We start from the raw sequence: 57,671 nt of genomic DNA, 5'->3' as shown, positions 1-57,671 counted from the left end.
ACGGCGAAACGCTGGACGCTTACGCGACCGATAAAGCAGGCAACACCAGCCTTCCCGGGATTATCGTGGCTCCGGACACCACGCCGCCGGACGCGCCTGTTCTGTACAGCCTCTCCGTTGACGGAACGCACCTTTATGGCCAGGCCGAAATCGGCAGCACGGTTACCGTCACCGACGGTCACGGCACGCCCATTGGTTCTGTGAAGGTCACGTCTAACGACGGCAGCTTTACGATCGATCTGAATCCGGCACAGCTCGCTGGTGATTTATTGACCGCTGTTGCCAAAGACGCGGCCAATAATACCAGCCTGCCGTCAACGATCCTGTCCACCGACTTAACCCCGCCGACCGCACCGGACCAACTCCAGATTGCCGACAACGGCGCCACGCTCAGCGGCCATGCGGAGGCCGGTAGCCTGGTGATTATCACCGGGCCAGATACCTACGAAATCGGCCGCGGCTACGCGGATGAATCAGGTCATTTCAGCATCGCACTGCAGCCGCAGCAAATTAACGGCGAGCTGCTGAGCGTCACCGCCACCGACGCCTCGCACAACCAGAGCCTGCCGGCAACGATCGCCGCGCCGGACATCACTCCGCCAGCTCAACCCGTCATTACCGCGCTGGTTAACGATGCCGAGGCGCTGATTGATAAATTAACCAATGACGCCACGCCAAAACTGACCGGTACAGCCGAAGCCCATGCGACGGTAAAAATCTACGATAATACCAACACCTACCTCGGCTATACCCAAGCAGATGGTCAGGGTCACTGGAGCTTCACGGCGAACGGCAATCTGCCCAATGGCGGCCATGTGTTCACCGCCGTCGCCGTCGATAGCGCGGGCAATCTCAGTATACCTTCGGCCCCGGTGAGCGTCGTTATCGACACGATCCCGCCGACAACGCCAGCGATCATTCAGCTCAACGACGCGGTTTCCCCGGCCGTTGGCGCCGTACTCAATAACGGAGCAACCAACGATCCGGCCGCGAAGCTCACCGGCAGCGGCGAAAGCGGCTCCACCGTACATATCTCGCTGAATGGAACCGAGGTGGGTACCGCACTGGTCGATCAAAACGGCGTCTGGTCATATACCCTCAGCGCCATGCAAAGCGATAAAACTTACGTTGTAACGGCGACGGCAACCGATGCGGCGGGCAACACCAGCGGTATCTCCAACAGTTTTACCTTTACCTTCGATAACACGCCGCCAGCAGCGCCGGTCATCACCAGCGTCACCGACGATGTCGGGCTGTATCAGGGGACGATTAATCCGCTGAAGCCCATCACCGATGATACCAAACTCACGCTGAACGGCACCGCCGAAAAAGACGCCGTCAGCGTCAGTATCTATGAGGGTTCCCGCTATCTCGGCAGCGCAACGGTTGATAGCACAACCCACACCTGGAGTTTTACCTTAGACGTACCGCTCACTAACGGTGACCATACCCTCAGCGTCTTCGCCGTCGATGCGGCCGGTAATGTCAGCGCCACCTCCGCAGACTTTACGCTGAACGTCGATACGATTGCGCCAACCGCGCCTTTGTTCACGGTGACGGATGATTCAAGTGGTATTGGCCTGCCGCTGATTACGGGCCAGGTGACCAAAGATACGACCCCGACGCTCAACGGTATCGCGGAGGCGGGTTCGACGGTCGATATCTATGACAACGGTAACAAAATTGGCACGATTAACGTGGATAGCAGTCTCATATGGTCATTTAGCCCGACGCTGAGCGCGGGTTCCCATACGCTGACCGCTACCGCTACCGATGCTGCGGGCAACATCAGCAACGCCGCCGGGCCGTTTAACCTGTATGTCCAGAGCCCGACCGCCACCGGGCCGGTCATCGTGGCAATTATCGACGATACGCCCCTCAATACCGGCAGCCTGGGTGATAATCAGGTGACGAACGACACGACCCCGATCCTGACCGGCCTCGGCACTGCGGGGCAGCACGTCACCGTCTACGTCGACGGCAGCGCAATGGGCTCGGTACTGGTTGGCCTCGACGGCCAGTGGATCTTCCCAATTGTCACGCCGCTGGGCGAAGGTGCACACACCTTTTACGTCACTGAGCCGGACTTTGTCGACCCAAGTCCTCTCTTCCATACCACCATCGATATCACGCCGCCGGCGGTTTCAACGTTAGTGATCACCGACAACACCGGTGTCCTGAAAGGGCCGATTCTTAACGGTACCGTCACCGATGAAACACACCCCACCATGAGCGGTAAGACGGAGGCCGGCGCGCAGGTTATCATCTATGACAACCTCCTCGAACTGGGCCGCGTTACCGCCGACAGCAACGGAAACTGGTCATTTACGCCTGATAGCACTTACGCCGCCGGGTTGTTCCACAGCGTGTACGTCACCGCCACGGATGCCGCAGGCAATACCAGTACATCGCTACCGATCGCCTATACAGTCCTCACGGTTCAACCGCTGGCGCCGACAATTTTGACCGCCGATGACGACGTCGGAACCCTCCAGAATGCGCTCTATAACGGCAGCGCTACCGACGATAGTCGCCCTCTGCTGCACGGCACAAGCTTCGAAAGCAATGCCACGATCGCCATTTACGATAACGGTATCTTTGTTACGAATGTAATGACCACGATATTCGGTACCTGGAGCTGGCAGCCGTCCACCCCGCTGAAAGATGGCCCACACAGCTTCACTGCCACGGTCACCAACGACATTGGGGTAACCAGCGTAGCGTCCGACCCATTCACCCTAACCATCGATACCGTTGCGCCGTCCGCACCGATTATTCTGCAGGCCAGCGACGGCAGCACGCCTATCGTCGGCATCCCAACCAATAAACCCAATCTGACGCTCAGCGGTACCGGGGAGGCTGGCGCCAAAATTATCATCTACGACAACGTGACCCACTCCGCCATAGCGACAACCACAGTCAACGCCGACAACAGCTGGAGCGTCTCCTTGACGGGGCTGTCTGACAACACCCACACGCTGACCGCGACGGCAACGGACGCCGCAGGCAACACCAGTATTGATTCGTCACCTTTCACCGTGATCGTCGATACCCAGCCACCGCAGGCTCCGATTATTATCACCGTGCATGATGATGTCGGCACACTGCAAAACGACCTGACGCAAAATCAGATCACCGACGATAACCGCCCTACGCTTACCGGTACGGCAGAGCCGGGGGCAACCGTCACCATTTATGACGGCAACAAATCGATTGGCCAGGTGAAAGCGGACGCCTTAACCGGCGTGTGGTCCTTTACCCCAACCACCGCGCTGGCAGATGGCTCCCACACCTTAACCGCCAAAGCGACCGATGCCGCAGGCAACACGGGATTAGCCTCTAACTCGTTCACCGTCGTGGTCGATACCGCGGCCCCCAACGCGCCGGTCATCACGACCATTCTGGACGATACGTTGCCGCAGGTCGGTAACGTAGCGGATCAGGGGGCCACCAACGACGTCATTCCGGTGCTCTCCGGTACAGCGGAAAAAAATACGATCGTTGAGATTTTTGACAACGGCAAAAGTATTGGCACGACCACCGCCGACGGCTCCGGTAACTGGACATTTACGCCGCTCGTGCCGCTGCTCACCGGTACTCACGTGTTAACGGCGAAAGCCACCGATGCGGCTGGCAACGTGAGCGGCAGCTCCTCCAGCCGTACGCTAACCGTCGATTTGATCGCGCCGGATGCGCCAAAAGATCTCAGCGTCAACCTGGCAGGCAACATCCTTTCAGGAAGCGCCGAAGCTGGCAGTAAAGTCACCGTGGTGAGCGCCACCGGCGTCGTATTAGGCACCGGCACCGCCGACGCCACGGGCAAATTCAACATCACGCTCTCTCCGACGCAATCTAACGGAGAAAAACTGAGCGCCTACGCGACCGATGCGGCGGGTAACCAAGGGTTGCCGACCGACGTTTATGCACAGTTCAGCACCCTACCGGGCGCGCCGGTGATTAGCACCATCATCGATGATTTTGACAGCATTCAGGGCAGTATCGGCAACGGTAAAACAACCGACGATACCCTACCGACCCTCAACGGCACCGCCCAGGCGCGCGCCAGCGTCAACATCTATGACAACGGGAAACTGCTCGCCACCGTTACCGCAGACAACAACGGCGTCTGGCAGTATCAGACCACCACCGCGCTGGTAGAAGGCCCCCATATCTTTACCGCCACGGCGACCAACAGCACCGGCACCGGTCTGGCATCTGCAGCAATAACCATCATCGTCGATACCACCGCCCCCGCAGCACCGGATGCGCAGGTCAGCGCCGACGGCTATAGCATCAGTAACCCAACGGGCACCCATACGGAAGCCAATGCGACCATCACCATCACGCTGCCTAACGGGAGCAAACTGACGGTGACGGCCGATGCCAGCGGCAACTGGTCCACCCTGCTGCCTTCACGGCTGGTGAGCGGCGAAACCCTTATCGTCAGCGCCACCGACGCGGCGGGGAATAAATCAGCGAATACCACGATCCACGCCCCCACGCTGCCGATCGCCGCTAACGATGACATCATCAACCTGACCGACATTACCACCAATGCCGTGGTCACCGTCAAACAGGCCAGCGGCTACGGCGCGCAGCTGATTAACGCGCTCGGCAACACCATTACCGTGCTGGCGGATAAAGTGGCGAAGGCAGAATTCACCGTCGACGCCAATAACACCGGCAGTGCCACCATCAATGCTATTGCGACCGGCACCGTCCTTTCACTGCTCAGCTCGCAGCTGATTGTGGTGCAGGTGTTTGATACCAATCTTCAGGCGTGGACAACCATTGTCGACTCCTCCCAGGCACAGTTCGCCAATCTGCTGACCCTCGGCGCCAGCGGTATATCTCTGCAAATGGACGGGCTGGCGGCGGGTAACTACCGGGTACTGAGCTACAACACCAGCATTCTGGCCGTTGGCGCCTATACCGGCATTAACGTCACGCTGACCGAAACCACCCCGGGAGTACTGACGGAAACGACGCCGCATCAGGGCAATCTGCTTACCGAAGGCAACGACGTCGCGCCAATTGGTACCGTCGTCTCGGCGATTATCCTCAACGGCGTATCCACCCCTGTCACCGCCGACCCGGCCGGAACGACCATTAACGGGAAGTACGGTAAGCTGGTGATTAACGCCAGCGGCGACTACACCTATACCCTTTATCCCACCACCACGGCGACGGCCCTCGGGCATTCCGACAGCTTTACCTACACCATCGTGCAGGGGGGCGTCAGCAGCTCCGCCAACCTGGTGATTACCCTGGGTGCTGGCAGTACCAGCGCGCTCACCGCGGTGGATGACAGCGTCAGCATGATTTACAACACCCAGGTCAACGCGGCAACGGCGGCTACGCTGCCTGCCAGCCAGACGAGCTATACGATCGTCAGCCTGGGTCTGGGAGACGTCATCTCCGTCGGCCTGCTGAAAGATATGCGTAACCCCACGCTGCTGAGCGTGGCCGAAGGTACCGACCGCGTCATCACTCTGCAAAGCTCTGCGGGCGGCGTGATGATCGGCGCGACCTTTGACCTCTATGTTTACCGCCTGAACGTGGTCACGCAGCAGTACGAGCTGTTCCAGTCAAAAACCAACTGGCTCATCGTGCCGCTGCTGGGGGGAAAATCGGACGCCACCACCCTGACGCTGCCGGGAGGCGAGTACCTGATTGTGATGAACTCCGCGCAGGGGCTGAACCTGCTGGGCGGCTACACCATCACTTACCTGGCGGACTACACCTATCGCGTCGATAGCCTTAGCGCGGCCGCCAGCGGCAACGTTCTGAGCAACGATGCCGGCATCGCCGCCACCGGCGCCCACGTCACCCAGGTCAACGGCGTCACCGTTGCCGGCAGCGGGACAACATCGATCGTCGGAAAATTCGGTACGCTGGTGATTGATGCCAACGGTAACTATACCTACACGCTGAAAAGCGGGGTCAGCACAGGCAGCATTACCTCGCCGGACAGCTTTATCTACACCATCACCGCGCAAAACGGGACACAGGCCTCCGCGACGCTGAATATTCAACCTAGCGCACACGCGCTTGATGCGGTAGATGACGTCAGCAGCGCCATGTCGCTCAGCACCACGCAGGTCACGACCGCCGGGGCCAGCCTCATCGGCGCGGCCACCACGCTGGCAAAATCGACGTCGCACCTGGAAACCGATACCACCTTTACGGTGGCCGCCGGAACGGCGCTGAAGGCGGTGTCTATCAGCTTCAGCGTTGCCTCAAGCGTCGCCATCAGCAGCCTGGCGCTGAAATGGGTGCTGTATGAAGATGGCGTCCAGGTCGCCACTAACAGCGTCGCGAAAGGGGCGTTAACGCTGTTCAATAATGTGAATACGCTGAGCCTAAGCGGGTTGGAACTGAGCGCTGGCCATACCTATACCCTGCACCTGATTGCCGATATGGGCATTCCACAACTGGGCGCCATTACCATCACGCCGTCGTTCGTCGGCACCTCGTACGATCTGGACAACTTCCTGATCACCGGCAGCCACAACGTGACGGGGAATATTTACGACGGCAGCGACGCCGCTGGGGCGATGGACCAGCTCTCCGGCTCGCACACCACATTAACCATTAGCGGCTTCAACGGTAGCGTCGCCACCCTGACGCCGCTGCTCAACGCCACCACCACTAACCCGCTCAGCAGCCTGACCAGCGCGACCATTACCGGGCATTACGGTACGCTGACCGTCAATATTGACGGGTCGTACTCCTATACCCTGAACAGTAACGTGCACCCGTCTGACATCGTCAATAAAGAGGTGTTCACCTATACGCTGAACGATCAAAACGGCCACACCGATACCGCCACCTTAACCATTAACATGAATCCGCTGTTCACCAGCACTAACCAGTCGGACGTGATTATCGGCTCTGCTTACGGCGATACGCTGATTTATAACCTGCTGAACAGCACCGATGCTACCGGTGGTAACGGCGTGGATCACTGGAGCAACTTCTCGCTCGCTCAGGGGGACAAAATTGACATTCACAGCCTGCTGGTTGGCTGGGACGGCCAGTCGTCATCATTAGGCAATTTCCTGACGGTAACCGACACAGGAAAAGGGACGGTGATCTCAATTGACAGAGATGGCGCCAGCGGAACGAAATATTCTTCTACAGATTTGCTGGTTCTTGACGATGTACACAATATCAAGCTTAGCGATCTCGTCGAACAGAACCATATTGTTGTCGGATAAGTCATCGGCAAACGCCGGGCGCGGCCACGCCCGGCGTTAAACAATAGGGAACTGTGCCGTTTTTATAAGGATCCATAATGAGCATTAAAATACCCGTCAGTTGGGGTCTACTCTGTGCCTTATATTCCGCTCCGCTTCTGGCGCAAAACGCCGCATTGCCGATTTCCCCGCAAGGACTGCAAGACCAGCAGGAACTCCCCGCGCTCGACGGCGCACGCGCGCTGCCGCTAAACGATGCCATTCCCGGCGTCCTCACGCTGAACGACGCGGTAAGCCGAGCCGTCAGCTGGCACCCTTCCATCAGCGAAGCCATCGGTAAGCTAGCCAGCCAGAACGCGCAGGTCGATGTCGCCAAATCGAAATACTATCCGCAGGTCAGCGCGGGGATGAACAACGGCTACACCAACACCTATCTTGATCACGGATTCAGCCCTTCGCTGGTGCTGTCGCTTTCCCAGATGCTCTACGACTTCGGCAAGGTGGCAAGCCAGGTCCGCGCCGAAAGCGCAGGCGTCGCACAGCAGCAGGCTAACGTCCTGCTGGCGATTGACACCGCCGGGCACAGCACCGCCAGCGCAATGGTGCAGGTGCAAACCTGGCAACAGATGGTCGACGTCGCCAAAGAGCAGCTCGACGCGCTCATGGCGATAGGAAAACTCACCCAACAGCGCAGCGACGAAGGCGCGACATCGCAGTCCGACGTCGTACAAACCAACGCACGCATCGAAGCCGCGCGCGCCCAGCTCTTACAATACCAGGCGACGCTCGACAGCGCGCAGGCCACGCTGATGAGCTGGCTGGGATGGCAGAACCTGAATGGGATCAGCAATGACTTCCCCGCCAAACTGGGCAACAGCTGTGAAGTGGCCCGGACGGATGACCGGCTGGTGCCCGCGGTGCTGGCGGCCTGGGCGCAGGCCACCGCTGCACAGGCTAACGTCGACTACGCTAACGCGCAGATGACGCCCACGATCTCGCTTGAACCGCAGGTGCAGCACTACCTGAACGACAAATACCCCAGCCACGAGGTGCTTGACCGCACGCAGTACTCCACCTGGGTGAAAGTCGAAATGCCTATCTATCAGGGCGGCGGGCTGACGGCGCGGCGCGACGCCGCCAACTATGCGCTACAGTCGGCGCAGGCGACCGTCCAGCGCGTTCGGCTGGAGGTCCGGCAAAAGCTGCTCGAATCGCGCAGCCAGTCGATGAGCCTGATGAGTTCACTGCAGGTGCAGTACCGCCAGCAGGCCCTGAGCACCCGCACCCGCGAGCTGTACCAGCAGCAGTATCTTGACCTCGGCTCCCGCCCGCTGCTCGACGTACTTAACGCCGAGCAGGAGGTGTTTCAGTCGCGCTTTGCCGAACTGCAAACCGAAAACCAGCTGCACCAGCTGCAGCTTAACTGCCTGTATAACACGGGACGGTTTCGCCAGGCGTTCGGGTTAGAACAACACAGCATCCAGTCCGTGGAGATCCAGCCATGAATCGCGCCGACATCAGCGAAAGCTATCTTAACGAGAAAACGTTAAGCCACTGGGCGCGGGCGATGAGCTATGTCGCCGCGCACTATCGCATCGCCTGCTCGCCGGGCATGCTTCAGGCCAACGCCCCGTGGTTTAAGGACAAAAGCCTGCTGCCCGCCCTCACCCAGCTCGCCCGCCAGGCAGGGCTTTCGGTACAGCTGCTGGAGGCCAATTCCACCACCCTCGGCAGCTGGCGCCTGCCGGTTGTGGCGACGCTCGACGATGGGCAGTTGGCCATCGTCGAGCGCTTTGACGGCGAAAGCACCGTTGACGTCTGTTTTATTGATGATGAGCACCAGCGTAACCGGCTGCCTCTCGCCGACCTGATGCCGCGTATTGAATATGTTGTGGCGCTGCGCCCGCTTTCCGCCCTGCGCGACAGCCGGGTGGACAACTACGTATCCCGCTTCAGCCCCGACTGGCTTAAGGTACTGGTCCTGAAGGATCTGCGCCCCTACGGCCCGGTCATGCTGGCCGCCTTTCTCGTCAATGTGCTGTCGCTCGGCGGGATCATCTTTTCAATGCAGGTGTATGACCGGGTGATCCCCGCGCAGTCCTACCCGACGCTCTACGTGCTGGCTTTTGGGGTGCTGCTGTCGGTGATCTTCGGCTTTATCCTGCGCGTCGCCCGTAGCCACATCATGGATGTGCTCGGCAAGCGGGCGGACCTGCGCATTTCCGACCGCATCTTCAGCCACGCATTACGCCTGCGTAACAGCGCTATCCCGCGTTCTACCGGCAGCTTTATCTCTCAGCTGCGCGAGCTTGAGCAGATCCGTGAAACCATCACTTCATCGACGCTGTCGACGATCGTCGATCTGCCCTTCTTCTTCCTCTTCGTGGTGGTCCTCGGCATTATCTCGCCGCCGCTGGCGTGGATTGCCCCGGTCGCCGCCATCGTCATGGTGCTGCCCGGTATCCTGATGCAAAAACGGCTGGCGAAGCTGGCCAACCAGAGCGCCCATGAATCAACCCTGCGCAACGCGGTGCTGGTTGAGAGCGTGCAGGGACTTGAAGACATCAAGCTGATGCAGGCGGAAAACCGCTTTTTACAGCAGTGGAACAGCTACATTCGCATTACCTCGGAATCGGCGCTGCGTACCCGCGAGCTGAGCCAGGGACTGATTAGCTGGGGCATCACCGTACAAAGTCTGGTCTACAGCGCCGTCATTCTGTTCGGCGCGCCGATGGTGATTGAAGGCGAGCTGACGACCGGCTCGGTGGTCGCCGCCTCAATGCTGGCGTCAAGAATGATTGCGCCCATGGCCAACCTGTGCGGCGTGCTGACCCGCTGGCAGCAGGTAAAAATCGCCAAAGCGGGGCTGGACAGCATTATGCAGCTACCGACGGAGACCCAGCGCAGCGGCAGCGTCGTGCACCGGGAGATTTTCCACGGTCATTATCTGCTGGAAGAGGCCCAGTTCCGCTACCACAGTGAAGATCAGCGCATCCCGCTGAAAATTGCGCGTCTGGAAATCCGTCAGGGCGAGCGCGTGGCGCTGCTTGGCCGCAACGGCGCAGGAAAATCGACCCTGCTGCACGCGCTGGCGGGCGGTATTGATTTAGTCAGCGGCGAGGCGCGGCTCGACGATCTCAGCCTCGCGCAGATCGACGTCGCCGACCTACGACGCAACATTGGCCTCCTGAGCCAGAATGCGCGGCTGTTCTACGGAACCCTGCGCGAAAACCTGACGATGGGCGCGCCGCACGCCAGCGACCAGGACATTTTTGATGCGCTGGACATCGCCGGTACCAGCCAGTTCGTCCAGCGGCTGCCTAAGGGGCTGGATCACCTGATTATGGAGGGCGGCAACGGTCTTTCCGGCGGCCAGCGCCAGTCAATTCTGCTGGCGCGCATGCTGCTGCGATCCCCGAATATCGTGCTGCTCGACGAACCAACCGCCTCGCTTGACGATCATACCGAGCGCGAATTTATCCAGCGGCTGAATCAATGGCTGGGCAATCGTACGCTGATCGTCGCCACCCACCGCGTGCCGGTGCTGGATCTGGTCGATCGGGTCGTGGTGCTTAATGACGGATATATCGCCATGGATGCGCCAAAATCACAGGTGTTAAACCAGGGTCGCGCCAGCGCGCAGGCTGTAAGCGGGAAGGAGTGGAAACATGAAAACCAGCCAACATGATAGCGCGATGGAGGACCTGGACATCGGCCGCGACGTGGCCTTTTCCGGCGCCAGCCGCATTGTCCTGCTGAGCACGCTGATGTTTATTGCGCTCGGCGTCTGGTCGTGGTTCGGTACGCTCGACGAAGTGGCCACCGGCACCGGCAAGGTGATTCCCAGCTCACACGAGCAGGTGCTGCAATCACTGGACGGCGGCATTCTGGCAGAACTGAACGTCCGCGAGGGCGATAAGGTGCACGCCGGGCAGATTGTCGCCCGTCTCGACCCTACCCGTTCGGAATCCAACATGGGCGAAAGCACCGCGCGCTACCGCGCGCTACCGCGCGCTACCGCGCGTCGCTGGCCTCCAGCGCCCGCCTGTATGCGGAAGTAAACGACAGTCCGCCGATCTTCCCAAAAGAACTGAAAGCCTGGCCGGACCTTATCGCCAGCGAAACGCGCCTCTATCGTACCCGCCGCGCGCAGCTGTCAGATTCTGAGGCTGAGCTGAAGGATGCGATGGTGTCGGTGGATAAAGAGCTGGCCATCACCCAACGCCTTGAGAAGAGCGGTGCCGCCAGCCACGTGGAAGTGCTGCGCCTCCAGCGCCAGAAAAGCGATCTCGGGCTAAGGCTTACCGACCTGCGATCGCAGTACTACGTACAGGCGCGCGAGGCACTTTCCAAGGCCAACGCTGAAGTCGACATGCTGCAGGCGATCATTCGCGGTCGTGAAGATTCGGTCACCCGTCTGACGGTGCGCTCCCCGGTGCGCGGGATTGTGAAAAACGTGCAGGTAACCACGCTCGGCGGCGTCATCCCACCGAACGGTGATCTGATGGAAATAGTCCCTATTGACGATCGGCTGCTGATTGAAGCCCGCCTGTCGCCGCGCGATATTGCCTTTATCCACCCCGGACAGCGGGCGCTGGTTAAGCTTACCGCCTACGATTACGCCATCTACGGCGGGCTAGACGGAGAAGTTGAGACTATCTCGCCGGACACCATTCAGGACAAAATTAAGCCTGAAATCACCTATTACCGCGTGTTTATCCGCACTCATCAGGATTACCTGACCAACAAAGCCGGACGCCATTTCTCCATTACCCCAGGAATGGTCGCCAGCGTCGATATCAAAACCGGTGAAAAAACCATCTTTGAATACCTGATGAAACCGTTCAACCGGGCAAAGGAGGCGCTACGTGAACGATAAATGTACGCTCAACGGCCTGTTACGCCACGTTTTTCACTGGCAACGGCACGCCTGACTCTGTTATACTTGCTGTACACATTGGGGCTGATTCTGGATTCGACGGGATTTGCGAAACCCAAGGTGCATGCCGAGGGGCGGTTGGCCTCGTAAAAAGCCGCAAAAAATAGTCGCAAACGACGAAAACTACGCTTTAGCAGCTTAATAACCTGCTCTGAGCCCTCTCTCCCTAGCTTCCGCTCTTAAGACGGGGATCAAAGAGAGGTCAAACCCAAAAGAGATCGCGTGGAGGCCCTGCCTGGGGTTGAAGCGTTAAAACTAATCAGGCTAGTCTGGTAGTGGCGTGTCTGTCCGCAGGTGCCAGGCGAATGTAAAGACTGACTAAGCATGTAGTGCCGAGGATGTAGGAATTTCGGACGCGGGTTCAACTCCCGCCAGCTCCACCAATCATGATTGGACAGTGCTAGGACAGCACTAGTAATAACAGGAAGTTAGCAGTCTCAGCAGGACACCGACCAGACGGTGAGGGGACTAAAAAGGATACGTAAAGGAGCCGCGGCTCCCGAGTGACAAAAAAGCCCGCTTATGCGGGCTTTTTTGTTTCTGTACTCATATGACCGGGCAATCATCAAACTCCATCGTTCGCATATCGTTTACCGCGTGTGTGACAACGCCAAAAATTCCATCGTTTTCATCGGCCCATCCAGGATCGATCCTATCCTTACGACCGTCACCGCTTAAATGCTCAAAGTGTGAGTATGGATAAAGCCGGTATCGCCTCAACTGGAACTCACCACCCAGGCTGCAAACAACCACAGAACCATCACAAGGCTTTACCGAAGCATCAACGATAAGCAATGCCCCTTGCGCGATCCCGGCCCGTATGTACGTTGTTGCGGCCCTCATGAAGTATGTTGCACTTGGGTGCACGATAAATTGCTGGTCGAGGGAAATCCGGCTTTCGACGTAATCTTGCGCAGGTGAAACAAAACCCATCTCAATACCCCCCGTTGTTAGGGTTGTAGAGCATGAATGTACGCTCTTCCCCTTCCTGGTCTGAAATATCTTTGAACGTCGTGATGTAACACTCGATCCAGTTGTTGGCCTCTTTTAGTGACCAATGCCAATTTACCGCCGCAAGTTTTTCGACAAAATCAACAGTCGTTACTGTTGTTCGTCCGTTGGCCTCTTTTCTAACTGCATCCCTGAATGCGCCTTCTATTTCGTATCTACGAGGCATTTTACCCCCAACCAGATTGCTGTATATACATGGGTCTTCCCCGATCATGGTGGGAAGGCTCAGAACGCCATATTCAGCTTTCCGTAGTGGAACATCACCCCCAGTTTAAAGCGCTCCCGGTTTCGGTATCCCCTGGCTTTTATCCTCAGCAGCCTGATCTTGCTGTTAAGTGCCTCCGCATTTCCGTTTGAGACACTGTGTCGCATCGCATTCAGGATCCCGTACAGCCTTTTTCCTATCGTTTTCGCGGCATTTTTCATCATGGGAACGTCACTGTTAGCCGCCAGCGCCAACCATCTCTGCCAGTCACTCCGTCTTTCCTCGCTCCATGGCCTGTTCCAGATATCCTTTGCCAGCTCTTTCAGCGCCCAGCACTGGCTCGTCAGCTTCATCTGTGCACGCAGCCACATCAGCTTTTCCTGCCGGGATTCGGTCATCCACTTATCGCTGTACTGCCACAGGAAGCGGGTTCCTTTTGCCTGGTGTCGGCTTTCAACAGGGAGGTGCGGATGTTCATTCTGACGGGTTTTATCAACTACCTCGCCCAGTTGCTTCGCCACATGGAAGCGGTCAAAGGCGATTTTCTCAACCGCACTGGGTAAGTGGATACGCGCTGCTCTTATATAGCCCGCGTTCATGTCCATTGAGAGCGTTTTGATAGCCAGCAACTGCCCATCAGTGAGCGTGCGAAGATAGCCGGCAAGACTCTCTGTGCCGCGATCATCCGTTAAGGCCAGCGCCCGACCATCGCGATCGGAGATCACCGTTATGTAACGATGTCCTTTTTTAAAGGCGACCTCATCCACATTCATATGACGGGCGGATAATGGCTTTTTTATCCGGGCAAGACCTCGCTTAACTGCCCGGGTCATAATGCCGTCAACCGCATTCCAACTGAGCTTAAGTTGCTTCCTGACAGCATCAACGGTGCTGATTTTCAGCCATGAGAGAACGAACGATTCGAATAGCAACGTATACCGGCTTCCGGGGCCAGCCCACGGAACAGGCAACGTCAGGCAGCCATGCTCCGGACACATAATTCGTGGAACATCGGCTTCAACAATAGTGGTGAACTGGCAGGTATCAAGATGGCGCCATTTACGATGACGGTGATCGTGAACAGAACAGGATTTACCGCAGGTCGGACAGGCTAGCCGGGTGTTTTCAGCGATCTCAATAGTGACAGTAACAGAACCGGCATTTTCATCGAGAGAAAGGGACTTTACCTGCCACGGATCGGACAGGTTGAGAATATGAGCGTAGAGGGACTTTTCGTCCATGGCGGTGACCTCTGGCGATTAAATACACCATTATCATGCCTTCAGCCACCACAACAAGGGAAGACCCATATACATACAGTATATACTGTAATTACATCCAGTAAAGAGGAGTTAGACCATGTTTGTGGAACTCGTTTATGACAAAAGGAATTTTGATGGTTTGCCTGGTGCGAAAGACATCATTCTGGGGGAGTTAAGCAAGAGAGTACACCGCATCTTCCCTGATGCAGATGTGAGAGTTAAGCCGATGATGACGTTACCGGCTATCAATACAGACGCCAGCAAGCATGAGAAAGAACAGATTAGTAAAGCTGTTCAAGAGATGTTTGAAGAGGCTAGTTTATGCTCGTAAGCGGATAATTTCTATTGTGCTCCGCTACCGCTCGTTTCGTTGGAGGCTATATCGGATAAATCGTCATCATGCAGAGCTTCTTGTGCAGCGTATAATGCCAAGATCATAAATAGCTTCACTTTGTATCCTCTCCATTCCTTATCATTTGCTAATGAATCAAACCAAAATAAACAGCTAACATATTGATTATTAATGATTTAATTTAAATGACAATATCCTTGCACTTAGTATTGACTTGGTTTCCTAGTTAACAAATTATGCATTATCTGCCTTCTTTCTTGCATGATATGATCAAAGCTTTGCCATGCAAATATATATGACGTTGACGCCTACATACTTCAGTAGGTAGCAATCGCTTTAATAAGCTAATTGTAGTGATTTGAGCATGTCTACTATGAAAACCATTTTAACAATTCTTATAGCGCCCTAAGCAATTTCTTGACGAAATCTCTACAACGATGCTTAGAATCTCGGTAAACTGTCCGGAATGAAGTGTTAATCATGCAATGAATTTTGATGGAATAAGTAATTAAAATGCTGCTAAAAATCAAAAATACAAGCCCCCAAGTTTCTCACCCAAAATATCGACCTGACATTGATGGATTACGTGCATTGGCCGTACTACCAGTTGTAATCTTTCACGCATTTCCAGAAAGTCTAAGAGGTGGTTATACTGGAGTAGATGTTTTTTTCGTGATATCTGGATTTTTAATCTCGTCAATAATTTTTTCAAACATCGAAGCAGGAACATTTAGTTTTTTTGAGTTTTACTCTCGAAGAATTAGGCGCATTTTTCCAACATTACTGACAGTTTTGCTATCATGCATAGTTGTTGGATATTTTCTGCTTCTTCCTGTGGAGTATAAACAACTAGGTAAACATATTGCAGGAAGTTCTATATTTGTATCAAATTTTGTCCTATTATCTGAATCCGGTTACTTTGATACATCATCAATAAGTAAACCGCTACTTCATCTGTGGAGCCTAGGTATTGAAGAGCAGTTCTACATTGTCTGGCCATTACTTCTTGTCTTTATACATAAAAGAAATATCAATCTATTCGCAGCGACATTAACATTTCTAGCATTATCATTTATCTTAAATTGTATCATCATGACTACAGACCCATCTCAGGGTTTTTATTCACCAATAACAAGATTTTGGGAGATACTTGCGGGAACATCACTTGCATGGATAACACTATATAAGAGGGATTTTTTCAATAAAATAAAATGGTCCATTAACAAAACATTATTGAGTGTAATTAGAGCAGAAACACATAATTTCGATATTGTAGCTCACACCACGTCAATAACTGGAGTATTGATGTTATTTGTTGGGTATTGCCTATACACCGAAAGCTTAGCATTTCCCGGAGTATACGCGTTACTTCCAGTTTGCGGTGCGTTTCTTTTGATAATGTCTGGACCCGACGCCATTATAAACAAATACATACTTTCATCACGAGTATTTATTTGGGTTGGCTTAATCAGTTTCCCTCTTTATTTATGGCACTGGCCATTACTTTCATTTTCCTACATAATAGAGAATGGTTCGGCATCTCCATTAATTAGGGGGGCGTTGGTCCTTTCTGCCATCGGTCTTTCTGTATTGAGCTATCTACTAATCGAGAACAAATTAAGATTCGGTGGAAACCTGACTGGTAAGACTCTACTCCTATTTATTTCGATGGCAATTGTTGGCATTGCAGGTCTGGCTATATATTTTACCAATGGTATTTCTGGAAGGTTCACACAGACAAGGGCTGAGATAAATGACGATAGAAATATAGAGAAATTAATCACCGAATCGCAAAAAAGATGCGCAAATATTTTCCCTGAATGGTCAAAATATACCGATAACCTTTGCGTTATGCAGAAACCATCCGGTAAAAATAAAATTGCGATAATTGGTGACTCACATGCCAATCATTTATTTATAGGGATGAGTGAGTTAAAGGGAAATGATGGTGTGGCTGTTTTCCCCGCAAGCTGCGCCGCGCCATTCATTGATGTTTCATCATCAACTAAAGATCCTAAAGCTCTGGCGGTTAGAAAGAATGCATACAAGTTAATCAATTCTGCGTATGATTATGTTATCAAAGATAATAACATTCATGAGGTTATACTTGCTCACAATCCTTCATGTTCATACAATGATTCTATAGATATAGAAAATACTAGCATTACTGATACCTCTATAATTATTGAAAGTGGCATGAGAAGATCAATAGAAAAATTAGTTTCAGCGGGTAAGAAAGTAGTTATTGTAAAGGACAACCCGGAGCTTCCATTCATACCGCAGAATTGTACACCACGACCAATCAATATATTCCATAATAATAACAAATGCTCATTTGATAAGAGCATATATTCTAACAATATTGCTCACAGCACTTACAATGATATAACTGATAACGTTATCAAGGATTATCCTAACGTCTCATCAGTCAATCTTTCTTCTGTGCTTTGCGACAATGAAAAATGCTATTTGTCAAAAAATGGCCATGTCCTATATAGTGACATAGGCCATCTTAACAAATATGGGTCTCGATATGTTGCGCCAATAATAGCGGAAAAATAACCCTATATAGACTCAGTAATCTTTTTAACCTCAGTCGGTTTAACCATCATCAGTTGTACTGGTACCGGCTGAGCGTTAAAGAAATCAATATAGCGTGCATCAGACTGCTCAATTTCAGTTGAGTTCTCCTGAGAGGACGAGAAAACTGTCACAACGTACTTCTCATCCTTTGTTAGTCTAACTGACCTGCTCCCCGTTGATTAATACACCGCGATGTTAGTAATGTCTTCATAAGCCACATGAGGACATCCCCATGAAGAAGCGTTTTTCCGACGAACAGATCATCAGTATTCTCCGCGAAGCCGAAGCTGGGGTACCCGCCCGTGAACTCTGCCGCAAGCATGCCATTTCCGATGCCACGTTTTACATCTGGCGTAAGAAGTATGGCGGTATGGAGGTGCCTGAAGTTAAGCGCCTGAAGTCGCTTGAGGAAGAGAACGCCAGACTCAAGAAGCTGCTTGCCGAAGCCATGCTGGATAAAGAGGCGCTTCAGGTGGCTCTTGGGCGAAAGTACTGACGACAGACCAGAAGCGGGAAGCCGTGATGTTGATGTGTGATGCGACCGGTCTGTCGCAACGTCGTGCCTGCAGGCTTACAGGTTTATCCCTGTCGACCTGCCGCTATGAGGCTCACCGTCCGGCTGCTGATGCGCATTTATCAGGGCGCATCACTGAGCTGGCACTGGAGCGCAGGCGTTTTGGCTACCGTCGTATTTGGCAGTTGCTGCGCCGTGAAGGGCTTCATGTTAATCATAAGCGCGTGTACCGGCTTTATCACCTCAGTGGCCTGGGCGTAAAACGCAGAAGACGTCGTAAAGGGCTGGCAACAGAACGTCTGCCGCTGCTCCGTCCGGCGGCGCCCAATCTGACCTGGTCGATGGATTTCGTCATGGACGCACTTTCCACCGGTCGCAGGATCAAGTGTCTTACCTGCGTCGATGATTTCACAAAGGAATGCCTGACGGTCACTGTTGCCTTTGGGATTTCAGGCGTTCAGGTCACGCGTATTCTGGACAGCATTGCACTGTTTCGAGGCTATCCGGCGACGATAAGAACTGACCAGGGGCCGGAGTTCACTTGCCGTGCACTGGATCAATGGGCCTTTGAGCATGGTGTTGAGTTGCGCTTAATCCAGCCGGGCAAGCCAACGCAGAACGGATTTATTGAGAGCTTTAACGGACGATTTCGCGATGAATGTTTGAATGAGCACTGGTTCAGCGATATCGTTCATGCCAGGAAAATTATTAATGACTGGCGGCAGGATTATAACGAATGCCGCCCGCACTCCACGCTGAATTATCAGACACCGTCTGAATTTGCAGCGGGCTGGAGAAAGGGTCATTCTGAGAATGAAGATTCCGACGTTACTAACTGAGTGTTGTATCTAATCGTGGGGGCAGGTCACTGATACTATACTTCTTCACCGGCATGTTATGATAATTTTAACATGTTCATAGGTTTACTCATCTAGATAGTTTCGCAACTACACAACATTAATGTTTATCCTCAGAAGGCAACGATCAATTAAACCTATCTATTCTTCAATCAGGTCCACAGGGTCCAACATATGCAAGTTCCCACTCTAACGGCCACAGCGCCGGTTTCACCACTACTGTCGCCCTACCAGGTATGACAACAATTGTTAACGTATCTGATGAAACATCATTACCGCCTCACACTCAACGACACACAATTCCATAACGAACTTGCAATACAGGAGCATATTGAAGTAGGCATTAAACTTGCTGATGCGGTAAATTTCCTAGTAAGACGCTATGAGTTGGTTCACACTGACCGCAAAGGGTTTACATGGCAGGAACAGACACCAATCCTGACCGCGACCGATATTCTCAGAACCAGACGAGCGACCGGGCTGATGAGCACTTAAATCATGTTAGCCCTCTTCCCTACCTCTCTTCTATTTCCCTTCAAAAAGAGGTGAATAAACTTTTAGGCACCTAAATAGGCACCAGCGAAAAGTTGAACCAGTAGTTACTAAAGTAAATTCAATGAATTACATTATCAATTCAGACTCCGCCAGCCCCAAAATTCTCCATCGGTGATTACCAGAGTCATCCGATGAAGTCCTAAGAGCCCGCACGGCGCAAGCCCTGCGGGTTTTTTTGTGTCTGTCGCTTCAATGAATAACCCGCCAGAAGCCCATAAAATCGGTACCCGCAATGCAGCGGTCTACCGAACGTGCACCCATGATAAAAGGGAGCCAGACCAAGCGCGCATCACCGCCTTTTCACCAGCAATGCGCTCCTGTGCGCGTCAGTCACCTGCCAATCGCGCACAGCCTGCATTTGCTTAATAACTCCAGCGCCGCCTGCAGCATGGTCATCAGGCGTTACGACCCGCCATCACGCCGCCATCGATATCCCAGATAGCACCGGTGACCCACTCAGTCTTATCAGAGAGCAGGAAAGCAATAGTTTCAGCAATATCCTCCGGCGTTCCCACGCGGCCAATCGGGTGGAAGCTGTCGAAGCTATTCATCACATTCTTCACGTCAGCTTTCGCAATAAAGCCTTCATAAATTGGCGTGTGAACAACCGCCGGAGAGACGGCATTGACGCGGATGCCTTTCCCTCCCAGCTCAATGGCCAGGTTTTTAGTCAACGCATGCAGGCCTGCTTTCGCCATAGAGTAGGCTGAAGACGGGGTAGCACCGATAGCCTGCTGCGCCCACATAGAGCCGATGTTAACGATGGAGCCTTTCAAACCGCCGTCAACCATATTACGCACCACATCGCGGGTGATGAAGAAGGTCGCGCGGTTGATACTCATATACTTATCGTAATCAGACATGTCATGTTCGGTGAACGCTTTCGGAAAGAACACGCCAGCCGCGTTGACCAACAAATTGATATCTTTATGTTCAGCGTTAATGGTCTTCATCACTTGCTGCATTCCGTCTTCTTTCATCAGGTCTGCAACGATGATGGAAACCTGCCCATCAGCGGCCAGCGCCCGGCGAGCCTGCTCGGCTTTATCCTGACGATGGCCGACCAGTACCACGCTGCCACCGTTTTTCAGGACCAGCCTCGCCGTTTCGAACCCCATACCACTCGTCCCGCCGACCACTAACAGTTTTTTACCGGCAAAAGATGCGTTCATCGCTAACCTCGTTCAAATCATCTGGTTGTCATTGATGAAGAGCGCTGCTTTTCATCGTGTGGCAGCAGAATGTCACCCAGAGCGGTGATTGACGACTGAGAAGAAATAACGGCACAGAAAAGAAAATCTTTCTCGGCGGCGTATACTGAAGAAAATAATCAATCAGGACAGAGGCCATGCGATCGCTAAACAGACTGAAATGGCTGCACGCCTTTGAAGCCACCGCTCGGCACGGCAGCTTTACCGGCGCAGCGCAGGAACTGGGCGTCACATCTGCGGCCGTAGGCCAGCTTGTTCGCTCGCTGGAAGACTGGGTTGGGCATCCGCTACTTCACCGTACCCGTTCAGGTAAGGAGCGCCTGACGCTGGTGGATGAAGCGCAGGACGCCTTACAGGACATTACCCAAGGGCTCGATAAGCTGGAGTCCGGATTAAATAAACTACGTGGGCGGCGGGCTCGTTCTGTTGTTGTCGTAACCGCCTCACAGGTGCTGATGATGAACTGGCTGATGGAACGGCTGAATCGCTTTTCTGAAACCCATGAAAGCATTGACCTACGGCTCAACGTCACCGAAAAGCTCATGGACGTGTCACACGGCGAAGCCGATATAGGCATTCGCTGCGGTCAGGGAGACTGGCCGGGCGTGAATAAAACCTGGCTAATGGACGAAGAAGCGGTGCTGGTCTGCAGCCCGCGCCTGGTACCCGCGGAAAAAACCACCTGCGGTGAATGGCTCGCCGCGCAGAAACTGATCCATGATGACACGCCGCACCCCGGCGCGCATTTTCCCTCATGGGATGATGTCCTCAGCGCGGTCGGCGCGCCCGCGGCCCATGAAAACGGCTTGCACATCAATTCCACAGCCGCCGTCGTTTTATCGGCCCTGAGCGGACGTGGGGTGGCAATTGTACGATACGCGCTGGTGAAGCAGCTTATCGCAACCGAACAACTGGTCCTGCTGCACCCCAGGCATCGCTGGCCGCTCACATGGTCCTATTATCTGGTGACCCCGCAACATCACGCCATGCGGCATGAAGTAAAAATATTCCATGACTGGCTGGTCCAGGACGTGATCGCCGAAAAGGCTTAATCGCCTACTCAACCATTGTGCCGTGTACCCAGACGGGGCTTTGTTAATGGAATGGTCGCCTCCCATCTCTTGTGCCACAGTGGGACGATAAATCGTCACTCATTGAACGGAGCGCTGCTATCATGAACGTTAAAACTATTGGAATCGATTTGGCAAAAAACGTTTTCCAGATCCATGGGGTTGACGAGCACGGAAAACGGTTGTTCAACAAACAACTCAGACGGGCACAAATGGCCTCCTTTTTTGCCAACATCCCACCCTGTTTGATCGGCATGGAGGCCTGTGCATCTGCTCATTTCTGGGCCAATAAACTGATATCGATGGGCCATAATGTCAAACTGATGGCCCCTCAGTTCGTCAAACCCTATGTTAAAACCAATAAGCATGATGCTGCAGACGCTGAAGCTATTTGTGAAGCCGTCACTCGACCTAACATGCGGTTCGTGCCGGTCAAAACCGCTGAGCAGCAAGCCGTATTGGCACTTCACCGGAGTCGTCAGAGCTTCATCAAACAGCGAACCGCACAAGCCAATCAAATCAGGGGGTTATTGGCCGAATTTGGCATTGTCGTCCCCCGAGGTATCCAGCAGCTACAGCGACGATTACCTGAGCTCGTGGAAGATGCGGATAACCCGTTACCCGTCCTGTTTCGTACACAGCTGAGTCTACTACAGCACCACATGGCGTACCTGTTCGATGTCATCGCTACACTCGACAAGCAGATTGAGCAGTGCTATCGGCAAAATGCTCTCTGCCAGCGTATCGGCAAGATCCCTGGTATTGGCCCTGTTACCGCCAGCGCGCTGATTGCGACCATTGGTAAAGCCAACAATTTCGAGAATGGCCGACAACTGGCTGCCTGGCTCGGATTGGTTCCACGTCAGCACTCCAGTGGGGGTAAACAAGTCCTGCTCGGGATAAGCAAGCGAGGTGATACCTATTTGAGGACCTTGCTTATCCATGGTGCCAGGGCGGTATTGCAGTCGGCCAAACATAAACAGGATGCCGTATCGAGCTGGGCTAACCAGCTAATGGCGCGCCGGAATAACAACATTGCCTCGGTAGCATTGGCTAACAAGAATGCGCGGACTGTGTGGGCGCTCCTGGCCAAAGAGCGGGAGTATTGTGCACCAATAATAAGCGCTTAAGTTGCTTAATCAGTAAGACAGAAACAACACCACCGATTGCCCAGGCAAGCATGAAGTGATGGCAAGACAGGTCAGACCGCGATGGGGAAAACCCGGTTTATTCAAGGCTCCTGAAAGAGCGCTTTGTTGATAGAGGCCTCCATCAGCGTATTCCATCAGGGACAGAGGTATTTTACATCACCTCGGCAAAGTCCGGATCTATGGCTGCAATCGATGACCAGTAAAGCCACCACAACATATTTAGCTTGGCAAACAGGAGGCGACCATCTATGAATAAATCGAACTTTTGCTGAGTTGAAGGATCAGATCACGCATCTTCCCGACAACGCAGACCGTTCCGTGGCAAAGCAAAAGTTCAAAATCACCAACTGGCCCACCTACAATAAAGCCCTCATCAACCGTGGCTCCATAACTTTCTGGCTGGATGATGAAGCTATTCAGGCCTGGTATGAGTCAGCAACACCTTCTTCACGAGGCAGACCTCAGCGCTATTCTGACCTTGCCATCACGACTGTGCTGGTCATTAAACGCGTATTCAGGCTGACCCTGCGCGCTGCGCAGGGCTTTATTGATTCCATTTTTTCTCTGATGAACGTTCCGCTACGCTGCCCGGATTACAGCTGTGTCAGCAGGCGGGCAAAGTCGGTTAACGTCAGTTTCAAAACGCCCACCCGGGGTGAAATCGCACACCTGGTAATTGATTCCACCGGGCTGAAGGTCTTCGGTGAAGGCGAGTGGAAAGTCAAAAAGCATGGCCAGGAACGCCGCCGTATCTGGCGTAAGCTGCATCTCGCCGTTGACAGTAAAACACATGAAATCATCTGCGCTGACCTGTCGCTGAACAACGTTACGGACTCAGAGGCCTTCCCCGGGTTAATCCGGCAAACCCACCGGAAAATCAGGTCAGCCGCCGCCGATGGCGCTTACGATACCCGGCTCTGTCACGATGAACTGCGGCGTAAGAAAATCAGCGCGCTTATCCCTCCCCGAAAAGGTGCGGGTTACTGGCCCGGTGAATATGCAGACCGTAACCGTGCAGTGGCTAATCAGCGAATGACCGGGAGTAATGCGCGGTGGAAATGGACAACAGATTACAACCGTCGCTCGATAGCGGAAACGGCGATGTACCGGGTAAAACAGCTGTTCGGGGGTTCACTGACACTGCGTGACTACGATGGTCAGGTTGCAGAGGCTATGGCCCTGGTACGAGCGCTGAACAAAATGACGAAAGCAGGTATGCCTGAAAGCGTGCGTATTGCCTGAAAACACAACCCGCTACGGGGGAGACTTACCCGAAATCTGATTTATTCAACAAAGCCCCCAGACGGCACAATACGCTACCGACCGCCAAGAGAATAAAGGCCTGAAATTTAAATTCGGGAGATGACTTTGAGCAGCAGCCATTAATATCACCATCGCTTCTGGCTACATTTATTTTTATAAAAATTAAAAAGATAAAAAATCTGCCATAATGGCAGATTTTTTTAATATATAATTAGAGATTTGCAACGTTATGATAAACTTTCTGAACATCATCGTCATCTTCAAGGGCATTAACCAGCCCTTCAAAGACTTCTAAATCTTCTGGCGAAAGTTCAATTTCTGATTGCGCGATCAGTTCTAATTCTGTTGATGTGAACTCAGTAATCCCGGCTGCTTTAAGCGCGGCAATGCCTTTATGAAGATCTGTTGCTTCGGTATAAATAACGATATTCCCTTCTTCTTCGGTTACATCGCGAACATCAACTTCAGCTTCCAGCAAAATTTCAAAAATACGGTCAGGATCGGTTCCTTTAAATACGATCACGCCAGTATTGTCAAACATATAGCTGACAGAACCCGTCGCACCAATATTTCCGCCTTTTTTATTGAAAATGTTGCGAACATTAGCAATGGTACGGTTTACATTGGAAGTCAGCGTTTCAGCGATAACCATGGAACCATTCGGCCCAAAGCCTTCATAACGCCCTTGTACGAACGTTTCGTCGCTGCCACCTTTAGCTTTATCAATGGCTTTATCGATAACGTGCTTTGGAACCTGCGCTTGCTTCGCACGTTCAATAACGAATTTTAAAGCTGAGTTTGATTCCGGGTCCGGCTCACCTTGTTTCGCAGCAGCATAGATTTCCACACCAAACTTTGCATATACGTTAGATGTTGCACCGTCTTTGGCGGTTTTTTTAGCAACAATGTTGGCCCATTTACGTCCCACTGGAATAGTCTCCTCGAAAATTTATTCACATTACATACCGGTTAATAACCCGCATGTTTTTCCGCCGCATTATATCATGACAGTTAAATACTCGTCTATGAAAATGAAAACACCTCGATTTTACGAGGTGTTACTTTAAATTCAACAATAGTTAACATTATGGATAAACCCTTTCAAATTCACCTTCCTATTCCTTTTTCATTATTCATAATTGGACCATCGTAATAATATTTAAAACCACAGCAATAACATTGGGAACTCTGGTATTAAAGCTGTTTATATCTTAGCGCCTCAACAATGACATTGAACGCCGCCGACGATTTCAAGCGGCTGGTATAATATAAATAATATTTCGGATAGGTAATGGTGAAACGTTCAAGTACCGAGAGCAGTTTGCCAGAGGTAATATCATGTTGCACTAATGCCTGCGGAACATATGCAAATCCATAGCCGTCAAGGCAGGCTTGATGAACTTGATTAATGCCGTTAACAATAATCTGCCCCTGCACGCGTAACTTTTGCTCCTGCCCATTAATCAAAAATGTCCATGACAAATTCTGCCCATGCGTAGGCAACTGCAAATTAATACAGGGTAATGCCAGTAGCTGTTCCGGGTTTTCTGGTAAACCTTGCGCGGGCAGATGATCGCGCGACACCACGACCGCCATACGATGCTCGGCGCTAATCGGTATCGCAACCATATCCTGGGCGATCAGCCCTCCTCGGCGTACGCCAGCATCGAAACGCTCTTTGGCAATATCCACCAGGCCGTAATCCGTGATGAGCTCAAGGTGAATATCGGGATAGTTTCTCAGCACCGGCGCCAGTTTCGGCCACAATACCTGCTGGATAGCATATTCATCGGCGGAAATGCGCACCCTGCCCGCAGGCTTATCCCGCCATTCAGCCAGCTGATCCAACCCCTCGGCAATCTCTTCAATGGCTGGGCCAATCCGCTGCGCCAGACGTTCGCCCGCTTCGGTTAGCGTCAGGCTTCGGGTGGTGCGATTGAGCAATTTAAGCTGCAAACGGGCTTCCAGATTACTGATGGTCTGGCTCACCGCCGACTGCGACGTCCCGGCTTTTGCTGCGGCGCGCGTGAAACTGCCTTCCCGAACCACCGTCAGGAATATGAGGAGATCGTTGAGGTTCTCTTTGATCATATTAATAAGCCACGCTAATAACTGACATCACATTATTCCGTCTAATCAAAAGCAGTGTCCAGCCCTATCATCACTTCATCGTCACCGCACACGTCGCCCACGCTTTCGAAAACAGCGGAATGAATGACGATGGTCTGTTCGCCAAGGCGTCGTGTATTACCGCGGATAAACTGGCGAATGACGCAGGTAGCTGTTTGAAAGCAACAGTACGTTAGGCACCGCAACCCGTTTCAGGAGTTCATACAATGACGAACCAACAATCCGTTTCCTTTAAGCACAACAGCTGGCAGGTTGCAGCGACTCTCCGCTTCCCGGAGGGATTTACCCCGCATCAAAAATACCCGGCCATTGTCTGCGCTCACCCCATCAGTAGCTGCAAAGAACAGACATCGGGCGCAATCTATGGGCAAAAGCTGGCTGAGGCGGGATTTATCACTCTGGCTTTTGATGCGTCGACGCAGGGCGAAAGCGGGGGCGAGCCGCGTTTCAGCGAAAACCCGGCCACTCGGGTGGAAGATTTTCGCTGCGCCATCGACTATCTCGTGACCTTACCCTATGTCGATGAAGATCGCATTGGCGTATTAGGCGTCTGCGGCGGCGGCGGGTATGCCGTGAATGCCGCGACCACGGACCACCGTTTCCGTGCAGTGGCAACCGTGGTTGCTGCCAACTATGGACGCATCTTGCGTGAGGGAGACGCGAGCCCTGATGCCGCACTCAAGACGATTGAGGCGCTGGGTAAACAACGCACCGCGGAAGCCCGTGGAAGCGACCCTCTGGTGGTGGGCTACATTCCTGCCGATATGGCTGAGCTGGCCGAATCAGGCATTACCGATATCGACATCGCTGAAGCGGTGGATTATTACACCACCCCACGAGGACGTCAGACCGGCTCACCTAACAAACTGCGCTTTACCAGTATCGCCCCTGCGTTAAATTGGGATGCATTTGCCTTTACGGAAAAATTACTGACGCAGCCGCTGCATATTGTTATTGGCGATGTTCCCGGCGGTTTTGGCTCATACCGCGACGGCTATGAGCTGTATCAGCGCGCCCGCTCCACGGAAAAAACGCTTCAGGTTGTACACGGTGCCTCTCACTACGATCTGTACGATCGCCCGGAAGCCACGTCGCAAGCGCTGGCGCAGCTTATTCCCTTTTACCATCGGTATTTAGGTTCACCGGCAGGGCAGCCATCCTGATATTCCTGACGCACCAGCTCCGTGCCGGGATGGGCCTGGTGCGTTGAGTCAACTGCCGCCAATGTGGCACGCTGTCTCGCTACCAGCTCCCTCCCCGCCAGAGGTAGAGCGCCGCCGCTACCGCCGCGAGGTTTAAAACCACGCTGCCAAAAAACCAGCGTCTGAACGGCTGTTTCTGCGTTTTGTGGCGGAACGCCTGCTGCGCAAGCCAGGCGGCAGGCCACCCGCCTGCCAGCCCAAACGCCAGCAGCGTTTTTTCCGGTACGCGTTGCCAGCTTTTGCGGGCGGCAAGCTTATCCGCACCGTAAATCAGAAAGGTCAGGATGTTGATCAGTAGCAGCCACGCCAAAACGGGATAAACGAACCCAAAGCTGGCTATCAACGCCAGCACCAACAACCCCCAGCAAATTTTATTTATCATCACCCGCTAATCACCCAGAACCATGACGTCTCTACTCCCCTGAAAATGCAAACCGGAACAGTTTACCTGACGGGTCGCTACAGCGTTACTCGGCCGCCGGCTTTCCCGGCAAAAAGCCGAAAAAATTAGGCGCATAATTATTAACAGTGACAAGTAATTAACTGGAAAAACAGTCTGTTACCACCTGCATAAATTGACCAAAATCAAAGATGCATTTCGTTTGAATGTTCAATGCTGGACGCAACAGATCTTCATATGTAAGTCTATTTGATACTAATTATCATTATCATACTCATATACATTTACAGGTTTAATGATGCTACACACCGTCTCACGGGGGTCATTCGCACTCTCGGCCCTAGCGATATGTATTTCCACCACCGTGGGCACGACCACGGCAAACGCAGCACAAAACGCAGCGCCTAAAGAAGAAACGCTTGTGGTGACGGCGAATCGTGCGCAGAGCAGCCTCTGGGAAAGTCCGGCGACCATTCAGGTGATTGACCAGCAAACGCTGAAAAATGCCACCAGCACCTCCATTGCTGACGATCTGCAAGATATCCCCGGCGTTGAAGTCACCGATAACTCGCTGGCCGGCCGTAAGCAGATTCGCATTCGTGGCGAAGCCTCTTCTCGCGTATTGATCCTCATTGACGGGCAGGAAGTAACCTACCAGCGTGCTGGCGATAACTATGGCGTCGGTCTGCTGATCGATGAATCGGCGCTGGAACGTATTGAAGTCGTGAAAGGCCCTTATTCCGTGCTCTATGGCTCACAGGCCATCGGCGGCGTGGTGAACTTTATCACCCGGAAAGGCGGCGACAAGCCCATCGCGGGAACCGTAAAAGCGGTCTACAACTCCTCAACCGCAGGCTGGGAAGAGTCGGCCGCGGCCTGGGGCAGCATCGGACAATTCGACTACCGCATTAACGGCAGCTATTCCGACCAGGGCGACCGAAAAACCCCTGACGGCCGCCTGCCGGACACCCACAACCGCAATAACAGCCAGGCTATCTGGCTGGGCTATAACCTCGACAACCAGCACTTTGGCCTGTCGCTGGATCGCTACCGGCTCTCTACCCAGACCTATTTTGAAGATACCGAAGGGGCTTATGACGCCTTTAGCGTAAAAATTCCGAAGCTGGAGCGCGAAAAAGTGGGCCTGTTCTACGATATAGACGTAGACGGCGACTACCTGAAAAAGATCCATATTGACGCTTATCAGCAGACGATCGAGCGCCAGTTTGAGAATGAGGTGAAAACCACGCAGGCCATTCCGAGCCCGATGATTCAGGCGCTGACCGTGCATAATCAGACCCACACGCACGATAAGCAGTATACCCAGGGCCTTACGCTGCAAAGCAATTTTACCCTGCCAGCGGATAACAACCTGGTGCTGGGCGCACAGTATAAACGCGACCGGGTATCTCAGACGTCAGCCGGGAATACCACCAATCAATCGGCGACCGGTTTGATCAATACCGCAACGCAAACCCGTTCTTATTACGAGTCAGAACAAAGCAATACCTCCCTGTTTGCGCAGAACGACTGGCACTTTGCCGACAACTGGACGTGGACGCTGGGCGCTCGCCAGTACTGGCTGTCATCAAAACTGACCCGCGGTGACGGTCAATCAACCGCTTCCGGCGTCACCAGCGATGCCTCGATCCCAGGGCAGTCGGCGCATGACAGCGAGCTGGTCACGTCGACCAGCCTGCGCTACTCCGGTTTCGACAACGTTGAGCTACGCGCAGCGTTTGCCCAGGGCTACGTATTCCCTACGCTTTCGCAGCTGTTTATGCAAACGTCCGCCGGCGGCAGCGTGACCTACGGGAATCCGGACCTGAAAGCAGAACACTCCAATAATGTTGAATTGGGCGCTCGCTACAACGGTAACATGTGGCTGGTCGACGGTGCCGTCTACTATTCCGAAGCCAAAGACTATATCGCCAGCGTAGCCTGCGCAGGGGAAGCCGTCTGCAAAGGCAATAGCGCCACCTCACGCGGCGGCTACTATTACTACGACAACATGGACAAAGCCAAAACCTGGGGAATGGAGCTAAGCGCGGAATATAACGGCTGGGCCGTTTCCCCTTACATCAGCGGTAACCTGATTCGCCGCCAGTACGAAACCGCGACGCTGAAAACCACTCACACCGGTGAACCCACGATCAACGGCCGCGTTGGGCTCAAACACACGCTGATGCTAAACGCCGCGAACGTCACCTCTGACGTCTTTATCCGCGCTGCCTCAAGCGCTAAGGACGACAGCAGCGGTACCGAAACACGCAGCCCCGGCTGGGCAACGCTGAACCTGGCCGTCAATACCGAATTCGGTGCTAACGACCAGTATCAGGTCAACCTTGCTCTCAACAACCTGACCGATAAACGCTACCGCACGGCGCACGAATCCATTCCTGCGGCGGGCTTTAACGCGGCCATCGGCTTTGCCTGGAACTTCTGATGATGAAAAAACTCGCCATAGGATTACTGGCCTTAACCTGTGCGCTTAGCGCGCAGGCAGCCGAGCGCATTGTGGTTGCGGGCGGTTCGCTGAGCGAACTGATTTATGCCATGGGCGCGGGTGACCGCGTAGTCGGCGTTGATGAAACCACCAGCTACCCGCCAGAAACCGCGGCCCTGCCGCATATTGGCTACTGGAAACAGCTCAGCAGCGAAGGCATTTTGTCGCTGCGCCCCAGCCGCTTTATCACCTGGCAGGACGCGGGGCCGCAGCTCGTCTTCGATCAGCTCCGGGCGCAGAAAGTAGACGTCGTTACGCTGCCGCGCGTTCCGGCAACCGTCGAGCAGATGTACGCCAATATTCACGCACTGGCGAAAACGCTGAACGAAGACGACAAAGGCAACGCGCTGGTTAACAACATTCGCCAGCGTCTGGCCAACGTCGCCCAAAGCACCGCCAGCCAGCCGGCGCCGGTTACCGCCCTGTTTATTCTCAGCGCTGGCGGCAGCGCGCCGCAGGTTGCCGGACAAGGCAGCGTTGCCGACGCCATTATGACGCTCGCGGGGGCGAAAAATGTCGCTCAGCATCCGCAGTATCGCAGCTACAGCGCCGAAGCGCTGATCGCCGCCAATCCGCAGGTCATTATCGTTACCTCACAGATGGTAGAAGGCGATATCAACCGCCTGAGCACCATCGCTGGCATCACGCGCACCGCCGCGTGGAAAAATAAACGGATCATCACTCTCGATCAGGCACTGATCCTGGGAATGGGCCCGCGCGTCGCCGACGCCGTTGAAACGCTGCACCGCCAGTTGTGGCCAAACTAAAGGATGTTGAAATACCCGTTATGCTGAATACCGACAACGAACTGGATCTCACCCCGCACTTCGCGCAGGAGGGCGGTCAGCCCTTCAAAGATCGCCGGGCGACAATGCCCTGGCGAGGCGCCGTTCCGATCGCCAAAGAACAGCTGGAGCCCACCTGGCAGCAGGTACTGAGCCAGGCCGCGCCGCCGCGCAAACGCCTGCTGTATCTGCACATTCCGTTTTGTGCCACCCACTGTACCTTCTGCGGCTTCTATCAGAACCGTTATGAAGAAGATAGCTGTGCGCGTTATACCGACGCGCTGCTGCATGAAATTGCGATGGAGGCCGATAGCGTTTTGCATCAGTCCGCGCCGATTCATGCGGTCTACTTCGGCGGCGGCACGCCTTCTGCGCTCTCCGCTCGCGATCTGGCACGCATTATTACCGCCCTGCGCGAACGTCTGCCGCTGGCACCGGACTGTGAGATAACCATTGAAGGCCGCGTGCTGAACTTTGATGACGCGCGCATCGACGCTTGCCTGGACGCGGGGGCAAACCGTTTCTCGATTGGTATTCAGTCATTTAACAGCAAAATCCGTAAAAAAATGGCCCGCACCTCCGACGGCCCTACCGCCATCGCCTTTATGGAAGGCCTGGTGCGCCGCGATCGCGCCGCGGTGGTGTGCGATCTGCTGTTTGGCCTGCCGGGACAGGATGCCACGCTGTGGGGCGAGGATCTGGCGATCGCCCGCGATATCGGCCTGGACGGCGTAGATCTCTACGCATTGAACCTGTTGCCAAATACGCCGCTCGGCAAAGCGGTTGAAAATGGGCGCACTCAGGTACCGCAGCCAGCGGAGCGCCGCGATTTGTACCTCCAGGGCTGCGACTTTATGGCGCAGGCCGGATGGCGCTGTATTAGCAACAGCCACTGGGCGCGCACCACCCGCGAACGCAATCTCTATAACCTATTGATTAAGCAAGGCGCAGACTGCCTGGCGCTGGGTTCCGGCGCGGGCGGCTCAGTCAATGGCTATTCGTGGATGGTCGAACGCAATCTGAACAACTGGCATGACGCCATCGCTGCCGGCAAAAAGCCGCTGATGATGATGATGCGTACCGCCGACCGTGGCTTCCAGTGGCGACATACGCTACAGGCTGGCGTTGAAACGGCTCGCGTACCGCTGGACGATCTGACGCCACACGCCGCCCGTCTCGCTCCGCTGCTGGCACAGTGGCACCGCGCGGGATTAACCCAGGACGCTTCCACCTGTCTGCGTCTGACCAACGAAGGCCGTTTTTGGGCCAGCAACATTTTACAGTCTCTTGATGAACTGATTCAGGAGCTTAACGCACCGCGTATTGCGGTAGAAACCCCATAACAGGAGCTAATGATGAGCAACGTTTCTCTGCACGACTTTTTAAAAACCGAGCCCGACGGCACGCTGGAAGCCATCGCCGGGCAATACAACACCACGCTGCTGGACGTGGTACGCCATCTGCCGTCCCACACGCTGGTGAGCGGCGATCGGTTTGACACCGTCTGGGACAGCGTTTGCCAATGGGGCAAAGTCACCACGCTGGTGCATACCGCTGACGTCATTCTGGAATTTACCGGCGAGCTGCCGTCCGGTTTCCACCGCCACGGCTACTTCAACCTGCGCGGTAAAAAGGGGATGACCGGCCACATCAAGGCGGAAAACTGCACCCACATCGCGCTGGTCGAACGTAAATTTATGGCGATGGATACTGCCTCAATCTTGTTCTTCAACGCCGCGGGTAGCGCGATGTTCAAAATCTTCCTCGGCCGCGATGATCACCGCCAGCTGCTGAGCGAGCAGGTTGATGCCTTCCGTACCCTGGCCGCCGCGCTGAAAGGGGATGCCTGATGAGCCCGTGGCTGATTTTTGGTGCCGGTGGACAGGGCGTGGGGGCCATGACGCTTGAGCGCGCGCGGGTCGAAAAACGCCCGGTCGTGGCGCTTGTGCGCACCGCTGAGGCCGCTGCACGTCTACAGGCTAGCGGCGTAACGACAATCGTCGGCGATGCCTGCGACGCCAAGTGCGTTGCGCAGGCTTGCCTGGCCGCGGGCCCGTCGGCCACGGTGATATCCACCATGGGCGGCGCGCACGACTACCTGGCGCACCGGACGGTCATTGATGCCGCGGAGCGCGCGGGTATCCGCCGGATGATTCTGGTGACCTCACTGGGCTGCGGCGACAGCTGGCCGTTCCTTTCCGAACGTGCGAAGGCGGCATTTGGTCAGGCGGTCAGAGAAAAAACGCTGGCGGAAAGCTGGCTTCAAACCAGCACGCTGGACTATGCCATATTGCGCCCCGGCGGCCTGCTTAACGGCGCGGGCAGCGGCAAAGCGCAGCGCATTCAGCAGCAGGAAGTACATGGTTTTGTGCAGCGTGCCGACGTGGCGGCGCATATTCAGGCGCTGGCCAGCGCCCCAACGCTCAATCATCAGGTTTACAGCCTGATCGAGCCGGGCCTTAAACCGGCCTAATCCCTTCGCGGCGCTGCCCGGCAGCGCCGCATCGATGTTATGGAGATTTGCGTGTTCAAGGATTCACTCTCATCCTTCAGCGTTTTTATCGGCCTGCTGCTGATACTGGCGATGCTCGTACTGGTTGGCGCCAGCCAGGGTGCGCTAAAAATCACCTTCACCTCCCTGCTGGACGAGCAATATCGCGATATCTGGCTCAATATTCGCCTGCCGCGCGTGCTGCTGGCCGTGCTGGTTGGCGGCGCGCTGGCAACAGCGGGGGTCATCATGCAGGGACTGTTCCGCAATCCAATGGCCGATCCGGGCCTGTTGGGCGTCAGCAGCGGTTCGGCGCTGATGGTCGGCATGGCGATTATCTTTCCGCTTTCACTCCCCGCGGTGATGATGCTGTATGAACAGATGATCTTCGCCGTCGCCGGCAGCCTGGTGGTTTGCGCGGTGATCTTTCTCATCAGCCTGCGCCACACCCACGGCGGCATGATGCAGCTGCTGCTGGCGGGCATCGCCATCAATGCCCTGTGCGGCGCGGCGATAGGTATCCTGAGCTACATCGGCGACGAGCAACAGCTGCGCCAGCTCACGCTGTGGATGATGGGCAGCCTCGGGCAGGCGCAGTGGCCCACGCTGATCGTAGCAGCCTCCTTTGCGCTTCCCGCCATGCTCGCCACCGCCTGGCTGGCAAACACGCTTAACCTGCTGCAGCTCGGGGACGAAGAGGCGCACTACCTCGGCGTCAACGTCAAACGCAGGCGCCAGCAGCTGTTATTGCTGAGCTCGCTGCTGGTCGGCGCGGCGGTATCGGTCAGCGGGGTGATTGGCTTTATTGGTCTGGTTATCCCGCATCTTATCCGCATGACCATCGGCGCCGACCACCGCTGGCTCATCCCCTGCTCAACGCTGGCAGGTGCCAGCCTGCTGCTGGTCGCCGACACCCTGGCGCGTACGCTGGTCCAGCCTGCAGAAATGCCGGTAGGTCTGCTGACCAGCCTGATCGGCGGCCCCTACTTTTTATGGCTGATTTTACGTACCCGGAGAGCGCTATGATTGACGCCCGTAACCTGACGTACAGCATTCAGGGGCGACGCCTGACGAATAACGTCTCTCTGACGCTACCCGGCGGCGAAATTGTGGCTATTCTCGGGCCGAACGGCGCGGGGAAATCCACCCTGCTACGCCAGCTAACCGGTTATCTGCAGCCGGATAGCGGCCAGTGTTCGCTGTTAGGTAAGCCACTTAGCGAATGGCCAACGGCAGAGCTGGCGAGAACGCGAGCGGTCATGCGCCAGAACTGTCACATGGCCTTTCCGTTCAGCGTGATGGAAGTGGTGCGTATGGGCCGCCACCCTCACCGAACCCGCAATCCGGGTGACGAAAGCGAGCGCATTCTGGCACTCTGCGGCTGTAGCGAGCTGGCCGCTCGCGACTATCGCCATCTTTCCGGTGGCGAACAGCAGCGGGTGCAGCTGGCACGATTACTGGTACAGCTGTGGGAGCCCGAGCCCTCGCCTAAATGGCTGTTTCTTGATGAACCCACGTCGGCGCTGGACATTCACCACCAGCAGCACCTGTTTCGCCTGCTCCGTCAACTGGTGCAGGAACGTCAGTTTAACGTCTGCTGCGTGCTGCACGATCTCAACCTCGCCGCACGCTACGCCGATCGCATCATACTGCTGGAAAAGGGGCGAGTCGTCAGCAACGGTACGCCGCAGGAGGTGTTGACCGAACCGGCGCTGCGCAGCCTTTACCAGGCCGAAATGCGCGTTACGCAGTCCCACGATGACGCGCCGCTCATCGTGCTGGAACGATGATAATTGTCAGGCGGTGAAAACCGCCTTGGGAACACAATGATTCAATTACAGTTTATTCCTAGAGCCGCATCAGAATGTCTGTGCCATGCTTTCTAACGCTCACAAACTGATGAGGATTTAAGATGAAAAAAACAACGATTGCACTTTCAGCACTCCTGCTGGCTTCCCCGGTTTTCGCTGCGACCACACACGCTACCGATGAGACGGTCGCCGAGGCTCAGGCGCACGCGAATACTGCCAAAGAGAAACTGCATCAGGCGCAAAATCAGGGCGAAGAGCTAAAACTGAAATCCAAACACGCCGCTGAAGGCAAAAGCGACAGCGTCGGCAGTCAGGTCAGCGAAGGCGCTCAGAAGACCTGGCACAAAACCAAAGAAGGCACGGAAAAAGGGTGGGATGCCACCAAAGAAGGTGCGCAGAAAGGCTGGAACAAAACCAAAGAGACTTCCCAGAAAGGCTGGGACGCCACGAAAAAAGGTGCTGAAGAAGGCTGGGATAAAACCAAAGAAGGTGCCGCTGACCTGCAGAAAAAAGTTAGCGAATAACGTTCTTCCCCCGCTCGACACCCGACGCCCAATGGAAACATTGGGCGTTTTTTTTCGCCTGATCTACCCCTTCGTTATATATTGACTTATATATCGAAAGCTCACATCATATTCATCACACAAATAATAATAGCTGTTCCCCTCATGCGTCGATGGTAACTCGCTTACCACCAGTCTTTCCGCTAACACACTGAATTCAAAATGTTCTCTTATAAAAGCAAACCGTTCAATATGGGCCTACTGGCGCTGTCATGCCTGGCCATCACCCATCCTGGCTACGCTGAAGACACCATGGTGGTCTCCGGTAGTTCCACAGCGGCAGCAGAAGGCACGCAGCAAGAGCCGCTGGCCTCACAAAAAGAAGCCACGATCGGCGGGCTGGGTAAGCGCGCACTGATTGATGTTCCATGGTCGGTACAAACCCTGTCGTCGTCGTTGATAAACCAACAGCAGCTAAAAAGCGTTAAGGATGTTTACCGCTATATGCCTTCCGTTCAGGGAGAGGGCGTCCGACCGCAAACCCGTGGCATGCAGGGCAGCGTGGTGCAAAACCATATGATTGATGGCCTGAACGCTGTCTCCACCACAGAATACGCCGCTGAACAGTTCCAGAGCGTGGAGGTCCTGAGCGGTCTTGCGGGATCGCTTTATGGCCCAGCCAACCCTGCCGGGATGTTTAATCTGGTCTCCAAACGCCCCACCGACACTCCGCTGCACCGCGTCACTGTAGGTGCTAGCACCGGCAACGGCGCGTTAACCGCGCTGGATTTCAGCGGACCGATTGACGACAGTGACCGCGTCAAATATCGCCTCAACCTGCTCAATGACGAGGGCCATGGCTATACCAGCGGCAGCCATAAACGCCGCCAGCTGGCGAGCCTGGGCCTGGACTTCCAGCTGACCGATAAAACGGTACTGGAGAGCAACTTCAGCTACTACCACTATTATGAAAAAGGCATGGCCGGGTCGTTTGCATTGGCCAAAGGCGTACACTTCCCTTCCCCGCTTGACGCAACCAAAGCGAAATACGGTCAGCGCTACGCAGGTAATGACGATGAAACCAGCACCGCCAGCCTGCATCTGAAGCATGATTTCGACGGAAACTGGCTGCTGGACGTCGGCGTGCTGCGCCAGATAGCGGATCGGGAATCAACCACCGTGACCAACACGCTGACCGACAATCGCGGCAGTTACACCACCACCACCGCCAACTCGGCCGCCAGCCGCTTTACGATCAATAGCTATATGGCTAACCTGACCGGCAGCGTCGACACCGGCTGGTTAACGCACGATATCAGTACCGGCGTACGCGGCTTCGTGTGGAAAAACTATAATCCGGTAAACGGAGGGACCTTCACGCTCGGTCACTCCTCGCTGGATCAGCACCCAACCTATCCACGACCGCCGTACCCGGACTTTAACCGTCGCTATCAATCCGCCACCACGACTCAGCACGCTTTTCTGCTGAGCGACACGCTGCACTTTAGCCCGCAGTGGAGCCTGCTGCTTTCCGGCAGTGAAAATCTGTTCACGGTCAGTAACTACAATAAGTCCCGTCAGCAGACCAGCGATAAAAAGGATCGCGGGGCCAGCGGTTCAGCCAGCCTGATGTATAAGCCACTGGACAATATCACCCTGTACACCACTTGGGCTGATAGCATGCAGCAGGGTGATACCGCACCGGCAGGCGCCAGCAATGCCGGACAGATCCTCGACCCGTACCGTAGCCATCAAATTGAAGTGGGGGCCAAATATGCTCCGATTGACGATCTGATGCTCTCTGCCGCGTTATTCCAGGCGAAACGTCCGTTCGCCTACACCAATGAGAGCGGCGATTTTGCCGAAGACGGCACGCAGAAAAACCGAGGTCTGGAGCTGATGGCTGACGGGCACGTCACGCGTAACCTGCGCCTGTTCGGCGGTGCCACCTGGCTCGATCCGCGTCTGCACGACACGGCAAGCGCAAGCGCTAACGGCAAACAGGTCGTCGGCCTGCCGCGATTCACCGCCAGCATGCTGGCGGTATATAGCCTCGAGCAGTTGCCGGGCGTCGATGTTGACACCAATGTACGCTACGTCGGTCGCCGCGCGACCGATAATGCCAACGATAGCTGGGTCGGAAGCTATACGACCGTCGACGTAGGCGGGAGCTACGCGACCCGCATGTTCAATACGCCGGTCACCTTCCGTCTGGACGTCACCAACCTGACCAATCGCCGCTACTGGACCAACGTGGTCCCGGGCGCGCTGACCGGTTATACCGGCGCGGGCTACGCCAGCGCACAGCTGGGCGCACCGCGTCAGGCTGAGCTCTCCATGCAGATTGATTTTTAAGGAGCACTCATATGAAACGTCGCCATGCGTGGTTACTCTGCGCGTGGCTAGCCTTCCCCGCCCTGGCCTCGCGTCAGGTCGTGGATGATGCTGGTCATACCGTAACGGTACCCGATCGGGTTAGCGCAATTGCCGACGGCTGGTTTGCGCACCATTCGGTGCTGATGACCCTGGGTGCAGGCAGCGTGATTGTCGCCACCGTTAACCATCCCGAAAGCCAGCCGTGGATGTTTAAAATCACCCCGACGCTCCATCACGCCCTCCAGGTTCGCGGCACGGCCTTTAACCCGGAAAGCCTATTGGCAAAACGGGTGGATCTGGTCTTTACCGCCAGGGGTAACGATCGCGCAGAAAGCTACCGTCAGGCTGGCTTACCGACGCTCGAGATGGCATTTACCGATTATCCCTCATTGATGAAATCCGTCACTACCACCGCTGAAGCGCTGGGAACACAAACGGCACGTCAGCGTGCGGCGGATTACAACCAGTATCTACAATCGGTCCTCCAGAACGTGCAGCATAAAACGCAGGGGCTTACCGACGCACAGCGTCCAACGGTACTGCATATCCAATCGCTCAAGCCGTTGAAAGTGGACGGAAGCAAAACGCTGATCGACACCTGGATAACGCTGGCCGGCGGCAAAAATGCGGCGGCGGGTATAGAGGGAAATATGAGAGAAGTCTCGCCGGAACAGGTACTCGCCTGGCAACCCGATGTGATCATTCTGGGCGCGAACTGCGGTTCTCTGGCGAATTCTGCCTACGCCGGGCTGTTCGCCGGGCTGAAGGCGGTGAAAAACAATCGAGTGCAACAGAACCCTGCGGGCGTTTTCCCGTGGGATCGCTATGGCACCGAAAGCGCGCTACAAATTCAATGGGCGGCAGCCATGCTGCATCCAGACTTATTTCCGGACGTTAACATGGCAAGCGTGACGCAGGCGTTTTACCGCCGTTTCTTTGACTACCTGCTGAACGACGCAGAAGCGCTGCGCATTTTACAGGCGCTGCCGCCATCCGACGTTTAGCCGCGCCGGATGGCGCGGCATAGCAACGGCAAGCGTCAGTTATAAATCAGCGTAAATGTCGCCATGCTGTTGGCCGTGCCGGCACTCACGGTACTGCCCGTCTGTACGTACTGCGCAGTAAAGTTGATACGCTCGGCGCTGGAGACGCTGCTGGCCTTCACGTTCTTCAGCACCGGCAGATTCGCCGATTCGTTAAGCTTCACCGCGGTGCCAGCGGTCGGTGCCGGCGCGTCGTTACTGCCATAGCTCAGCTTAATACCCACGCCTTTAGCCGTACCCTCGCCCTGGGTTAATGCCAGCGTATCCGGCAGGCTGGCGTCGGCCTCCAGGCCGAAAAAGCCGATGCGTACGTCCGTTGGCTGCGAGCAGTACACCGGGATGGCAAAGTTTTGCGCGCTGCCGCCGGTGGTATTGACGCCTTTGAACGCGGATTTATTGACTGATCCCAGGCCAACATTGATGGTCGTTGTCGCGACCTCGCAGCTGCCGCTGGAGCCAATATCCACGTTCAGGGCCGACAAACTCAGGAACGTCGGCGACGAGGTGGCCGTGCCGTTTCCTGAAGCATCCTGCTGTTCCATATACAGCTTCCCGACCTGCGGCTGCGACTCCACGTTAGCGTGGTTACCGCTGACCAACTGCACATCGCCAATTTTATAGAAGGTGACATACGCCTTCACAATAATCTCACGCTCGGAAAGCAGTGAAGGCAGATCGGCACTGTCGCACACGGTGACCGACTCTTTCCCTGCCGGAGAAGACGTGCCATCGATGTAGTGCACCGCCCCGCCGTTGCACTGAAAGCCCAGCGAATAGCCCAGCCCGCTGAGCTTACTGGCAAAAATGTGCACCCCGTTCACCGCGATAGCGGCACCGGAAGTATCTACCTGCTGGTAAATCAGCCTTTTCCAGGCGGAAGCCGGTGCCTGCAGGTCACAGGTAAAGTGAATACCGCTGCCGTTATCCGCCAGCGAATGCGACATCTGCGAATTGACCGGCAGCGTCGGCAGGTACTGCACGTTCTGGGTGTTAATGGTCATGTCGCCAACGGTGGTGTTGCAGCTTTCCGCCCACACCCGTGGGCTGCTGATCCCCGCGACCAGCAATATCAGCCAGCCAAAAAGAGCATATCTTCGATTCATATTCGCGACCTTTTATAAACAGGTGACGCTGGCGGTTTTGACCGGCCGACGTTGCTGATTGTCAGGAAGATGGAAGTGGGCCACGCAGGTTTGCGTAGCGTTATGGTCATCCCAGCGCACCTCAAGGGTACCTTCATCCGGCACGCCGCTCAGGTACACCTGCCCCTGCTCGGCGACGATACCGGTCGCCGCATCGTCATCGCCTTTAACCCTCGCGCTGGCGTCAAACGGCAGCGGCCCGCCGCGTCCGCGCAGGGTGAACAGCACCCGATTCCCCAAGTGCGTGGCATAATCCGCCTCGACGATAGCGCCGCCGCCGGGGATGACCGTTTGTCCCAGCAGCTCCACGTCGGCATCATCTGGAATGGTTTCGGTATTCAGGCTGATGTCGTTTTTACGGTAGGCGGTCAGCGTGGGCACAATCGCATAGCCGCGCCAGTCGGTGTGCACGTCCGTGCCATTCTCGATATCCACGTTGTCGGCGCCTGGCGCGCGAACCACGGCAAAGCTGTCGCCGGTGTACTGGCCGAAAGTGACGCCGTGAGGATGGGCTACGATGGAGCCGGAAGCGCCCCAGGTTATCTGATTGCTGATTTTGTCATGCTGGTAACCCACCTGCGCTTCACCGTAGCCGCCGCGATAGTCCAGAGACACGCCGCTGTTGCTGCCCTGGCCGTTGTTACCGTACCCCTGCTGCACGCTGTAGAAGAGATTGTTTTTCTCCAGCGCCGAGCCGTAGAGTGAAGCCTGCTGCGAGGCGTGGCCTGCGTTATCGGTGGTGCTGCTGTAGCTGACAGAGCTGCCCGGCAGCATTTTGCCCAGCGGTACGTTCAGATTAAATGACCACGAGCGATCGGCTTTTTTATATTCTGACGATGCGGTGTAGTAGTAGCCCACGCCCCAGGAGACGCCTTTCCAGGCGCTATAAAAACCGACGTGCACCGTCTCATCATGGCCGCGAGCGTGCCAATAGGTCTGCGTCCAGGCCGATGCGGACAGGCTGCCAAGGCTGCCCAGCATTTGTGAAAGCGAGAACTCTTCGCGCGTGCGTTTATTATCCGTGACGCCGTAGCGGCCTTCCAGCGCATTCGCCTCGCTGAAGTCATAGTAACCGCTGGAGGAGTAGCGATAGCTTGCCAGGCTGAGCGATGTGCCGCTGCTGGCAAACTCTTTCTGGTACTGCAGGCGCGCTGAGTTGCCGCTGTAGCGCCGATTTGACGGCGTGCGGGTCGTCGCGCGGGTGTAATCAAAGCCTAACGATCCCAGTTCGCCAAAACCGTGTCCCAGCCCGGCGGACCAGGCCTGATAATCGTCCGCCACCTGCGCGCCGCCGTAGAACGTGATATCGGCAGGCAGCCCGTAGAACAGCGTCGACTGCACAAACTGCGGCTCACGGGTCTGTGGCTGCGTGGAATAAAAGCGTCCGGCGCTGACGCTGTACTTCACCCGTCCCTGCCGCAGCATAAACGGCACGGCGGAAAACGGCTGGGTAAACTTTCGCTCAGAGCCGTCGCTTTCTTTAACCGTCACCTCCAGATCGCCGCTCTGCGAGGTCGGATAAAGATCGTTAATCGCGAACGCGCCGGGGGCGACGAAGGTTTCATAAATCACATAACCATGCTGGGAGACGGTGACTTTGGCATTGCTGTGGGCCATACCGCGAATAACCGGGGCGAATCCGCGCTGGCTGTCCGGCAGCATCTCTTCTTCCGACATCAGCTGCGCGCCGCGGAACTGCACGCTATCAAACACGTCGCCGCTGGTATAGGTATCACCAATGCGCAGCTGGCTCTTCAGCGCCCGCACATCGTGCTGCAGGTAGGTACTCTGTGAACGCCAGCGGCGGGTTTTGTCATACTGCATGGAGGCAATATTACGTAGCCGCCAGCCGCCGAGGTTAACGCCGCTGCGCAAATTGAGGTAGTTCGTTTGCGTTGTGCGTTCGTCTTCATGGGACTGGGCGCCGCTGAGGTTATAGTCAACAAACGCCGCCGGAATGCCGTCGTCCCAGCGTGACGGATCGACGTACCCGCGGCTTTTAAGGTTCAGCGCCGCCTGCGGAATGCTCAGATTCAGCCGCTGGCTGGCGAAATCAAAATGGCTGCTGGCATCGGGGATAAAGCGTTCAATATGGGTTAACGTTTCGCCATCATGTAACTGCTCGAACGCGGGGAAGGCGCTGATGTTGACGCCATAATCCGCCAGCTTCTCTGGCGTAAGCACCGGCAGCAGACCATCACCGCCGTCGATAAATTCCACCGTCTCCTGCGCAACCTGCTGGTTGTTCACCCACACCGTTACGGGGTAGCTCCCCGGCTGCTGGCCGCCCGACCTGGCGAAGTAATGTAAATCGGCGGTTTTTTGCTGCGGGTCAGACAATTCAACGGCCGCCGGGTCAAAGTAATCGTCAGCCCAGACAGCAGGGTTGTAACACAAGACGAACAGTGCCGTCGGCACGCAGGCCAGCAGCACGGCGGTACCGAGTGTAGTATCGTCGTTCCGGGAGTCTGAGGTTGTCGTCTTCACGCTGGGGCCCGTAATAATTACCGTTGAGTGAAATCAGTCACACCGCCAAAATCATTTATCGCCCGCCATTTCACGGTACCTAAGCGGCTAATCGGCCACGTTTTGTCGCTGAACGGCGCAATCATGCCCGGAGACTCCAGCTCCTGACCGCCGACCGAAAGGGAGAAAAATGAAACAAAATAAGGGGTAGGATTATGAGCGGTCAGTTCTGAACCCACGGAATGGAACGTTAGGGAAGGTGCGAATAAGCGGGGAAATTCTTCTCGGCTGACTCAGTCATTTCATTTCTTCATGTTTGAGCCGATTTTTTCTCCCGTAAATGCCTTGAATCAGCCTATTTAGACCGTTTCTTCGCCATTTAAGGCGTTATCCCCAGTTTTTAGTGAGATCTCTCCCACTGACGTATCATTTGGTCCGCCCGAAACAGGTTGGCCAGCGTGAATAACATCGCCAGTTGGTTATCGTTTTTCAGCAACCCCTTGTATCTGGCTTTCACGAAGCCGAACTGTCGCTTGATGATGCGAAATGGGTGCTCCACCCTGGCACGGATGCTGGCTTTCATGTATTCGATGTTGATGGCCGTTTTGTTCTTGCGTGGATGCTGTTTCAAGGTTCTTACCTTGCCGGGGCGCTCGGCGATCAGCCAGTCCACATCCACCTTGGCCAGCTCCTCGCGCTGTGGCGCCCCTTGGTAGCCGGCATCGGCTGAGACAAATTGCTCCTCTCCATGCAGCAGATTACCCAGCTGATTGAGGTCATGCTCGTTGGCCGCGGTGGTGACCAGGCTGTGGGTCAGGCCACTCTTGGCATCGACACCAATGTGGGCCTTCATGCCAAAGTGCCACTGATTGCCTTTCTTGGTCTGATGCATCTCCGGATCGCGTTGCTGCTCTTTGTTCTTGGTCGAGCTGGGTGCCTCAATGATGGTGGCATCGACCAAGGTGCCTTGAGTCATCATGACGCCTGCTTCGGCCAGCCAGCGATTGATGGTCTTGAACAATTGGCGGGCCAGTTGATGCTGCTCCAGCAGGTGGCGGAAATTCATGATGGTGGTGCGGTCCGGCAAGGCGCTATCCAGGGATAACCGGGCAAACAGACGCATGGAGGCGATTTCGTACAGGGCATCTTCCATCGCGCCATCGCTCAGGTTGTACCAATGCTGCATGCAGTGAATGCGTAGCATGGTTTCCAGCGGATAAGGTCGCCGGCCATTACCAGCCTTGGGGTAAAACGGCTCGATGACTTCCACCATGTTTTGCCATGGCAGAATCTGCTCCATGCGGGAGAGGAAAATCTCTTTTCTGGTCTGACGGCGCTTACTGCTGAATTCACTGTCGGCGAAGGTAAGTTGATGACTCATGATGAACCCTGTTCCATGGCTCCAGATGACAAACATGATCTCATATCAGGGACTTGTTCGCACCTTCCTTAGCATACTAATGAGTTTGCCGACTGCGCAAATATCTCTCGCAATGTATTCCCGATTAGTTTAGTATTTACTAAATTAAGTAAAATCTAAACTAACTATGACCCCAAATGAACTGCTTCAGTCCCGTGCCGGCGAGGCCGCCGCGCTACTCAAAGCGATGAGCAACCCTCGCCGGCTGCTGATCCTTTGTATGCTCTGCGACGCTCCGGGCACCAGCGCAGGCGATTTAGCCAAAGCCTGCGGGTTAAGCCCGTCCGCGACTTCACAGCACCTTGCGCGCATGCGGGAAGAGCGGCTGGTTGACTGTCGGCGCGAGGCACAGCGTCTTCACTATTTCATCAAAAACGAGGCGGTGCAGCAGATAGTCGCCACCTTAAAAACGCTCTACTGCCCCTGAGGAGCCCTGCATGACGACCGAAACGATTTCCCCGAAAGAAGCCTTCGCCCTGACCGAACAGGGTGCCCTGCTGATTGATATTCGCGACGCCGATGAATATGCCCGCGAACATATACCTGCCGCTCGCCTGCTTCCGCTCGGCGCCATTGAGCAAGGTGCAACCGTGCAGGCGTCCGCAGCGGACGTGGTGATTTTTCACTGCCAGTCCGGTAACCGTACCCGTAACAATCTCGCCCGCCTTGTCGCAGCGGCCGCGCCTGCACAGGTGAACATTGTTGAAGGTGGGATTGATGGCTGGCGTCAGGCCGGTCTGCTCACCGTTGAAGATAAATCACAGCCGCTACCCCTAATGCGCCAGGTACAGATTGCGGCTGGCGTGCTAATTTTACTGGGCGTTATCCTCGGCTATAGCGTTTCCAGCGCCTTCTTCCTGCTCAGCGCATTCGTTGGCGCGGGCTTAACCTTTGCCGGGGTGACGGGTTTTTGCGGCATGGCGCGGCTGTTAGTCGCGATGCCGTGGAACCGTCGTTGACGGCTGCCGCCGCGGCGACAAGATATCACCCTCTATAACAAAGGAGTTCGTGGATGTTTGCACCTGGCGATCTGGTTCAGTCCAAAATGGGCGGACCAAAACTCAAAGTCATTGAAGCGCATGAAGATAGCATCGTCGCCGTACAGGCAAGCGATGAGCACGGTAAACAATACACCCTGAAAAACGACGACGTTGCCCCGTACCATGAAGAGGGAGACTTTGGCGTCTGCTGAGTGCTTTCTGCGGTGAGCATCGCTCGCCGCTTCCTTCCCCCCTTCAGTTGCATGATTACCCAAATTTCACGCATATCTCAAAAATCTAACATCCAACATTTAATGCTAATAAAAAGCCCAAAATCTGGATAAAAAAACCAATAGCGATAGCGATCACAATAAAATCAGCATCGCACGCCGACGCGTGAATCATGCCGGCATTTACGCCCATCACACTCCGGCGAACTCATCACATAACACAATGATTTTAATCATTAAAATAACCTTCAAAAACAAAAATAGCGTAGCGCTCAAAAAACAATCGACGGCAGAGTATTTTATTGACAAAAATGCATTAAATAAAAATATTTCACTAGTTGTTTGTTTTATTGTAGATGGATAACCTATAAGCGTCGTACAAACCAATCCAAAACGCCTAAAAAAACGTTTTCACTCAGTTATAACGTCCATTTTCGAGGAGCATACCGATGTTCTCTGCGCAGTCACGCCTGCGTCATGCGGCAGCAGACACTTTCGCCATGGTGGTCTACTGTTCCGTCGTGAACATGATGATTGAAATATTTCTCTCGGGAATGACCTTCGAGCAGTCACTTTCATCACGTCTGGTTGCTATTCCGGTCAACATTATTATTGCCTGGCCATACGGTCTGTATCGTGACTTTATTATGCGCCAGGCGGCGCGTATCAGCCCGGCAGGTTGGGTGAGAAGAGCGGCGGACCCGCTGGCGTACGTGACCTTCCAGTCGCCGGTGTACGTTATGATTCTGCTGAGCGTTGGCGCCGACTGGCACCAGATTGCCGCGGCGGTCAGCTCTAACGCGGCGATCTCGCTGGTGATGGGGGCGGCTTACGGCTACTTCCTCGATTTCTGCCGTCGCCTGTTCCGTGTGGAACAATATACCCAGGCAAAAGCCTGATAGACGCGCAATAAACGACTGGCGATGCCAGTCGTTTATTCATACGTTCTCGCCAAATAACCCATCTAAAAAGCGTTCTAACGCCATTCGTGAACTAAAACCGTGCGGAATGCCGTAGTGCTGTTCCACATCGCCGCCGAGATACAGCGGGAACTGTTCATAGTGATCGCAAGCTTTAATATCAGACGCCGGTTCGGCAAATTTATAGCTTCGGTCTTTAAGCCCCGGATGAATAATCAACGCAGTGCGCCCCATCCGCGCTTCGCGGTTAACGTAGACGTAATTCTCACCGCGGCGATAGCCGTAGGCTTTGGGGGTTACCGCATCCATGGTAAAGCCCGCTTTTTCAAGCACGCGCGCTACCTCGTCAGGTCGTAAATACATATTTTTTCCTCGTTATCTTTTACTGCATCGCCACCTTACATGAATCAGTATTCGTCTCGCTTTCAGATAATTCCAGAAACTCATTAATTCCCGGCAATTTATAGCGTATGGCCTACACTTAACGCTCAATACAAATTCGAGGAGGCCGAGATGCCAAAGTTGTTTAATCGCAATGAAGCTGACGACGAAGTACAAGATATTCATAACGATGTCAGCCAATTAGCCGACAGTCTGGAAGATATTCTGAAGAGCTGGGCCAGTGAAAATAAAGATGAGGTAGATACCGCTCGTCGTAAGGCTAAAGCGTTACTCAGCGAAACCCGCGCACGTATTCACGGCCGTAGCCGCATACAGCAAAGCGCATGCGACGTTGCCGAAACGGCAGACAGCTATATTCGCGATAAACCGTGGCAAAGTGTGAGCGCGGCCGCGGCGGTAGGTATTTTTATTGGCGTATTATTGGGATCGCGCCGATAATATAACCACAATGATGTTGATAATAAAAACGCGTCTCCCCCGGAGTGTCTCTGATGCTCCGGGGTTTTTATTTTAGCGCCCGCCGTAGCGCCGCCACCTGCTCGTCAGCCATCGCCTGCGAAATAAGATTCGTAAAGCTCATTATCAGCCCGCCTCGTCCACCTGTCGCTATCCGCCAGTCGCTGATAGCCTGTACCGCCAGGCCAGCCTCACGGGCCCTGCGCGCCATCGCGCGATCGTCCCCCTCGACCGTCACCACCAGTTGAATGCCGCCGGATTGCGCCACAACCTGAAAACCCTGAGCCACGAGCGCGGTTTCCAGCCAGCGGCGACGCTGGGCATAGTGAATGCGCATTTTCTTCAGATGGCGCCAGAAGTGACCTTCGCGTAGAAAGTCTGCCAGCGTGTGCTGCCAGAGCAGCGGCACCGGGCAGGCCGCACGCTGAGCCTGACGACGAAACGCCGCCACCAGCGGCAGCGGAACCACCAGCCAGGCGGTCCGCAGCGCTGGAAACAACGATTTGCTGAACGTCCCTACATAAATCACCCGCTGTGGCGCATCCAGACTCTTCAACGGCGGCAGCGGCTTGCCGTGATAGCGAAACTCGCTGTCATAATCGTCTTCAATGACCCACGCCCGCTGGTGTGCCGCCCAGTCGAGCAGCTGTCGCCGACGCGGCAGCGACAGCGCCACGCCGGTCGGGCTCTGGTGAGCCGGAGTTAATAGCGCAAATCGCGCGTCGCCGGCATGCTGTAATGCCCAGTCAATATTCATCCCCTCGTCGTCAACCGGCACCGGGTGCAGGCTTACGCCCTCCTCTGCCAGCGTCGGGCGGATCAGCGGGAAGCCTGGATCTTCTACCCACATGCTCTCACCGCGCCCATCCAGCGCTTTAAGCGCCAGGCTCATAGCCGCCGCATAGCCCGAAGTGATAAACACCTGACCGGCATCGCACTCAATGCTCCGCGACAGCCGCAGGTACTCGACTATCGCCTGACGCAGCGCCAGTTCACCACACACATCGCCCAACGCGAGGTCAAAGCGGGTTTGCGTACGCAGCCTGCGCCCCATTACCCGAGCCCATAGCCCGCGCGGAAAGAGATCCAGCGCGGGCAAGCCAAGCTGGAACGGCAGCGGCTGGAACTGCTCGCCGCCAAAACCAAGCGGCTCCGCTGGCGTGGCTTCAAGCGTTAAGTGATGACTGACATACGTCCCTGCCTGCCCGCGTCGTTCAAGCCACCCCTGCGCCACCAGCTCCGCATAGGCGTTCTCCACCGTCACTCTGGAGACACCAAGCTCCTGAGCGTAGAGGCGACTGGACGGCAGACGCCTGCCCGCGCTCAGTTCACCTTGTTCAATCGCCGCCTTCAGCTGACGAGCGATTTGCTGGTATCGCGGTACATGGCGCGTTTTCATGGTCTTATTTTTTACCCAGAATATGGCTATCTTTTTAGGGCCATTATAGTGCTATTTTTGTCTCATCTTGAACGAGGAGAAAGACAATGACTGCACTACGCCAACCCTATAGTGAACTGAGCCCAGCGGTCTATGCCGGGCTGGTACAGGCGAGCATCGCGCTGGAAAAGAGCACGCTGGAACGCCCGCTGCTTGAGCTGCTGTACCTGCGGGTGTCACAAATTAACGGCTGCGCGTTTTGCCTGGAGATGCACAGCAACGCGCTGCGCAAAGCCGGTGTGGAACAGACCAGGCTGGACGCGCTAGCTGGCTGGAGAGTGAGCGATCGCTTCAGCGATGCAGAACGCGCCGCGCTGGCCTGGGCGGAAGATCTGACGCACGTCGCCGAAACACACGCCGAAGATGACGTCTACCAGCCGCTGCTGGCGCATTTTAGCGCGGAACAAATTAGCGATATGACCTTTGCTATCAGCCTGATGAACGCCTTTAAACGTCTGGCTGTCGGTATGCGGATGTAAGCCAGAATCGCCCGTGACTATTCATCATTCACGGGCGATTTGACGTTGTAAATAATGCCTCAATCCTCGCCAATATACGCCCACATTTTTCGCCGGGATATTTCTTATCAAACGGCCATGATCATACAAATAACTCACGCTAATTCACGGTGATTTTTCCGACAATATTCATGCCATTTTTCCGATCGCCTGCAAATTTTCCAGCTTAATTTACAAAAAAATCAACAGGCGCTAATTTGCGGCTCAGCCCTTATATCATGGGAAATGAGCGCACGATCGCCCTGCCTGATATTTCTGATAAGAACAGGTTGAGGGTTGTCACATCATCTGAATGTGCTAGGGTATAAAAAGGTAATTATTCTCATCAGGTACCATATCGACATAAACTAAAAACAGGAAAACGCATATTGCATGGCAGTTAAATTAGAAGTTAAGAATCTTTATAAAATATTCGGCGAGCATCCACAGCGAGCATTTAAATATATCGAGAAGGGTTTCAGCAAAGAGCAAATTCTGGAAAAAACAGGGTTATCGCTTGGCGTCAAAGACGCCAGTCTGGCCATTGAAGAAGGCGAGATATTTGTCATCATGGGGTTATCCGGCTCCGGCAAATCCACCATGGTACGCCTTCTCAATCGTCTGATTGAACCCACCCGCGGTCAGGTGCTGATTGACGGTGTGGATATTGCCAAAATATCCGACGCCGAGCTCCGCGACGTGCGCCGCAAAAAAATCGCCATGGTATTCCAGTCGTTTGCGCTGATGCCGCACATGAGCGTGCTGGATAACACCGCATTCGGCATGGACCTTGCGGGCGTGCCGGTACAAGAGCGCCAGGAAAAAGCACTGGACGCCCTGCGTCAGGTGGGCCTCGAAAACTACGCGCACGCTTATCCGGATGAACTGTCCGGCGGGATGCGACAGCGCGTCGGTCTGGCGCGTGCTCTGGCCATCAACCCTGATATTCTATTAATGGATGAAGCCTTCTCGGCGCTCGATCCTTTAATTCGTACTGAGATGCAGGATGAGCTGGTAAAATTACAGGCGAAACATCAGCGTACCGTGGTATTTATTTCCCACGATCTCGATGAAGCAATGCGAATTGGCGATCGCATTGCCATTATGCAAAATGGCGAAGTCGTTCAGGTGGGTACTCCGGATGAAATTCTGAATAATCCGGCCAATGATTATGTCCGCACCTTCTTCCGCGGTGTGGATATTAGCCAGGTGTTTAGCGCCAAAGATATTGCACGTCGTAATCCCGATGGCTTAATCCGTAAAACGCCGGGCTTTGGCCCACGCTCCGCGCTGAAATTATTGCAGGATGATGACCGCGAATTTGGCTACGTCATTGAACGCGGAAATAAGTTTGTCGGTATTGTCTCCATCGACTCCCTGAAAGAGGCGTTAAAAGCTAACCTGGGAATCGACGCGGCGCTGATTGACGAGCCTCTGGCCGTTGATGCGCAGACGCCGCTCAGCGAATTGCTCTCTCATGTGGGCCACGCGCCCTGCGCCGTTCCGGTGGTGGGAGAAGAACAGCAGTACGTCGGCGTGATTTCAAAACGCATGCTGCTACAGGCATTAGATCGCGAGGGGGCAAACAACAATGGCTGATCAATCTAACCCGTGGGATACCACACCGGCCGCAGACAGCGCGGCAAATTCTGCCGACGCCTGGGGCTCTCCGGCATCGACGCCGTCCGGCGGTAGCGCAGACTGGCTGCACAGCGCGCCCGCTCCGCAGGCTGAGCATTTTAATATTATGGATCCGTTCCATAAGACGCTGATTCCACTCGATAGCTGGGTAACTCACGGCATTGACTGGGTGGTCACGCACTTCCGCCCGCTGTTCCAGGGGATTCGCGTTCCCGTCGACTATATTCTGAGCGCCTTCCAGCAGCTGCTGCTAGGAATGCCCGCACCGGTGGCGATTGTGATTTTCGCCCTCATCGCCTGGCAGATCTCCAGCCTCGGCATGGGCGTAGCGACCTTTATCTCGCTGATTGCCATCGGTGCGATTGGCGCATGGTCACAGGCCATGGTGACGCTGGCACTGGTACTCACTGCGCTGCTGTTCTGTGTGTTAATCGGCCTGCCGCTCGGTATCTGGCTGGCGCGAAGCCCGCGGGCGGCGAAGATTATTCGTCCGCTGCTTGATGCCATGCAGACGACTCCCGCGTTCGTGTACCTGGTGCCGATTGTCATGCTGTTCGGTATTGGTAACGTCCCGGGCGTCGTCGTGACGATTATCTTCGCCCTGCCGCCCATTGTGCGCCTGACCATTCTTGGGATTAACCAAGTGCCTGCAGATCTTATCGAGGCATCGCGATCCTTCGGCGCTAGCCCACGTCAGATGCTGTTTAAAGTGCAGCTGCCGCTGGCAATGCCGACCATTATGGCGGGCGTCAACCAGACGCTGATGCTGGCCCTGTCAATGGTCGTGATCGCCTCCATGATCGCCGTCGGCGGTCTCGGCCAGATGGTCCTGCGCGGTATTGGCCGTCTGGATATGGGGCTGGCAACGGTTGGCGGCGTGGGGATCGTTATCCTCGCCATCATTCTCGACCGCCTGACCCAGGCCGTTGGCCGCGACTCCCGCAGCCGTGGCAATCGCCGCTGGTACAGCACCGGCCCGCTGGGTCTGCTGCTCCGCCCTTTCACTAAGTAACCATCGTGTTGGCCTGCGCTGCGGGCCAACGCTCCACGACTATCACTATTAAAGGAACAACGATGCGACACTCATTTGTTTTTGCGACAGCGTTTGCCACGCTGGTTTCCACCAGCGCCTTTGCCACCGACCTGCCGGGGAAAGGCATGACCGTACAGCCGGTACAGAGCACCCTGTCCGAAGAAACGTTCCAGACGCTGCTGGTCAGCCGCGCGCTGGAAAAGCTCGGTTACACCGTCAGTAAACCCAACGAAGTCGATTACAACGTCGGCTACACCTCTATCGCCGCCGGCGACGCGACCTTTACCGCCGTCAACTGGATACCGCTGCATGACGATATGTATGCAGCGGCTGGCGGTGACAAGAAATTTTACCGCGAAGGTACGCTGGTTGGCGGCGCGGCGCAGGGGTATCTGATCGATAAGAAAACCGCCGACCAGTACCACATTACCAATATTGAGCAGCTTAAAGATCCGAAAATCGCCAAACTGTTCGATACCAACGGCAACGGTAAGGCCGATCTGACCGGCTGTAACCCAGGCTGGGGCTGTGAGGCGGTGATTAATCATCAGCTGGATGCCTACGATCTGACCAAAACGGTCGAGCATAATCAGGGCAACTATGCGGCAATGATGGCCGATACCATCACCCGCTTTAAAGAAGGCAAGCCGATTATCTACTATACCTGGACACCGTATTGGGTGAGCGACGTGCTGAAACCGGGGAAAGACGTGGTCTGGCTGCAGGTGCCGTTCTCCTCCCTGCCGGGCGTACAGAAAAATATCGACACCAAGCTGGCTAACGGCGCGAACTACGGCTTCCCGGTAAGCACTATGCATATCGTCGCCAATAAGGCCTGGGCCGAGAAAAACCCGGCGGCGGCGAAGCTGTTTGCCATTATGAAGCTGCCGCTGTCCGACATTAACGCACAGAACGCGATGATGCATGACGGCAAGGCTTCAGAAGCCGACGTTCAGGGCCAGGTTGATGGCTGGATTCAGGCTCACCAGCAGGTATTTGACGGCTGGGTAAAAGAGGCGCTGGCCGCGCAGAAGTAGGCCTGAACAGCCTCCTGCCATCAGGCATGCCCACTCGGGGCGGCATAAAGCAGCATCCGAGTGTGGCGATGCCGAGAATGTACCTGAGCCGCCTCCGACTGCCGGATGGCGGCTTTGCCTTATCTGGCCTACAGACACTTTGCTTACCCGGCCTACGGAAAGATAGGGCCCCGTAGCCAAAAAGCACATTCCGCTACGCGACATTTTCCCCGCCCTTCCCGCCTTTGGTTATTATCACTCTCTCTTTCTTAATCATTTCAGCCATTATGACTAAACCTGCCCACGGGCTTAGCCCAGCCTTAATTGCCTTAATGTCCGTCGCCACCGGCCTGGCCGTTGCCAGCAACTACTACGCGCAGCCGCTGCTGGAGACCATTGCCCGCCACTTTTCGCTTAGCGCGGGACAGGCCGGGTTCATCGTTACCGCCGCACAGCTTGGCTATGCCGCCGGGCTGCTGTTCCTGGTGCCGCTGGGCGATATGTTTGAACGCCGCTCGCTTATCGTGACCATGACGCTGCTTGCGGCGGGTGGAATGCTCATTACCGCAAGCAGCAGCACTCCGGCCATGATGATCCTTGGCACCGCACTTACCGGGCTATTCTCCGTCGTTGCCCAGCTGCTGGTGCCTATGGCGGCAACCCTTGCTTCGCCGGAAAAGCGCGGTAAGGTCGTCGGCACGGTGATGAGCGGGCTGCTGCTCGGCATTTTGCTGGCGCGAACCGTTGCTGGCCTGCTGGCGAATCTGGGCGGCTGGCGTACCGTCTACTGGGTTGCCGCCGTGCTGATGGTGCTGCTGGCCTTTGCCCTGTGGCGCGGCCTGCCGAAACTCAAGCAGGAGACGCATCTCAACTACCCGCAGCTGCTGGGCTCTATCTTCAGCCTTTTTGCCCGCGATAAGCTGCTGCGCACCCGTGCTATCCTCGGCTGTCTGACCTTTGCCAACTTCAGCATTCTCTGGACCTCGATGGCGTTCCTGCTCTCCGGCGCGCCGTTCAACTACTCGGAAGGGGCTATCGGGCTGTTCGGGCTGGCGGGCGCGGCTGGCGCGCTGGGCGCACGTCCGGTCGGCGGGCTGGCGGATAAGGGCAAAGCGCACCTGACCACCACCTGGGGCCTGTTGCTACTGCTGCTTTCCTGGGTGGCTATCTGGTACGGTCACACCTCCGCTATCGCGCTGATCGTCGGTATTCTGGTGCTCGACCTGATGGTACAAGGCGTGCATATCACTAACCAGACGGTCATCTATCGCGTGCAGCCCGATGCCCGTAACCGTCTGACCGCGGGCTACATGACCAGCTACTTTATCGGCGGCGCGGCCGGGTCGCTGCTTTCCGCTGCGGCCTGGCAGCACGCAGGCTGGGCCGGCGTATGTGCGGCGGGTGCAGCAATCTCTCTCGCTAACCTGCTGGTCTGGTGGTGGGGCTATCACCGTCAGGAAGCCGAATAACACAAATGCGATGAGCGTTACGTATACAGCATCTCTATGTCATAGGTAAATCACATAAATTACGGGCATTAATTCATTTACTTTATTTGTCACCATCGTTACTATATCGACTGTAACTAATGAGGTAATGCCCAGATGGATAGTTCGTTTACGCCCATTGAACAAATGCTGAAATTTCGCGCCAGCCGCTGCGAAGAGTTTCCTTTCCAGGAAATTCTTCTGACTCGCCTTTGCATGCACATGCAGGGTAAGCTGCTGGATAACCGCAATAAAATGCTGAAAGCTCAAGGGATTAACGAGACGTTGTTTATGGCGCTAATCACGCTGGAGTCTCAAGAAAACCACAGTATTCAGCCTTCCGAGCTCAGCTGTGCGCTGGGGTCATCGCGTACTAACGCGACCCGCATCGCCGATGAGCTGGAAAAGCGCGGCTGGATTGAACGTCGTGAAAGTGACAACGATCGTCGCTGCCTGCATCTGCAGCTGACCGACAAAGGTCGTGAGTTCCTGAACGAAGTTCTGCCACCGCAGCATCACTGCCTGCATCAGCTCTGGTCGTCGCTTAGCCCGGCCGAGAAAGATCAGCTCGAACATATCACCCGCAAACTTCTTACTCGTCTGGATCAGATGGAAGAGGACGGCTCAGTACTTGACGCCCTGCGCTGATACTACCGCGATAACAATGAAAACAAACAGGCCAGCAGATAACCCCTGCTGGCCTTTCTGGTAAACAGGTCGGCGTCGCCGATATTAATAATAAGAATGTGGAGAATCACATGAGCGCAAATGCGGAGACTCAAACCCCGCAGCAACCCGCCAACAAGAAAGGCAAACGCAAACGCGCCCTCGTCTTGTTGACCTTGCTCTTTGTTATTATTGCCGTGGCCTACGGGGCCTACTGGTTTTTGGTACTGCGTCACTTCGAAGAAACCGATGACGCATACGTGGCGGGGAACCAGGTTCAAATCATGTCGCAGGTGTCCGGCAGCGTGACGAAAGTCTGGGCCGACAACACCGACTATATCCAGCAGGGTGATGTTCTGGTCACGCTCGATCAGACCGATGCTCAGCAGGCGTTTGAAAAAGCGCAGACGGCGCTGGCTTCCAGCGTGCGTCAGATGCGCCAGTTGATGATCAACAACAAACAGCTGCAGGCCAATATCGATATCCGTAAAACGACGCTGGCGCAGGCGCAGACCGACCTCAACCGTCGTATCCCACTGGGTAACGCCAACCTGATCGGCCGCGAAGAGCTGCAGCACGCGAAAGATGCGGTCACCAGCGCGCAGGCGGCTCTCGACGTCGCTATCCAGCAGTACAACGCTAACCAGGCGATGATCCTGGGAACGAAACTGGAAGAGCAGCCGACCGTGCGTCAGGCGGCGACGGAAGTCCGTAATGCATGGCTTGCCCTGCAGCGTACCAAAATCGTCAGCCCGATGAGCGGCTACGTCTCTCGTCGCTCCGTTCAGCCTGGCGCACAGATTAGCCCAACCACGCCGCTGATGGCGGTGGTGCCGGCCAATAACCTGTGGGTCGACGCGAACTTTAAAGAGACCCAACTGGCCCATATGCGTATTGGTCAGCCGGTCACCGTGATCAGCGACATCTACGGCGATGACGTGAAGTACACCGGGAAAGTTGTCGGCCTCGATATGGGTACCGGTAGCGCCTTCTCCCTGCTGCCGGCGCAGAACGCCACCGGTAACTGGATCAAAGTCGTGCAGCGTCTGCCGGTACGTATCGAACTGGATGCCGACCAGCTGGCGAAACACCCGCTGCGTATCGGCCTGTCTACGCTGGTGAAAGTAGACACGTCCAACCGCGACGGACAAATTCTGGCCAACCAGATTCGTAACAGCCCGGCATACGAGAGCAACGCGCGTGAAATCAGCCTCGATCCGGTTAACAAGCTGATTAACGATATCGTTCAGGCCAACGCCAACTAATGCTGGGGTGCGCGTAATGCAACAGCAAAAACCGCTGGAAGGCGCGCAGCTGGTCATTATGACCATTGCGCTGTCGCTGGCTACCTTCATGCAGGTGCTGGACTCCACCATCGCTAACGTGGCCATCCCCACCATTGCCGGGAACCTTGGCTCATCGCTGAGCCAGGGGACGTGGGTCATCACCTCGTTTGGGGTCGCTAACGCCATTTCCATTCCGATTACCGGCTGGCTGGCAAAGCGCGTCGGTGAGGTGAAGCTGTTCCTGTGGTCAACCGTCGCCTTTGTCATTGCGTCATGGGCGTGCGGGATGTCCAACAGCCTTAGCATGCTGATCTTCTTCCGCGTTATTCAGGGGATTGTTGCCGGGCCGTTGATCCCACTGTCGCAGAGTCTGCTGCTGAGTAACTATCCGCCAGCCAAGCGCTCTATTGCGCTGGCGCTGTGGTCGATGACGGTCATCGTTGCGCCTATCTGCGGGCCAATTCTCGGCGGCTACATCAGCGATAACTATCACTGGGGCTGGATCTTCTTTATCAACGTGCCCATCGGCGCGGTGGTCGTGCTATTAAGCCTCCAGACCCTACGCGGGCGCGAAACGCGAACCGAACAGCGCCGTATCGACGGCGTGGGCCTGGCGCTGCTGGTGCTCGGGATCGGTAGTCTGCAGGTGATGCTTGACCAGGGTAAAGAACTCGACTGGTTTAACTCGACCGAGATCATCGTTCTGACCATCGTCGCGGTGATATCGCTGAGCTTCCTGATTGTCTGGGAGCTGACCGACGATAACCCGATTGTCGATTTGTCGTTGTTTAAGTCGCGAAACTTCACCATCGGCTGCTTGTGTATCAGCCTGGCCTATATGCTCTACTTCGGCGCGATCGTTTTACTGCCGCAGCTATTGCAGGAGGTCTACGGCTATACCGCGACCTGGGCCGGTCTGGCATCGGCGCCGGTCGGGGTGATCCCCGTGATTCTGTCGCCGATTATCGGCCGCTTTGCCCATAAGCTGGATATGCGCCGTCTGGTGACCTTCAGTTTTATTATGTACGCCGTGTGCTTCTACTGGCGCGCCTACACCTTCGAACCGGGAATGGACTTTGGTGCGTCGGCGTGGCCGCAGTTTATTCAGGGCTTTGCCGTGGCATGCTTCTTCATGCCGCTGACCACCATCACGCTTTCCGGGCTACCGCCCG

The 57,671-nt window shown here is 55.2% G+C and carries 45 protein-coding genes, 1 other RNA gene and 4 pseudogenes (2 of these 50 only partly in view); 37 read left to right on the top strand and 13 right to left on the bottom strand.

Going from position 1 to position 57,671, the window contains the following annotated elements; genetic code table 11:
• The 6 genes and pseudogenes from H7R76_RS06060 to ssrA all read left to right on the top strand — a co-directional run.
• Positions 1-5,216: pseudogene (locus H7R76_RS06060) on the top strand (Ig-like domain-containing protein); its annotated part reaches 1,072 nt to the left of the window's first position; the annotation flags it as partial.
• Between the two features lie 102 nt (positions 5,217-5,318).
• Complete coding sequence (locus H7R76_RS25230) at positions 5,319-7,220, top strand: BapA/Bap/LapF family large adhesin (RefSeq protein WP_502711067.1); 1,902 nt, start codon at positions 5,319-5,321, stop codon at positions 7,218-7,220.
• A gap of 77 nt (positions 7,221-7,297) precedes the next feature.
• Entirely contained in the window at positions 7,298-8,704 is a 1,407-nt protein-coding gene (locus H7R76_RS06055; RefSeq protein ID WP_182967236.1) for a TolC family outer membrane protein, read from the top strand.
• Positions 8,701-10,887 (top strand): type I secretion system permease/ATPase, encoded by a 2,187-nt coding sequence (locus H7R76_RS06050; RefSeq protein ID WP_106928384.1) that lies wholly within the window; start codon positions 8,701-8,703, stop codon positions 10,885-10,887. Before H7R76_RS06055 ends, H7R76_RS06050 begins: the two co-directional genes overlap by 4 nt.
• Positions 10,888-10,894: 7 nt before the next feature.
• Positions 10,895-12,078: pseudogene (locus tag H7R76_RS06045) on the top strand (HlyD family type I secretion periplasmic adaptor subunit).
• Positions 12,079-12,158: 80 nt separating this feature from the next.
• Positions 12,159-12,521, top strand: a transfer-messenger RNA (tmRNA) gene (gene ssrA, locus H7R76_RS06040).
• 163 nt (positions 12,522-12,684) lie between these two features.
• On the opposite strand, the gene H7R76_RS06035 is transcribed toward ssrA, so the two are convergent.
• Genes H7R76_RS06035 through H7R76_RS06025 form a run of 3 tightly spaced genes read right to left on the bottom strand, consistent with a single transcriptional unit; the run spans position 12,685 to position 14,595 of the window.
• Complete coding sequence (locus tag H7R76_RS06035; RefSeq protein ID WP_182967234.1) at positions 12,685-13,071, bottom strand: HumD family translesion DNA polymerase; 387 nt, start codon at positions 13,069-13,071, stop codon at positions 12,685-12,687.
• 1 nt (position 13,072) lies between these two features.
• Positions 13,073-13,315, bottom strand: a complete 243-nt coding sequence (locus H7R76_RS06030; RefSeq protein ID WP_182967232.1) for a DNA polymerase V — start codon at positions 13,313-13,315, stop codon at positions 13,073-13,075.
• A gap of 59 nt (positions 13,316-13,374) precedes the next feature.
• Positions 13,375-14,595 carry an ISL3-like element ISKox3 family transposase gene (locus tag H7R76_RS06025; RefSeq protein ID WP_000343760.1) on the bottom strand — a complete coding sequence of 407 codons (1,221 nt, stop codon included), beginning with the start codon at positions 14,593-14,595 and terminating at the stop codon, positions 13,375-13,377.
• A 118-nt stretch (positions 14,596-14,713) separates the two neighbouring features.
• On the opposite strand from H7R76_RS06025, the gene H7R76_RS06020 reads away from it, so the two are divergent.
• The 4 genes and pseudogenes from H7R76_RS06020 (at position 14,714) to H7R76_RS06005 (ending at position 19,417) form a co-directional block, all read left to right on the top strand.
• Complete coding sequence (locus H7R76_RS06020; RefSeq protein WP_182967230.1) at positions 14,714-14,947, top strand: DinI-like family protein; 234 nt, start codon at positions 14,714-14,716, stop codon at positions 14,945-14,947.
• A 534-nt stretch (positions 14,948-15,481) separates the two neighbouring features.
• Entirely contained in the window at positions 15,482-17,530 is a 2,049-nt protein-coding gene (locus H7R76_RS06015; protein WP_182967228.1) for an acyltransferase family protein, read from the top strand.
• A gap of 253 nt (positions 17,531-17,783) precedes the next feature.
• Positions 17,784-18,904, top strand: a protein-coding gene (locus H7R76_RS06010) for an IS3-like element ISSen4 family transposase (RefSeq protein WP_096147877.1) whose coding sequence is annotated in 2 segments (ribosomal slippage) — positions 17,784-18,042 and positions 18,042-18,904 — 1,122 coding nt in all. Because the reading frame shifts where the segments join, the coding sequence is not laid out codon by codon here.
• 192 nt (positions 18,905-19,096) lie between these two features.
• Positions 19,097-19,417: pseudogene (locus H7R76_RS06005) on the top strand (TA system toxin CbtA family protein).
• A gap of 455 nt (positions 19,418-19,872) precedes the next feature.
• Here the strand turns inward: H7R76_RS06005 and H7R76_RS06000 are convergent.
• Positions 19,873-20,649 (bottom strand): SDR family NAD(P)-dependent oxidoreductase, encoded by a 777-nt coding sequence (locus H7R76_RS06000; RefSeq protein WP_182967227.1) that lies wholly within the window; start codon positions 20,647-20,649, stop codon positions 19,873-19,875.
• Between the two features lie 176 nt (positions 20,650-20,825).
• Here H7R76_RS06000 and H7R76_RS05995 point away from each other — a divergent pair, with 176 nt between their 5' ends.
• The 3 genes from H7R76_RS05995 to H7R76_RS05985 all read left to right on the top strand — a co-directional run bounded on the left by H7R76_RS05995 (position 20,826) and on the right by H7R76_RS05985 (position 24,151).
• Complete coding sequence (locus H7R76_RS05995) at positions 20,826-21,740, top strand: LysR substrate-binding domain-containing protein (protein WP_182930160.1); 915 nt, start codon at positions 20,826-20,828, stop codon at positions 21,738-21,740.
• 122 nt (positions 21,741-21,862) lie between these two features.
• Entirely contained in the window at positions 21,863-22,888 is a 1,026-nt protein-coding gene (locus H7R76_RS05990) for an IS110 family RNA-guided transposase (protein WP_001101446.1), read from the top strand.
• Between the two features lie 294 nt (positions 22,889-23,182).
• On the top strand, positions 23,183-24,151 hold the full coding sequence (locus H7R76_RS05985) for an IS5-like element IS903B family transposase (RefSeq protein WP_000654804.1): 969 nt from the start codon (positions 23,183-23,185) through the stop codon (positions 24,149-24,151).
• Between the two features lie 232 nt (positions 24,152-24,383).
• Here the strand turns inward: H7R76_RS05985 and H7R76_RS05980 are convergent, their stop codons facing one another.
• Positions 24,384-25,100, bottom strand: coding sequence for a YebC/PmpR family DNA-binding transcriptional regulator (locus H7R76_RS05980; protein ID WP_106928379.1), 717 nt, complete (start codon positions 25,098-25,100; stop codon positions 24,384-24,386).
• Between the two features lie 266 nt (positions 25,101-25,366).
• Positions 25,367-26,263 (bottom strand): LysR family transcriptional regulator, encoded by an 897-nt coding sequence (locus H7R76_RS05975; protein ID WP_227673947.1) that lies wholly within the window; start codon positions 26,261-26,263, stop codon positions 25,367-25,369.
• A gap of 245 nt (positions 26,264-26,508) precedes the next feature.
• Here H7R76_RS05975 and H7R76_RS05970 point away from each other — a divergent pair, with 245 nt between their 5' ends.
• On the top strand, positions 26,509-27,465 hold the full coding sequence (locus H7R76_RS05970; protein ID WP_182967225.1) for an alpha/beta hydrolase: 957 nt from the start codon (positions 26,509-26,511) through the stop codon (positions 27,463-27,465).
• A 79-nt stretch (positions 27,466-27,544) separates the two neighbouring features.
• Here H7R76_RS05970 and H7R76_RS05965 read toward each other — a convergent pair whose 3' ends face one another.
• Positions 27,545-27,889 (bottom strand): DUF1294 domain-containing protein, encoded by a 345-nt coding sequence (locus tag H7R76_RS05965; protein WP_182967223.1) that lies wholly within the window; start codon positions 27,887-27,889, stop codon positions 27,545-27,547.
• A gap of 313 nt (positions 27,890-28,202) precedes the next feature.
• On the opposite strand from H7R76_RS05965, the gene H7R76_RS05960 reads away from it, so the two are divergent.
• From H7R76_RS05960 to H7R76_RS05915, 10 genes are all read left to right on the top strand, one after another.
• Positions 28,203-30,350, top strand: coding sequence for a TonB-dependent receptor (locus tag H7R76_RS05960; RefSeq protein ID WP_182934806.1), 2,148 nt, complete (start codon positions 28,203-28,205; stop codon positions 30,348-30,350).
• 2 nt (positions 30,351-30,352) lie between these two features.
• On the top strand, positions 30,353-31,177 hold the full coding sequence (locus H7R76_RS05955) for a heme/hemin ABC transporter substrate-binding protein (RefSeq protein ID WP_106928438.1): 825 nt from the start codon (positions 30,353-30,355) through the stop codon (positions 31,175-31,177).
• 23 nt (positions 31,178-31,200) lie between these two features.
• Positions 31,201-32,538: a heme anaerobic degradation radical SAM methyltransferase ChuW/HutW gene (gene hutW / locus H7R76_RS05950; protein ID WP_182930594.1), complete on the top strand. Its 1,338-nt coding sequence runs from the start codon at positions 31,201-31,203 to the stop codon at positions 32,536-32,538.
• Between the two features lie 12 nt (positions 32,539-32,550).
• Entirely contained in the window at positions 32,551-33,045 is a 495-nt protein-coding gene (gene hutX, locus H7R76_RS05945) for a heme utilization cystosolic carrier protein HutX (RefSeq protein WP_182930156.1), read from the top strand.
• Positions 33,045-33,668, top strand: a complete 624-nt coding sequence (locus H7R76_RS05940) for an SDR family oxidoreductase (RefSeq protein WP_182967221.1) — start codon at positions 33,045-33,047, stop codon at positions 33,666-33,668. The genes hutX and H7R76_RS05940 overlap by 1 nt, the downstream gene beginning before the upstream one ends.
• 51 nt (positions 33,669-33,719) lie before the next feature.
• Positions 33,720-34,712, top strand: coding sequence for a FecCD family ABC transporter permease (locus H7R76_RS05935; protein WP_227673946.1), 993 nt, complete (start codon positions 33,720-33,722; stop codon positions 34,710-34,712).
• Positions 34,709-35,476: a heme ABC transporter ATP-binding protein gene (locus tag H7R76_RS05930; RefSeq protein WP_106928367.1), complete on the top strand. Its 768-nt coding sequence runs from the start codon at positions 34,709-34,711 to the stop codon at positions 35,474-35,476. Before H7R76_RS05935 ends, H7R76_RS05930 begins: the two co-directional genes overlap by 4 nt.
• Before the next feature lie 122 nt (positions 35,477-35,598).
• A complete protein-coding gene (locus H7R76_RS05925) occupies positions 35,599-36,021 on the top strand; it encodes a KPN_00521 family repetitive protein (RefSeq protein ID WP_106928366.1) in 423 nt (140 codons plus the stop codon).
• A gap of 201 nt (positions 36,022-36,222) precedes the next feature.
• Positions 36,223-38,355, top strand: a complete 2,133-nt coding sequence (locus H7R76_RS05920) for a TonB-dependent receptor (protein WP_182967219.1) — start codon at positions 36,223-36,225, stop codon at positions 38,353-38,355.
• Between the two features lie 11 nt (positions 38,356-38,366).
• Complete coding sequence (locus tag H7R76_RS05915) at positions 38,367-39,380, top strand: ABC transporter substrate-binding protein (RefSeq protein ID WP_182967217.1); 1,014 nt, start codon at positions 38,367-38,369, stop codon at positions 39,378-39,380.
• Positions 39,381-39,415: 35 nt separating this feature from the next.
• Here H7R76_RS05915 and H7R76_RS05910 read toward each other — a convergent pair whose 3' ends face one another.
• From H7R76_RS05910 to H7R76_RS05895, 4 genes and pseudogenes are all read right to left on the bottom strand, one after another.
• Positions 39,416-40,522 carry a fimbrial protein gene (locus H7R76_RS05910; RefSeq protein ID WP_106928360.1) on the bottom strand — a complete coding sequence of 369 codons (1,107 nt, stop codon included), beginning with the start codon at positions 40,520-40,522 and terminating at the stop codon, positions 39,416-39,418.
• A gap of 12 nt (positions 40,523-40,534) precedes the next feature.
• Positions 40,535-43,048: a fimbria/pilus outer membrane usher protein gene (locus H7R76_RS05905; RefSeq protein ID WP_182967215.1), complete on the bottom strand. Its 2,514-nt coding sequence runs from the start codon at positions 43,046-43,048 to the stop codon at positions 40,535-40,537.
• A 17-nt stretch (positions 43,049-43,065) separates the two neighbouring features.
• Positions 43,066-43,281: pseudogene (locus H7R76_RS05900) on the bottom strand (fimbrial biogenesis chaperone); the annotation flags it as partial.
• 146 nt (positions 43,282-43,427) lie between these two features.
• The gene (locus tag H7R76_RS05895; RefSeq protein ID WP_044713288.1) at positions 43,428-44,408 is read right to left on the bottom strand and encodes an IS5-like element IS5 family transposase; all 981 of its coding nucleotides are present in this window, start codon (positions 44,406-44,408) and stop codon (positions 43,428-43,430) included.
• Between the two features lie 166 nt (positions 44,409-44,574).
• On the opposite strand from H7R76_RS05895, the gene H7R76_RS05890 reads away from it, so the two are divergent.
• From H7R76_RS05890 to H7R76_RS05875, 4 genes are all read left to right on the top strand, one after another.
• A complete protein-coding gene (locus tag H7R76_RS05890) occupies positions 44,575-44,874 on the top strand; it encodes an ArsR/SmtB family transcription factor (RefSeq protein WP_182930149.1) in 300 nt (99 codons plus the stop codon).
• Positions 44,875-44,884: 10 nt separating this feature from the next.
• Complete coding sequence (locus tag H7R76_RS05885; protein WP_182930148.1) at positions 44,885-45,406, top strand: rhodanese family protein; 522 nt, start codon at positions 44,885-44,887, stop codon at positions 45,404-45,406.
• 53 nt (positions 45,407-45,459) lie between these two features.
• Positions 45,460-45,639 (top strand): GDFGVC terminal motif YodC-like protein, encoded by a 180-nt coding sequence (locus H7R76_RS05880; protein ID WP_106928348.1) that lies wholly within the window; start codon positions 45,460-45,462, stop codon positions 45,637-45,639.
• 467 nt (positions 45,640-46,106) lie between these two features.
• The gene (locus H7R76_RS05875) at positions 46,107-46,556 is read left to right on the top strand and encodes an L-alanine exporter AlaE (protein WP_106928346.1); all 450 of its coding nucleotides are present in this window, start codon (positions 46,107-46,109) and stop codon (positions 46,554-46,556) included.
• Between the two features lie 39 nt (positions 46,557-46,595).
• Here the strand turns inward: H7R76_RS05875 and H7R76_RS05870 are convergent, their stop codons facing one another.
• Positions 46,596-46,940: a DUF2002 family protein gene (locus tag H7R76_RS05870; protein WP_106928344.1), complete on the bottom strand. Its 345-nt coding sequence runs from the start codon at positions 46,938-46,940 to the stop codon at positions 46,596-46,598.
• Between the two features lie 150 nt (positions 46,941-47,090).
• On the opposite strand from H7R76_RS05870, the gene H7R76_RS05865 reads away from it, so the two are divergent.
• Positions 47,091-47,417, top strand: coding sequence for a DUF883 family protein (locus H7R76_RS05865; protein WP_106928342.1), 327 nt, complete (start codon positions 47,091-47,093; stop codon positions 47,415-47,417).
• A gap of 67 nt (positions 47,418-47,484) precedes the next feature.
• On the opposite strand, the gene pdxR is transcribed toward H7R76_RS05865, so the two are convergent.
• A complete protein-coding gene (gene pdxR / locus H7R76_RS05860; protein WP_182934440.1) occupies positions 47,485-48,834 on the bottom strand; it encodes a MocR-like pyridoxine biosynthesis transcription factor PdxR in 1,350 nt (449 codons plus the stop codon).
• A gap of 86 nt (positions 48,835-48,920) precedes the next feature.
• Here pdxR and H7R76_RS05855 point away from each other — a divergent pair, with 86 nt between their 5' ends.
• The 8 genes from H7R76_RS05855 to emrB all read left to right on the top strand — a co-directional run.
• On the top strand, positions 48,921-49,352 hold the full coding sequence (locus H7R76_RS05855; RefSeq protein WP_182967211.1) for a carboxymuconolactone decarboxylase family protein: 432 nt from the start codon (positions 48,921-48,923) through the stop codon (positions 49,350-49,352).
• Between the two features lie 411 nt (positions 49,353-49,763).
• Positions 49,764-50,969 carry a glycine betaine/L-proline ABC transporter ATP-binding protein ProV gene (proV, locus tag H7R76_RS05850; protein WP_182967208.1) on the top strand — a complete coding sequence of 402 codons (1,206 nt, stop codon included), beginning with the start codon at positions 49,764-49,766 and terminating at the stop codon, positions 50,967-50,969.
• Positions 50,962-52,023: a glycine betaine/L-proline ABC transporter permease ProW gene (proW, locus tag H7R76_RS05845; protein WP_106928334.1), complete on the top strand. Its 1,062-nt coding sequence runs from the start codon at positions 50,962-50,964 to the stop codon at positions 52,021-52,023. Before proV ends, proW begins: the two co-directional genes overlap by 8 nt.
• Positions 52,024-52,085: 62 nt before the next feature.
• Complete coding sequence (gene proX, locus H7R76_RS05840) at positions 52,086-53,081, top strand: glycine betaine/L-proline ABC transporter substrate-binding protein ProX (protein ID WP_182967206.1); 996 nt, start codon at positions 52,086-52,088, stop codon at positions 53,079-53,081.
• Positions 53,082-53,347: 266 nt separating this feature from the next.
• Entirely contained in the window at positions 53,348-54,529 is a 1,182-nt protein-coding gene (locus H7R76_RS05835) for an MFS transporter (protein ID WP_106928329.1), read from the top strand.
• Between the two features lie 135 nt (positions 54,530-54,664).
• The gene (gene mprA / locus H7R76_RS05830; RefSeq protein WP_106928327.1) at positions 54,665-55,195 is read left to right on the top strand and encodes a transcriptional repressor MprA; all 531 of its coding nucleotides are present in this window, start codon (positions 54,665-54,667) and stop codon (positions 55,193-55,195) included.
• A gap of 110 nt (positions 55,196-55,305) precedes the next feature.
• Positions 55,306-56,478: a multidrug efflux MFS transporter periplasmic adaptor subunit EmrA gene (gene emrA / locus H7R76_RS05825; RefSeq protein ID WP_106928325.1), complete on the top strand. Its 1,173-nt coding sequence runs from the start codon at positions 55,306-55,308 to the stop codon at positions 56,476-56,478.
• A gap of 16 nt (positions 56,479-56,494) precedes the next feature.
• On the top strand, positions 56,495-57,671 hold the 5' portion of the coding sequence (gene emrB / locus H7R76_RS05820) for a multidrug efflux MFS transporter permease subunit EmrB (RefSeq protein WP_106928323.1). The gene runs 362 nt beyond the window's last position; only the first 1,177 of its 1,539 coding nucleotides appear in the window; it begins with the start codon at positions 56,495-56,497; the stop codon falls past the right edge of the window.

It is taken from the genome of Klebsiella sp. WP8-S18-ESBL-06 (genome assembly GCF_014169755.1).
GTDB classification, from domain to species: Bacteria; Pseudomonadota; Gammaproteobacteria; order Enterobacterales; family Enterobacteriaceae; genus Kluyvera; species Kluyvera ascorbata_B.
The sequence above is the reverse complement of the archived record's forward strand: the minus strand, read 5'-3'. Positions and strand labels throughout refer to the sequence as shown.

Bases quoted from the DNA above. Each gene is read 5' to 3' on its own strand.
- pdxR (WP_182934440.1), bottom strand. From the start codon at position 48,834: ATGAAAACGCGCCATGTACCGCGATACCAGCAAATCGCTCGTCAGCTG.
- H7R76_RS05865 (WP_106928342.1), top strand. From the start codon at position 47,091: ATGCCAAAGTTGTTTAATCGCAATGAAGCTGACGACGAAGTACAAGAT.
- H7R76_RS05835 (WP_106928329.1), top strand. From the start codon at position 53,348: ATGACTAAACCTGCCCACGGGCTTAGCCCAGCCTTAATTGCCTTAATG.
- proV (WP_182967208.1), top strand. From the start codon at position 49,764: ATGGCAGTTAAATTAGAAGTTAAGAATCTTTATAAAATATTCGGCGAG.
- H7R76_RS06000 (WP_182967227.1), bottom strand. From the start codon at position 20,649: ATGAACGCATCTTTTGCCGGTAAAAAACTGTTAGTGGTCGGCGGGACG.
- H7R76_RS05885 (WP_182930148.1), top strand. From the start codon at position 44,885: ATGACGACCGAAACGATTTCCCCGAAAGAAGCCTTCGCCCTGACCGAA.
- H7R76_RS05975 (WP_227673947.1), bottom strand. From the start codon at position 26,263: ATGATCAAAGAGAACCTCAACGATCTCCTCATATTCCTGACGGTGGTT.
- H7R76_RS05910 (WP_106928360.1), bottom strand. From the start codon at position 40,522: ATGAATCGAAGATATGCTCTTTTTGGCTGGCTGATATTGCTGGTCGCG.
- mprA (WP_106928327.1), top strand. From the start codon at position 54,665: ATGGATAGTTCGTTTACGCCCATTGAACAAATGCTGAAATTTCGCGCC.
- H7R76_RS05940 (WP_182967221.1), top strand. From the start codon at position 33,045: ATGAGCCCGTGGCTGATTTTTGGTGCCGGTGGACAGGGCGTGGGGGCC.
- proX (WP_182967206.1), top strand. From the start codon at position 52,086: ATGCGACACTCATTTGTTTTTGCGACAGCGTTTGCCACGCTGGTTTCC.
- H7R76_RS05915 (WP_182967217.1), top strand. From the start codon at position 38,367: ATGAAACGTCGCCATGCGTGGTTACTCTGCGCGTGGCTAGCCTTCCCC.
- H7R76_RS06055 (WP_182967236.1), top strand. From the start codon at position 7,298: ATGAGCATTAAAATACCCGTCAGTTGGGGTCTACTCTGTGCCTTATAT.
- H7R76_RS05925 (WP_106928366.1), top strand. From the start codon at position 35,599: ATGAAAAAAACAACGATTGCACTTTCAGCACTCCTGCTGGCTTCCCCG.
- hutX (WP_182930156.1), top strand. From the start codon at position 32,551: ATGAGCAACGTTTCTCTGCACGACTTTTTAAAAACCGAGCCCGACGGC.
- H7R76_RS06030 (WP_182967232.1), bottom strand. From the start codon at position 13,315: ATGCCTCGTAGATACGAAATAGAAGGCGCATTCAGGGATGCAGTTAGA.
- H7R76_RS05955 (WP_106928438.1), top strand. From the start codon at position 30,353: ATGAAAAAACTCGCCATAGGATTACTGGCCTTAACCTGTGCGCTTAGC.
- H7R76_RS06035 (WP_182967234.1), bottom strand. From the start codon at position 13,071: ATGGGTTTTGTTTCACCTGCGCAAGATTACGTCGAAAGCCGGATTTCC.
- H7R76_RS05995 (WP_182930160.1), top strand. From the start codon at position 20,826: ATGCGATCGCTAAACAGACTGAAATGGCTGCACGCCTTTGAAGCCACC.
- H7R76_RS05895 (WP_044713288.1), bottom strand. From the start codon at position 44,408: ATGAGTCATCAACTTACCTTCGCCGACAGTGAATTCAGCAGTAAGCGC.
- H7R76_RS25230 (WP_502711067.1), top strand. From the start codon at position 5,319: ATGATTTACAACACCCAGGTCAACGCGGCAACGGCGGCTACGCTGCCT.
- H7R76_RS05855 (WP_182967211.1), top strand. From the start codon at position 48,921: ATGACTGCACTACGCCAACCCTATAGTGAACTGAGCCCAGCGGTCTAT.
- proW (WP_106928334.1), top strand. From the start codon at position 50,962: ATGGCTGATCAATCTAACCCGTGGGATACCACACCGGCCGCAGACAGC.
- H7R76_RS05890 (WP_182930149.1), top strand. From the start codon at position 44,575: ATGACCCCAAATGAACTGCTTCAGTCCCGTGCCGGCGAGGCCGCCGCG.
- H7R76_RS05870 (WP_106928344.1), bottom strand. From the start codon at position 46,940: ATGTATTTACGACCTGACGAGGTAGCGCGCGTGCTTGAAAAAGCGGGC.
- H7R76_RS05970 (WP_182967225.1), top strand. From the start codon at position 26,509: ATGACGAACCAACAATCCGTTTCCTTTAAGCACAACAGCTGGCAGGTT.
- H7R76_RS06025 (WP_000343760.1), bottom strand. From the start codon at position 14,595: ATGGACGAAAAGTCCCTCTACGCTCATATTCTCAACCTGTCCGATCCG.
- H7R76_RS05920 (WP_182967219.1), top strand. From the start codon at position 36,223: ATGTTCTCTTATAAAAGCAAACCGTTCAATATGGGCCTACTGGCGCTG.
- emrA (WP_106928325.1), top strand. From the start codon at position 55,306: ATGAGCGCAAATGCGGAGACTCAAACCCCGCAGCAACCCGCCAACAAG.
- H7R76_RS06050 (WP_106928384.1), top strand. From the start codon at position 8,701: ATGAATCGCGCCGACATCAGCGAAAGCTATCTTAACGAGAAAACGTTA.
- H7R76_RS05880 (WP_106928348.1), top strand. From the start codon at position 45,460: ATGTTTGCACCTGGCGATCTGGTTCAGTCCAAAATGGGCGGACCAAAA.
- H7R76_RS05875 (WP_106928346.1), top strand. From the start codon at position 46,107: ATGTTCTCTGCGCAGTCACGCCTGCGTCATGCGGCAGCAGACACTTTC.
- H7R76_RS05990 (WP_001101446.1), top strand. From the start codon at position 21,863: ATGAACGTTAAAACTATTGGAATCGATTTGGCAAAAAACGTTTTCCAG.
- H7R76_RS06020 (WP_182967230.1), top strand. From the start codon at position 14,714: ATGTTTGTGGAACTCGTTTATGACAAAAGGAATTTTGATGGTTTGCCT.
- H7R76_RS05930 (WP_106928367.1), top strand. From the start codon at position 34,709: ATGATTGACGCCCGTAACCTGACGTACAGCATTCAGGGGCGACGCCTG.
- H7R76_RS05960 (WP_182934806.1), top strand. From the start codon at position 28,203: ATGCTACACACCGTCTCACGGGGGTCATTCGCACTCTCGGCCCTAGCG.
- H7R76_RS06015 (WP_182967228.1), top strand. From the start codon at position 15,482: ATGCTGCTAAAAATCAAAAATACAAGCCCCCAAGTTTCTCACCCAAAA.